Origin of the sequence: Paenibacillus ginsengihumi DSM 21568, assembly GCF_000380965.1 — a bacterium.
Taxonomy (GTDB): Bacteria; Bacillota; Bacilli; order Paenibacillales; family NBRC-103111; genus Paenibacillus_G; species Paenibacillus_G ginsengihumi.
In genome coordinates, this window is the sequence record NZ_KB905570.1 from 1 (window position 1) to 57,671 (window position 57,671).

Consider the following 57,671-nt stretch of genomic DNA (forward strand, 5'->3'; position numbering starts at 1 on the left):
GTAGCTTTTCATCACATCCGCGTGAGAGTGGAACGGATGTTCAACCTCTTTGATCACCGAATGGTTCAATCGTTTGGTTAACTTGGTATGGGCAAGCAGGGCACCGACCGTAGCCAGCCCCGCATGAGTGCTTAGAATGAGCTCTTTGGATCGCACAAATTGGATTTTCATAGATGTACCTCGACGGTGAAAAGTAGAATTGGGCTATAATCCTACTTTTTCTCCATCGTATACGTATTTCCTTCAATTTTCTCGTTTTTTAAGCGAGAAGTTTCACGGATTCAGGTACTTTAAATATAATTCCAAATGTTGTATTATATCCTTGCAATTAGTATATTACACTTTTTGGAGGATTATTTTGAAAAATGAAAAAGAAACTTGTATCCGCCGTTTTATCGACCGCAGTGGTGTGTTCTTTATCAATTTCCGTTTTTTTTGCACAAGAGAGTGGTAGCGTTAATGTAAATCCTAGCAGAGTGGGACAAGAAGGTATTATAACTCCTTTAAAGGTTGATAAGGAATGGGGATCCAAGATAAACGATGAGAGGTCCACATCTACAAGAAGTTTTACAATGAATCCGGGCTATGGTCACCTTAAGCTGTATATGGTAAACTATAGCTCTCATTCGGTCAATGTTACATTGGAACATACAGATAAGGTGTATTTCTCGAAAACGATTGAAGGCGGCGGAAATCTGGACTGGCGCAGTTGGGAAGAAGGATACCCTGACGGCATGAGAGCCGGAAATTATATCCTTACCTGGTCCGGAGGGCAGCATGATGCCTATGGCGAATACTGGGGCAAAGCCGCTTCGCAAACGTCCGATTTTTGAAGGTAAAGAAGCCGCTGGTGCTCATAGTACATAGGCAGTAGTCGGCTTGCATCTTATACATCTCGCCCCAATGTTGGGCTTGCAAGGAATAAGGCATACCTCGCGGGTATGCCTTGTCTTTTGCCCATGCCATATTCACGGATATTATACGCCGGAATAGGCCATAAAGCCGCCGTCCACCGGGATCGTGATGCCGGTTACGAAGCCAGACATCTGCTCGTCGGCCAGCCACAGCAGCGTGCCGAGCAGATCCTCGGGCTTGCCGAAACGGCGCATCGGCGTATGAGTGATGATTTTATGCGACCGTTCCGTTAACGAACCGTCCTCATGGGTGAGCAGACGCCGGTTCTGCTCAGTCAGGAAGAAGCCCGGGGCGATGGCGTTGACGCGAATGCCCACTTCTGCCATATGCACAGCCAGCCATTGGGTGAAATTTTCGATCCCCGCCTTGGCCGCGCTGTAAGCGGGAACCTTCGTCATCGGGGACGGCGCGCTCATCGAGGACATGTTGATCACGACCGCGCCCTGCCTGCCGATCATGCCCCTGGTGAAAACTTGGGTCGGAATCAAGGTACCCAATATGTTCAAGTTAAACACGTAGCTGAAGCCTTCGTCGGTCAAATCGAAGAACGTCGTCATTTCCTTGTTGGCGAGATCGTCCAGCTTGAGCGTTTCGTTCGTCGTGATGCCCTTCGGATGGTTTCCGCCCGCGCCGTTAATGAGAATATCGCAGGGCCCGAACGTCTCCGACACGATGCGCTCCGCCTGCTTCACACTGTCCGCGTCCAGCACATTGCAGCCGATCGCGATCGCTTCTCCGCCGCGGCTGCGTATCGCTTCGGCGACCGCCTCGCCCTTCTCGGCCGTACGGTTCAATATCGCCACCTTGACGCCTTGGCGGCCCAGCTCCACAGCCATCGCGCTGCACAGCACGCCTCCGCCGCCGGTGACGACAGCGATCTTTCCTTTCAGGTTTTCGTTAATGGGCAGCATGCCGATCCCCCTTCCTCGGCTTCGCTAACGAGTCCCAAATCCCCCACAGATACATGATGCCGAGCGCCCTGTCGTACAGCCCATAGCCCGGCCGGCACTGCTCGTCAAAAATATGCCTGCCGTGATCCGGCCGCACATAGCCGCTGAAGCCGATGTCATGGTACGCTTTCACGATATCGGTCATGTTCACCGTGCCGTCCTGCTCGCGATGCGATGTCTCGATAAAATCGCCGTTGTCGTATACCCGGATGTTGCGGATATGAGCAAAGGCGATGCGATCCCCGAACTCCCGGACCATCGCCGGAATGTCGTTCGCCGGGTTCGCCCCCAGAGAGCCGCTGCACAGCGTCAGGCCGTTGTACGGGCTGTCCACCAGCTTCAGCAGCCGACGCAGGTTGTCGGCGCCGGTAACGATGCGCGGCAGTCCGAAGATCGGCCACGGCGGGTCGTCCGGATGAATCGCCATGCGAATATCGTGCTCCTCCGCCACGGGGACGATCTGCTCCAGGAAATAGCGCAGGTTATCCCACAGCTTCTCCTCCGTTATGTCCTTGTAGGCGTCGAACAGCGCGGACAAATGCTTCAGCCGCTCCGGCTCCCAGCCCGGCATCGTCATGTCGGGGTTGCCCGCGATTTTGGCGACGAGCTCCTTCGGGTCCATGTCCGCAACCTTCGCTTTCTCGTAAAAGAGCGCCGTCGAGCCGTCCTCCAGCTCTTTGAACAGATCGGTTCTTACCCAGTCGAAGACAGGCATGAAATTGTAGCAGATCACCTTGACGCCGACCTGGGACAAGTTGCGGATCGTCTGTTTGTAATTGTCGATGTAGCGATTTCTCGTCGGCAGCCCCTGCTTGATGTCCTCGTGAACGTTCACGCTCTCTACGACCTCGATATGAAAGCCGTGCTCGTCCGCCTGTTTCTTCACTTCCCGGATTCGATCGAGCGGCCATACCTCCCCGGCCGGCACATCGTGCAGCGCCCATACGATGCCTTCCACGCCGGGAATTTGCTTGATATGGCGGAGGGGAACCGGATCGTTCCCTTCCCCGTACCAGCGGAATACCATTCTCATGACGATGTCCCTCCCACTTCCAGAACGACCTTGCGGACCTCGTTCGGAGACGTCTCGATCAGCTTGATCGCCTCATGAATATCCTCCAGCGCATAGCGGTGCGAGACGAACGAAGCCGGTTGAATCGTTCCGTTATTGAACCATTCGACGACTTGGCCAAACTGATTCGACTGCAGCCGCGATCCGGCGACGGTCAGCTCTTTCTTGGTGATATGCAGCTGAGCGATGGACGAAGGGGCGTCGCTGAAGCCGAGGACGACAACTCTGCCGGCGACGGAAGTGATTTCGACGGCCTGCTCGAACGTCCGGGTCGTGCATACCGCATCGATCGTGACGTTCGGGCCGATCCCTTCCGTAATGCGCCCGATTTCCTTGACGACATCATCCTTTAGCGGATTCAGGGTATAATCTGCGCCCAGCGACCGGGCATAAGCCAGCTTGTCGTCGCTTAAATCCGAAATGATGCAGGTCGCTCCTTGGATCTTCGCCACCTGCAAAGCGCAGATGCCGATCGGTCCCGCCCCCATGATGAACACGACATCGCCGGCTCTTACGTCGCCCCGCCAGTTCGCCTGCGCGCCGATCGTGAACGGTTCGACCAGCACCGCCTCGTGCCAATCGAGCCGGGCGTCGACTTTATGCACAATCCGCTCGGGAAGGACGATGTATTCCTGATACGCTCCGTCCTTGTGAACCCCGTATACCTGAAGCTGCGTGCACACGTTTCTGCGTCCGGACCGGCAGGCGTAGCATGTGCCGCACCACTCGATCGGCTCCATGACGACCTTGTCGCCGACGGCCAGCCGGGTGACGTCCGGGCCGAGCTCTGCCACTTCCCCGACCATTTCGTGACCGATAACCCGCGGATAAGTCGCCACCGGCGACGTGCCGTGATAAATATGCATATCCGAGCCGCAAATGCCGACCATCCGGACGCGGATCAGCACCTCGTCTCCCCGGGTAATGCGCGGCTTTTCCTTCTCAATGATTTCAAGATGTCCTGGTTTAAAAACTTGTATGGCCTTCACAGTCCCTCACTCCGTATCTATCTTGAAAGTTTGGCGAAGTCCTTCGGCAAATTTTTCAACACCAAAGGTGGCGACCGATGACGAAAGGAATTGCTCTCATCATTAAAATACACTAGTATGCAAGATCCGGCAGCATCAGTCCTCCTAAGCGAAATTTACCCTATCACAGTGTATTTGTAAGCGCAATCAAAAAATTTAGAAAACCTTGCCTACGGCATGGATCGGGATCCGGCAGCCCCCGAACCCCGCATTCGCGTTCGAACTCCACCTCAGCGTTCAAACTCTGCGTTAGCATTCGAACAGTCGTGTTAGCGCTGCCCCTCCCCGGGCGCATAAGGCGACAAATCCTGCAAAAAATGCAACATTTGCCGACTCTCTTGAAAATTCGGCGGTGCCCTCCGACTAAATTTTCAACACCGCGGGGAGACGACTGATGACAAGGGGATTTGCTCGTGCTTTCGGCGCCTGTGCGACCCACCAAAGTTAACCACTTGCTATTCTTTAAAATAATGAGCATACTGCTTGACGATATCGTCCATTCCCGACTCGATCCACCGGATATGCTCGCTCAGCAATTGCTCTGCCCGTTCCGGATCGTTCGATACGACGGCGTCAAAGATCGCTTCGTGCTCGGCCGCCAGCTTCTTCATATGCTTCTCAACTCGCAGCTCCAAATACCGCATGCGATTCAAATGGCCCCGCATTTGATTAATGATCGAGGTTAATGTGGCATTGCCGATCGTCTCCAGAATGGTGTAATGGAATTGCTCGTCGAGCTGAAAAAACATATCGACGTTCTCTTCGGCAATCACCCGCCTCTGATCGGCCAGTATCCTCCGCACCTGCTCCGCCAGCTTCTGAAACCGCGGGGCGTTCCGGTCCCACTGTTTCGCCGCCTCCTTGAAGGCGCTCACCTCCAGGCATACCCGGACGAAACGGGCCTCGGCGATCTTCTTCCTGGAAATATAAGTGATCTGCGCCCCGCGCTGCGGCTTCACCTCGATCAGTTCCTCGGCGACCAACCGCCGGAAAGCTTCGCGTATCGGGGTGCGGCTCACGCCCAGCGATTGGCCAAGCTCGGCCTCGAACACCTGTTGTCCCGGCTGCAGGCGCAAAGTCACAATCGCTTCCCGAATCACTCGGTAGGCATGATCGGATAACGTCTCTCGCTTTCCGGTAATGATCGGCAAATCCATAAGTCCACCCCCTCCTGTGCAAACGCTTCATCGTAGTTATCATTGTACTAGAATACTTGCATACAAGTCAACGATTTTTTTATCATTCGTTTTGCTGCACACTAGAACAAACAAGCGGCTCTTTTCGCATCGTATGCGGGCAGGGCCGCCTGCTTATGGATGAATCGGCTCAGCCGGGCGATTACGCGGTCTGAACCCCTCGTTCAATCATACGTGAGTGCGTGGCGCGGCCCGCATCGATAACCCGCCGTCCGCTTACGGCGCAATGAGCGTATAGCTGTTCGACGAGCCCTCCGACGTCGTGTTGAAGTAGACGTTATCTTCGGCGGCTCCGGGCAGCTTGACCGCGTAGGTAATCCCTCTTCCGCCGTCCTTGACGCCGACGACTTCGACGACGCCTGGCACGGGAACCTCCAGCACCTTGGGCTTGGTCGCGAAAAGGTTCAGATTCTCCGCAATGGCCTGGCCATTCACCTTCACCGTTACGATACTCCCACTCATCACTCCATTAGCCCAGAAGAGCATACGGCTGGAGGAAACGCCTTTTCTCATCGGAATCTCAAAATTTCTCGGCTGCCATTGAAGCGATTCGCTTTGAGTAAATGTGGTGCCGATCTTCATGCCTTTGCCTATGCCGGTTGCGCCGACGTCCGAATCGTTTGGGCTTGGTGTGAATATAGCGTAACCAGACATTGAACCGAAAATGACTAAAACCGTAAACCCCATCGCCTTGCGATGAATGTTTTTGGCGCTGATCGCAAACCGCCGCTGGAGCGTCTCATTCCGCTCGCCCAAAGCCCTGCTCCGGCGGCCCTTCGAGCTGCCTGGCCCTTCTCCCTCCATCGGGCCAAAATGCCGGTCCCCTTGGTGCCGATCGTCTGACAATTCGTCCTCACCCCTTTTCGACAGGCTGATGTTCCGCTTTTGGATGGGCTAACGGAAACTTCCAGTAAAACAGCGACATCAGCAGGCGAACCGCCGCGAAGGACAACAAGGCAAGCAAAGCCGCCCCGTCCTTCGAATACGCCTCGCGCTCAGCCCATTGGTCAATGAATATTTGCCCGATGGCCAGACCGATCCCGGTGTACAGCAGCATCTGCATGAAGGGAAGCAAAATCGTTATTTTACGATACAGCTTGCCCAGAAATCGGCTTCTCATGGCCAGATAAACCCAGAAAGCGATAATGCTAAGGAAGGCGAGCCAATTGATGTCTGACGGAATCCCGCTGTCAAGCGCCATATTCCACTGCCCAAATATGAGCAAGGGAAGTAGAAATGTCAATAGAATGAATAAGATCATGATTGGATGATAAAAGATGGCGAAGATCCACTTGAAGCCCTGCAAGATGTCTCCCTCCTACCCTTCAAAATCCTCAGGCAACAAATTGGACAAATCGTCGGTCGTCGGAAACGATTTCCCGCTAATGCGTACGGCATGGTTGCGGATCGCCTTTTCGACCAGATTGCGCACGAGCCGCCCGTTGCCTGCAGTCTTGTCTCCCCGATAGCGGCCGAAGATGGAGAGCAGCTTGCCTTCCGCTCCCAGCCCCAGCTTGTAGCCTTGCTGTCCTAGCTGCAGCTTCGCAATCTGCAGCAATTCCGATTCCGTATAATCGGGGAACGTAATAATATTCGGGAACCGGGAACGGAGCCCCGCATTTCGGTCAAGGAACCGCTCCATATCCTCATCGTAACCGGCCAGAATGACGATCAGCCGGTCGCGGTAATCGTCCATCGCCTTGACCAGCGTATCGATCGCTTCCTGCCCGAACTGATCCCCCTCGGCCAGCGCATAGGCCTCGTCCACGAATAAAATGCCGCCCAGCGCCCGCTCGATCACCTCCCGCGTCTTGAGCGCAGTCTGTCCGACATAACCGGCGACCAGACCGGAGCGGTCCGTCTCGATCAAGGTGTCGGTCTTCACGACACCCAATTCCTTGAAGCGCCTGGCCAAGATACGGGCGATCGTCGTCTTGCCTGTACCTGGATTGCCTTTAAAGATCATATGCAGCGTCTGGGCGGATGCCCGCGGCAGCCCCTGCTCCTCCCGCTGCTTTGCCACCTCGATTTGGGTGGAGATGCTGCGGACGAACTCCTTGACCGAGGTCAGGCCGATGATCGTATCGAGCTCGTCGAGCGCTCTCCCTCTCGTCGGCGCTTGCGCCCAATCCCGCGAATATACGCTGCCAAAGCCCGCATCCGGCGAGGCCAGGCCAAAATCCGCCGCAGTCAGCTCGTTCAGCTTGTCGACCGGCGCGTAAGGCTGGTCGGCCAGCCGCTCGGCCTGCCGGCGAATCGCCTCTTCCAGCACATTGCGGACAAGCCGGCCGTTCCCGCCGTCTTTTTTGCCCGGGATCTGCTTGTCGTTGAAGTATGCGACAAGCTGCGGCGGAACGTCAGGAGCCAGCGTGAAGCCGCGCGCCTTGACCATCACCGTGGCAATCTGCTGCATCTCCTCGGCGGTGTAATCCGGGAATTCGATCTGCAGCGGGAACCGGGAAGACATCCCCGGATTCAGCTGCACAAACCGCTGCATATCGTCGGTATACCCGGCAAGGATGACGACCAGGTTGTCTTTGTGCAGCTCGATCAGGCGAACCAATGTATCGATCGCTTCCTTGCCGTAGCCTCCGCCTTGGCCCCCGTCCTGCGCAAGCGCATAAGCCTCGTCGATGAACAGCACGCCGCCCAGCGCCGACTCGACGACCTGCTTCGTCTTGGTAGCCGTATGGCCCATGTATTCTCCGACGAGATCCGACCGGTCGACCTCGATCAGCTGGCCTTTCTTCAAATACCCCATCGACCGCAGCATGCCCGCGAGCAGGCGGGCCATCGTCGTTTTGCCTGTGCCGGGGTTGCCCGTAAAGATCATGTTGAGCGTCTGGACAGTGTTTACCTGAATGCCGGCTTCCTTCCTCCTCCGATCCACGATCAGCTGCTTCTCCAGCGTCCGCAGGAAGGTCTTCACCTGATCGAGGCCGACAATGGCTGCCAGCTCGTTCTCCAGATTAAAGGCTTCCTTCTCGCCGACGCCGAAATCGGCTTTGACCAGCAGCTGCAAGTCCGGCTTGGTCTCCCCGGCCTGCGCGATACGGATCGATTGCTTGCGGATGGCTTCCTCGAACAAATTGCGGACGAGCCGGCCATTGCCGCTATCGTTGCGTCCGGGAATTTGCCGCTGCCCGAACAGCTCGGTTAGCCCTTCATGGGCCTCCTCTTCGATGCGGAATCCGTTCTTGCTTGCCATCTGCATCATAATATTCAGCATATCCTGCGGCGTATAGTCCGGGAATTCCACGATGAACGGGAAGCGCGAGCGAAGGCCCGGGTTGGCCCGCAGGAAGACCTCCATCTCCTGGGTATATCCGGCCAGCACGACAACCAAGTTGTCGCGGTGATCCTCCATCGCCTTGACGATCGTGTCGATCGCTTCCAGGCCGAACGTATCGTGATCCTGGCGCGCCAGCGTGTACGCTTCGTCGATGAACAGCACCCCGCCCAGCGCTTCGTTCACCTTCGCCATCGTCTTCGGCGCGGTCGAACCGATATACTGGCCTACAAGGTCCTGCCTGGCCACCTCGACGAGCTGCCCTTGCGAGAGCAGTCCGAGCGCATGCAGAATGCGGGCGATCAGGCGGGCGACCGTCGTTTTGCCGGTGCCGGGATTGCCCGTGAACACCATATGCAGCGCCATCGCGACCGATTGGCCGCCTTCTTGGCTCCGCATCCTGTTCACCCGCACCGTCTCCAGCAACTCGCGAACGAATTTTTTGACAGGCTCCAGCCCCGTCAGCGCATCCAGCTCTCTCAGCACATCTTCGATCGATTCCTTGCGGGAGAAGGACAGCGCCTTGATCGGCACCTCGATCCGCCTCGTCTCTGCGTAGAATGTATCGACTTCGTGCTTAATAACGACCCTCTCCCCGCGTTGAATCTCGTTGCGGGCGCGCAGGTTCATCAGGTGAGGAGTCAGCTCCTGCTCGACCCACTGCTCGACAGCTTCCCCGAACGTCTTGTTCGCGGTGGCAATGCGGGCCAGTGCCTCATAGACCGAGGCGCGAACCGTGATCGGCGTCTGCATGTTCGCCGACAGCTTCTCCATCTCGCCTGCCAGCAAGTTCTCGACAACCTGCTCCATCGTCTCCTTATCCAGCGCCGAAGAGATCGCCGCGGCGCGGATGCCCTTCAGAATCGGCATCGGAATGCGCTTAGTCAGCGAGGCGGGAATGCGGCCGTATTCGCTCTCCCTTTCGGCCGGTTCGTCGATATAGAAGACGAGAAAGAAATCGTCCGCGCTAATGCTCACGCCTTCGCTCGTCCGGAAAGAGCCTTCCGCCGCCAGTTGCCCGACGAGCCCGACAATCGTCGATTCCGCCTTCTCCATCCCGCTGAATACGACTGCCCCCTCCCAGCCCTGAAAAGCGTCGTGCATATCTTTAATAAAATTGCTCCGCACCTCCTCCTCGCTGTATCGGCTGAGGTCGATCTCCGTCAACTTCGGCATGTGAAGCAGATGGAGTCTGCTCATCTCATCAAGCAAGCATTGAAGCGCCGTTTTCTTCCCGGTGCCGGCGGCTCCAGCCAGCAAAATCACGTTGCGGGCCTTGTCTTTGCGGCCCTCCATAAAGCCTTGCTTGAAGCTGGCGACCAAGTCTTTGACGAACGGCTGCTGGCCAAGCACCTTGCGATTGACTCTCATCTCTATTTCGCCGAACAGGTGATCCAGATCCCTGATCGGGCTGTCTTTTGACATCCTATCCGTAAAGCCCTGCAAATTCGCAAAGCCCGGCATATTCATAAAGTCCCGCATATTCGCAAAATCCCGCATAAACGAACTCATTTTCTGCGGATCGTCCAAGACCTCTTCGTAATAAGTGTATGTATAGGTTGACGTAGGCGACGTCTTCCGGGTGACTTCCATATACGGGCCTGCGCCTTTGTTCCCATAACTGTAGCTTTGCTCATCGTATGTATAGGTCTGCGGCCTAGCCGCTTTCTCTTCACGGGTAAAAAAACCTTGCTCTCGAACTAGCTGAATGAGCTGCACCTCGGGAAAAAGGAATTTCAGGACTTTCGCCAAGGTTTTCCGCTTCATCTCCATACTCCTGTTCTCCCCCCTACGACAGGACCATCCATCATTATGCATATTGTACCATTTTTCTACGGCAGTGGATGAGCGAACGTCACAAAATTTGGAGAAAAACCGTAAAAAACCGGGCGACAATAGCCGATACCTCAAGCACCCCGGCATCACGAACAGCAGGCCCAGGGGATACCTGCCGTAGAAAATATGATTCACATCCCGTGGTCGGCACGGCCGTCCGCCGCTGCCGTCTTAGCCAAGGGCCGACACAGGATCAGCTGGCAGAAAAAATCGGCTCAAGTTATACGTGCATTTCCAAAGCAGCAGACAATCTTCCGGAAGCCCAAATCTGCGAATTAATTCTCTTAAACTTTCAAATGCCGGGGCCGGGAGCCCACTGTTTCGATTAGGATGGAGGGCTAATTTCTTTTCTGGCAAGAGTAGCTCAGGTTAATTACAATGAATAATGAGGTGATTGATGTTATGACGAAGCTTTACAAGCCGCTTACCACTGATATTGAGCTGTATACCGCTGCTATTGAAAAAAGAATCGTCGGTGTGTTTATTGGGAAAGAGCGAATCGGCCGCGGCATCATGAGCGAAATTACGGAGGTTTCGGTTAAAATCGAGGGGGAACGGTTTATGCGAGCCAATTGTTCCTTTTGGATTGAGGAAGATTGAAAGTCAACTGTGAAACTGGGTTTTCCTCATAGATTTAGCAGAACGTTGGCAAATCAAATGCCATAATCAGCCTTTCATGCACTAAGAGTCTTTGCCGTTGCAGCGGCGAAGGCTCTTTTTAGTATACAACAACAAGGAACCGCATCATACCATTCGCTTCTAAAGGTTCTCTAAAGGTAAGCGGATTATACTGACCATTGTAAGGCAGCTGCTTACAAAAACGATATTTTTGGAGGTATGATGAGTATGAAAGGCAAGCTTCTTCCCGGACTCGACATGACGAACAAAAGATGGACGGCTCTTCTGGCGGCCGGGGCGCTGATCGCCGCCGTCGGCGTCGGTTCCGCTTATGCGGCAACGACGAGCTCTTCCCTGCTGGTGAAGGTGGAGGGCGGCGTCAGCAGCTATTCCACGGACGGAGGAAAAACGTGGAGCGCCCAAGCGCCGGACGGCGTATCGGTGAAGTCGGAAAACGGCATGTTCACCGTCACGAACGGCACACCTCCCCAGGGCAGCCAGGCCTACGGCTTGCTGACCAAGGTCGAGGACGGCGTGATCCTGTACTCCGCCGACAACGGCAAAACCTGGAGCGAACAGGCTCCGGACGGCTCTGAACCGTCCTGGACGCTCAGCGGCGACGGCAGCGGCGACGCCGGCCTTCCCGGAGCAGGGGAGCAGACGGCGTCAAGCTTGCGGGTGAAAGTGGAGAATGGCGTGACGCTCTACTCCACAGACGACGGCAAAACCTGGAGCCAAACGGCCCCTGACGGGGTGACCGTCGGCGAGGACGGCAAGGTGACCTTCCGGCAAGGCGTCCCCTCCGGCGACGAGGCAGAAAAGGGCATTTTAAGTAAAGTGGAAAACGGCGTAAGAACGTACTCCACAGACGGCGGCAAAACATGGAGCGCAACCGCTCCGAGCAGAACCGCGCAATAATTGACAGGTACGCTTCGTACAGCATCCGCGAACAGGGGGCGATTCCCGCTCCTTGTTCGCGGATGCCTCTTGCTTGCAAGGCGTTAAACCTGGGGACAAGGTGACTCATCATGCGAATTTTACTGGTGGAAGACGAGAAGTATATGGCCGAGGCCGTGGCTCAAGTGTTGAAAAAGCATAACTACTGCGTCGATCTGGCATTCAACGGCGAAGACGGGCTCGATTCCGCGCTGTCCGGCATCCACGACATTATTGTGCTCGATCTGATGCTCCCCAAGCGGGACGGCATCAGCGTGCTCAAGGAGCTGCGCCGCAGCGGCATGGAGACGCCGGTTCTGCTGCTGACGGCCAGAGGCGAGACGGCCGACAAAGTGCACGGCCTGGATAGCGGTGCGGACGATTACTTGGCCAAGCCGTTCCATACCGACGAGCTGCTGGCCCGTCTGCGCGCATTGGGGCGAAGACAAGCGCCGCTGCAGCCCGACGGCATCCTCCAATACGGCGACGTCGAGCTTCATCCGCTGGACCAGACGCTGCGCCGCGGCAGCAAAGAAACGTCGTTGTCGCCCAAGGAGTCCCAGCTGCTGGAGCTGCTCATCAAGCGAAGAAGCATGATTACATCCAAAGAGTTGATTATCCAGAAGCTGTGGGGGTACGATTCCGACGCCGAAGACAACCACGTCGAGATCCACGTTTCCCTGCTGCGCAAAAAATTACTTCAGGTCGAATCCCGGGTATCCATTCGGACGATACGGGGCGCGGGGTATATTTTACATTCGGCGGCGAAAGAGGAATGACGATGTTTACGAAGCTGCGCAACAAATTTCTCATCCTGAATATGTCGATGACTTCCCTGGTGATGATTGCGGCGTTCGCTGTCGTTTATTTCGTGACCTACAGCAACATTCACGGAGAAATTCAAAACCGCTTGAACGCGCAAAGCAGCAAGCAGGTCACGCTCGAAGATGGCGACATTCCTCCGGAAATGGATCCAGAAAAGCCGCCGGCCTTCGTCCGCCATGTGTCGTCGGAGGGGCCGGTTTCCTTCGATATTGAGGTAGACGCCAGCGGCCGAATTCTCGCGGTGAATTCATTCATCGACATGCCGGATGAAGTCTATGCCCAAGCGGCAGCGCTGGCCTGGAGCCAGCCGAACAGCCATGAGGCAGTTACCTTGGAAGGAAGAAAGTGGCGATATGCCGTCAAGCCAATGAGCCATCAAGTCATTCGCGGGGATGGACAGCAATATACCGTGCTCGAGGACAAATATTCCTTGATGTTCCTCGATGTGACGGACGCCTATCGCACCTTGTTCCAGCTGCTGATGACTTTGCTGGCCGTCGGTCTGGGAATGCTTCTGATCTTGCTGGCCACCAGCCTGTTCTTTGCCAACCGGGCTATTCAGCCGATCGCCGCGGCGTGGGAGAAGCAAAAGCAGTTCGTCGCCGACGCTTCCCACGAGCTGAAAACCCCGATTTCCATAATGAACGCCAATTACGATGTCCTGATGGCCCATCAGGAAGAGACGATAGGCAGCCAGCTCAAGTGGCTCGGTTATTTGAAAATCGGCACAGACCGCATGACCCGGCTTGCGAACGATCTTCTGACCTTGGCCAAGCTCGAGGACGCGCAGCTGGAGGTTCGCAAACAGCCGTTTGATCTCAGCGCCGCCGTGCAAGAGACAGTCGCATCGATGGAGAAGCTCGCCATGGACAAAAACATCCGGCTCCGCCAACACGTCGAACCCGGCCTTATCGCGCTCGGGGACGCCGATAAGGCGAAGCAGGTCGTGGCGATTTTGCTGGACAACGCCATCAAGTATGCGGATGCGAACGGACGCATTGACCTGTCGCTGACCAAGTCCAAGCGGCGAGCCGCGTTTTCCATCACGAACAGCGGGCCGGGCATTGCCGCGGACGATTTGCCGAAAGTATTCGACCGGTTCTTCCGGGCGGACCGCTCCAGAACGCATGACGCCGGCGGCTTCGGCCTGGGGCTGTCCATCGCGAGGACGATTACCGAACAGCTCGGCGGCGAGATTCATGCCCACAGCGTTGAGGGAGAGTATACGACGTTTACTTTTTCGCTTGGAATAGCCCCCCGTTCGCCTTAAACTATGATATGATGACTTTGTATTCACATTGTTCGGTTATGCCGGATCAGGCCGTTCATTAAGCTTGTCCATACGGTAAGCGGGGGGATCGTATGCATGCGTTCTCTTTATCAGCGGGCGCCTGACGATACAGCGTGGAAGTTCTTTTCGATATAAGCTGATAAGATGCCAGCAGTACAATCCGGACAACCGTAAAGCGAGGGACGGACTCCGGTGCCGTTATTTTGGTGAAATCGGCTGTTTTCAAAATGTTACGGACACCACAGACCTTATTTAGCATGGATGGGCACGTATCCGTTCTTTTTCGAGCTAGTAGCGGCCATCCTGTCCGTTACCAATTAAAATGGCTACTTTTCAGGCAAATTAGAGCGCCCGTGTCCGTTAACCTCTCTGCGCTCGGGTCTGTCGCCACACAGAGGGAACCGTTCCATTCCCCGCTTCGGGGCTTTCGGCCCCTTCCTCAAGCATCGTTTTGCCCCTTCATTTTATTCATCTGGGCCAAGATCATTTCGTTGCACTGCCGGATAAAATTAAGAATCAGAAGCATTTCCTGCTCGTTGTACTGTGAAAGGATATCGAGCGTCGATTGCAAGATAGGCTGAAACAGCGGCGAAATAAGGGCCAAGCCTTCCGGCACGGGCGGACTGCTGAAGGGTTCTGTCATGACGGCGAGTACCGATTCCGATATTCAGCCGCGCTTTCTTACCGCAGAAGTGGCGATCGTACATCGCATTGGCGAGGTGCAGCTTGCAGATCCTGCCAAGGACACAGGCGACCGGGGATCCATCAATACGAATGTGGTGGAGAAGCAGCACGAAGAGTGGAAAATCACGGCGTTTCACAATTGCCGCATCCAGCCGCTGCCGCAGGGGGGGAGATAAGTGTAGCGGTGGCCTGGCCCCGAGAAAATGATGTGCGTGGACCGAAATGCCGCCTGTCAGCAGCAGTACGACGATCGCCGCAAGCTGGACGAGTACCGAAGCCGCGGCGCAGGCGGTTCGCATGGGCCGCGGCATCGTTTCTAAAAGCGGTCAGAAGATAGAAGACTGGCGGGATATCGCAGAGCGGCTGCCGTGATAGAATGCGTTATAAGCCGCTCTGCGCCGGTCGAGGCGATTCCGAGGCGATTCACACCGACCGGGCCCGGCTGGCGTATTCGGACAGCAGCTCCTGCCCGTTGTATCGTCGAGCTCACATTACATGGACGGAGCCGCCGCTGCGCCGCCTCAGGCTTCCCGTTCGGCCCGTGTCGTCTCCTCCTCGCTGTACCACATGAAATACTGGGCTTCCCCGTTCTCTCCCCGGACAAATTCGACCTCCGCCGTTACCTCCCGGATGAAAAAACGGCTCTCGTTCAGCGGATACATGGCGAGCGACATCCCGTTATCGAGGAGCAAATAAAGCCGTCCGTCCTCCACGGCCACCTCCACGCGCATGCTCTGCCCGTCCTCCGTGTCGCTCCCCAACGTGTATCCGCCGACATAACGCTCGTACACGGAAGGATCGACTTGGACGATGATCCGCTCTGCCGGGGGCTGCGGCAGCTCGTAATCCTCATCGCACAAAATATGCTCCAACGCTTCAATCACCTTTTGGCTGTATGGCAAATCTTTCTCCGTATTTTGCAGCACAATCAGCGTCATCTCTTGATCCATATAACGTCTCATGACGGTAGCGTAGCCCGGCCATCCTCCGTTGTGGCTGACGATGCGGCCGATGCCGGCTTTTTGCTCAATGATCCATCCCAATCCGTACTCAAAGGGTTGTTCGCTGTTCCTGCGCACCGGAGTGAACAGCTCCTCGCGAAGAGAAGCATCCAGGAAATCGTTCGAATACAAGGCCCGATCCAGACGCAGCAGATCGTGCAGATTGCTGTTCACCGTGCCGTCGCCCTGAATGCCGTCCAAATACCGTACATAATCGAGCTCCTTGACCGTATCGGGCAAGACATAAGCGCCCTCGTCCAGCGAATACACAAAACCGTAGGCGTAGTCAGGGATCGTCTCTTCTTTCCAGCGGCGGTTGTACACTCTCGTCCGGTTCATGCCGAGGGGCGCGAAGATGCGGTCCTTCAAGCAGTCGGCGAACGTCTGGCCGGATACCCGTTCGATCAGCAGAGCGAGGATGACATATCCCGTATTGCTGTACATCCATCCCTCATTGGGCGGGAACAGCGGCTCCGGCCGATGCCGAATCAGCATATCGAGCACATCCCGATTCGTGGCAATGACCGAGCGGTCCCAATGCTCGAACATCAGCTCCATATAATCCGGCAGCCCGGACGTATGCCCGAGCAAATGCCGGATCGTTATCCCCGGATAAGGGAGCTCCGGAATCCACTTCGCCACCGGCTCGTCGAAATCGATCTTGCCGGACTGCCTCAGCAGCGCGACGCCCAAAGCCGTGATCGGCTTGGACAGCGAAGCCAGTTCAAACACCGAGTCCACGGTCAGCGGCCGGCCGGTACGGAAGTCGGCGAGCCCGATCGCCTGCTCCAGCAGCACTTCCCCATGCTCCGCCGCCAAAAATACGCCGTTCATAACCCCCTGCTCGCGAATCTGCTCAATAAAAGTCTCCAAGCGTTCCCGCTTTGTGCCCATACGAACATCCCCTTTACTTGTAGGTAGCCCCTGCGAAATCGATAACATGAATAGGTTCATGACAAACGGCGTTATGCTGTGCCTTTATCATACAACCTCCAGCCGCTGTCGATGCAAGCTACCCTGTTTTGGCTAAAGTATAACATTTGACACATAAACCGTCCAGACGGTATAGTTATTTAACGAAGGCTGCGACAAACAGGGAAAGCCCAGCCTGCAGCGCTCGCGGTTCGGCAAAGCGCTCAACGCAAAAACGACCGGAGAATTAGGTGGTGATATCATGAGCCGTAAATCAAAACGCAGCATCATATTATCTGCAGCTTCGGCCATTATTTTGAGTCAAGGGGTCGAAAAGCTTACGCTTGAGGCGGTCGCCAAGGAAGCCGGCATCAGCAAAGGGGGCCTGCTTCATCACTTCCCCAACAAGCAGGCGTTAATCATCGCGTTGATTAAAGAATCATCCGACCGGTTTTATGCCGAGCTCGAGGCCAAAGCGGCCAAAGACCCTCATGAAGTCGGCAAGTGGAGCCGCGCGTATGTTGATGTCACTTTCAACGACGATAAAAAAGAAGAGGACCTGCATGCGGCGCTAACCGCCTCGCTGTTCACCGATCCCGAGCTTCTCGGATTATATCGTAACGATTATTTCCTTTGGCAGAAGAAAATAGAAACCGACGGAATCGATCCCGTACGCTCCGCTGTCGTCAGATTAGCCGTAGATGGCCTGTGGTTTGCCGAGATCTTCGGGGTCGGCGTGCCGGATAAGAAACTGCGTGATCAAGTCATGGAGTATTTACATCAAATGACCAAATGATGCGCCGAAGGCCCATTGAAATTTTAGTTGGCGGATCGCCGCCAAATGGTCAGGCTAGTCCCTATTTATTGCGACTCTATGTTATGAGTCTATAACCTTTCCTCTTTTCGTCGCATATTCATATAACTAAAAGAAGGAAAGGCGGTAGAACGATTGATGCGACGCTTACGGAACAGGTCTGGACTCTCTCTGCTCAAGCCGGGTTCTTCTAAGGCAAGAAACAATCCTACCGTTTCTCCGGGATGGAGATCGGCCAATTGGTCGGGCTATGCGATCAACAAAGCGAAAAGCGGCTCGTTCCGCAGCATTGCCGCCTCTTGAACGGTGCCAACCGAATCAACGGGGGGTTATGGTGCAAAATGGCCGCATCGTCTCCACTCCTTCGCTGCCTAATCGAACGGGAGACGGCTTCTCCGTCGCCTATGGCGCGAAAATGCCCAAGCCTCCGAACGGCGTTCGGGGGACATAAACGGCGTAAAAGATGCCGCTCCTGTTAGTTACGGGAGCGGTTTTTTGGCTTACGCATAATACCCGCCTGCGGAAGGATGCGCGCCCCTTTGCCAAATCTTCATATCGAGTTAACGCTCCCCTAACACTGCTATGGGACGATCGATCATATACTTACTTTCAACTAGAAGGAGCTGCTCATCCAGACATGAAGAAGAAACTTTTTCAAGTGATTACTGTGTTCGCCACCTCGGATATTCATTCTCATCTCGAGCCTTACAAGCCGGGGGAAGGCAAGCGTGAAATCGGCGGCCTGGCCCGCATGAGCCAAATCGTGAACGACATGCGCGCGGTCCAGCCGAATACGCTGCTCGTCGACGCCGGCGACGCTCCGTACAATACCAATATCGGCAATCTGTTCGAGGGCAAGTCCACGATCGATGTCATGAACGCGATGAAATACGATGCGATGGTGCTCGGCAACCATGATTTCGACTTTCCTTATCCCGTTCTGGAGAGCAATGCGGAGCGAGCCTCGTTCCCGTTCCTGTCGGCTAATACGCTTTACGAGGGCGCGCAGCCGGAATTTTTGGGCCCTATGTCATTAAGGAATTGAACGGCGTCAAGATCGGGATTATCGGCGTTACCGATGACGAAAGCCACTACTATACGCATCCGAAGAACGTCGAGGGGATCAGCTTCAACAATGAATTCGAAGCGGCGGGACAAGCGGTGGATGCCGTGAAGGACCAGGCGGACGTCGTGATCGCGCTGGCTCATCTGCACGGAGACAACCCGGTGCTGCCGACCAAGGTCAGCGGCATCGACGTGGAAATCGGCGGCGGACAAGACGTCGTTGCTTTTCCGCAAATCATCGGCGATACGTGGCTGATCTCTCCCGGCAAGCACGCCGAGGTGCTCAACCAGATCAACCTGAACATGATGGACGGCCAAATGCTCGGCTTGAACTTCGCCCATATTTTCTTGACGGAAAATTTACCGGAGGATCCGGCGGTGACTGCCGTGATCGATGATTACCGCAGCCAGCTGGACGGCAAGATGAAGGAAGTCGTCGGCCAGACAAGCGTGGCGCTCGACGGCGAGCGGCAGACGGTGCGGTTCAAGGAATCGAACCTCGGTAACGCGGTGGCGGACAGCCTGCGCGAGATGACGGACGCGGATATCGCGCTGCAGAATGGCGGCGGCATCCGGGCCAGCATCGCCGCAGGCGACATTACGCTGGAGCAGGTGTATGCGGCGCTGCCCTTCGACAACACGGTCGTCGTCGTGGAAGCGAGCGGCCAGACCGTGTGGGATGCGCTGGAGCACAGCCTCTCCTGGTATCCGGACGCGGCCGGCGGATTTTTGCAGGTATCCGGCTTGACCTACACGTTCGACGCCTCCAAGGAGGCCGGCTCGCGTCTTGTCGAAGTCATGATCGACGGCAAGCCGATCGACAAGACGAAGATGTACAAGGTCGCAGCCAACGACTTCCTGACCGGCAGCGGCGACAAATTCACGATGCTGAAGGACGAGACGAAGCTGCTTTCGAAGACAAAAAGCTATCTGCGGGACGCTTTCTACGAATACTTGCAAAAGCATCCGACCTTGTCGCCGGAACTGGAAGGGCGCATTAAGATATTGAATGCTCCGAAGAGCGAGTAATGTGATGTCGGACGCGCTTGTAAAGATGTAGCACCAATCCATACTGCCTGCCTCGGGAGGGGAAAGGGTATGGGGCTCCAGCCGCTGCCCAAGTCGTATTTCTTTTTTCGATTATGCGGTAGGAATACGACTTCAAAAGCGGCCCGTCAACTTTCCGCCCCATACCCTTCCTCTCTGCTGCTTGTATCTGACGGCTTCTCCGTCGTCTATGACGCAAACGTTCAAGCCTCAATCGCTCCTGTCTATCGGGAGCGGTTCTTTTCTACCCATTATGCATAGTACCCGCCTTTGACGGGATATTCGCCATTGGCCGAATAATATTTGTAAATCTTGCCGAACGCCCGGTTCGCCATCGGCTGGCTCATCAGCTTGGACGGCAGCAGCCGGACGACCTCATCCATCGGCGCGTCTTTGGACGTCTCCCCTGACAAGAGCTTGGGCACATCGACCTCGAAGACGCCGTCCAGCTCCCTCCGGCACGAGCCGTACCGGTATCTCGCCAAGGTGCCGGTCACTTCGACAAGCTCGAACTCAATACAAATGGCCACAAATCCCACCCCGCTTCCGTTGCAAAATCATCTATACTAAACCTGATTCCAAAAACGAATATCGTCAGATGTCCCTTTTGACATCCTTCATGTGTTATAGAAGTATACTGCGGCCTAAGCGAGGGGGTGAACGAAGCTTTGGACGAAACCATCGAATACCGGGTCAAGCAGGTGCAGGCGGGCCATACCGAGGAATACGCCCAGATCGTGCAGATGTTCCAGCGGCCTATTTACGTGTACTGCTGGCGGCTGCTGGGCAACCAGGCGGAGGCCGAGGACGCCGTGCAGGACATTTTGGTTCATGCGTACCAAAAGATCGGCATGTACACCCCGAGGGTGAGCTTTTCCTCCTGGCTGTACAAAATGGCTTACCGTCACTGTCTGAATCTCATTCGGCGGCAAAATCTGCAGCGCAAATTCAAGCAGTGCCTGTTTCCGTTCGCGACGACCGCGGACAGCGCCGAGCAGGTGATGACCCGCCAGCTCTTCAGCGAACCGCTCAGCCGGGCGCTTGATCAGCTGACTGTGGAAGAGCGCAATTTGCTGGTGCTGCGCATTTTTGAAGAAAAGTCGTTCCAGGAAATCGGGGACATCGTCAACAAAAGCCCGGATGCCGTCAAAAAACAATACGCCCGAACCAAAGCCAAGCTCAAAAAAACGATGCTGCACATGGAGGAGGAGCTTCAATGCCAAAATTACCCTTCAGCTCTGAAGAACAAAGTCTGAGAAACATGGACCGTCTGCCGCAAAATGTTCTGAATGTACAGACCTTCGATGTCACCGATCGGGTGATGGCGCGGATTCGGCAGAGCTCGCAAGAGAGCAGCGGGCCGACTGCCGCCAGGCGCCTTCGCCCCCGCATTGCGGCTCCCGCGCTCGTCGCGATTGCGGTTTTGGGCACGGCCGTGTCCGGGTACGCCGCTTCCCAATATCTCGAGCTGCGCAACAACAAGGGCGATGTCGTCCTAAACACGGCCGTCACCAGCCCAAGCACTGACGATGTCAAGCAGCGTGTGCGGGCCGAAGAGGCTTACCGCGAAGAAGCGAAAAGCCGGCTGCAGCCCGGCGAATACGCCGCTTATTATGTAAAGGACGGGGACGCATCGAGCCGTCAGATCGATTTTGTCTACAAAGAGAACGAAGTGTCAAGCTTTGACCGCCTGCAAGAAGAAGCGAAACGGACCGGGGCGCCGCTCTTTCATGCTCCCGTTCATCTGCCGGACGGCTACCGATTCGACCTCGGATACGTTTATCCGGTCTTCGCCATCCCCGCCGCGAACAGCGCGGAATATCAAGCGCTGACCGATGAACTGATCCGCAAGGCGGAGGCCGCTCCGGAAGGCGACAAGCTGGTTACGCATAAGCTGAATCCGAATCCGTCCGATCTTGAGTTTAAACTTACCTTCGCCCGGTATGCCAAAGGAACGGACTATGTCACGATTACAGCCTCCAAGTACGATCCGAAGTCCTCCTCCTTCACGGTGATGCAGAACGGCCAGGACAAGGCTGAACAACTGACCGTGAACGGGGTCGAAGCCTATTATATCCAGGCCGGCGAAGGAAGCCAGCCTCTGGAGGCGGGCAAAAATCGTCTTGGCTGGCTGGACGAACAGCGCGGTCTGAATTTCACCTTGTCGGATAACCAGGATAGCCCGCTGTCCAAAGAGGATCTGATCCGCATTGCCGAGGATCTGATCGCGCCGCAGCGTTAATCGACACCATAGCATACGAACGTCCCCGAGTCGGCTCTGTCATCGGCCGGGGGACGTTCGTCATGCGTTACCGCTTCGTATACAGATGCTTCATCAGCTCGCGGTTTTTCTGGGCAAACCGTTCGTTATGCGAGGAAACCATGCCGTAAGCCGCGGCCTCCGGCTCGATGTACTGCTTCGCCCTATTGACGGCATTCGCGGCGTCCTGGAACGCCCCGGCGATCAGGCGCAGCTTGCCTTCGTGATGCAAAATATCTCCCGCCGCGTAGATTCCCTCGACCGACGTCTCGCTCATCGGCGTGCCGGCCAGTGAGTATTCGTTCTCCCATTGGAAATGAAGCTCGCTGTTCTCGAGCAAATCCCGATCACGTTCAAACCCATGGTTAATGATCACTTCATCGACCGCCAGCTCGCGGATGGTGCCATCATCGGTATTCCGCAGCACGACGCGCTCGATGCGTTCATGATCGGAGGAAGCGATCAGCTTGTCGATCGTCGTATTCAGCAAGCATTCGGCCGTGCTGTTGAACAGCCGGGTTACTTGCGATTCGTGTCCCTTCAGAATGTCATTGCGATAGGTCAGGTATACTTTGTCCGCGATCGGTTCCAGCTCGTTGGCCCAGTCGATCGCCGCATTGCCGCCGCCGGAGATCAGGACCGTTTTGCCTTGGAAGCGGGCCAGCGACTTGACGGTATAATGCAGGTTCGTCACCTCGAACTTCTCCGCTCCTTCGAGGTCCAATTTGGTCGGCTTCAGAATGCCGGCGCCGATGGCCAGAATGACCGTTTTGGAATAGTGCTTCTGCCCGGAGGCCGTATGCAGGACAAACACGCCCCGCTCGTCCTTGGCAATGGAAGTGACCTTCTCCCCGAGCACAACTTCCGGCTGGAAGGTCAGCCCTTGAGCGACCAGCTGCTCGATGAGCTTCGCCCCGGGAATCGGCGTCAATCCGCCGACGTCCCAGATCATCTTTTCCGGATAGATGTTCACCTTCCCGCCAAGAAAAGGCTGAAATTCAATCAGCTTCGTCTTCATCTCCCGCAGCCCGCTGTAGAAGGCGGAGAACAGCCCCGCCGGTCCGCCGCCAATGATCGTAACGTCAAAGATAGACTCCTGATTCATGTTGAAATCTCTCTCCCCTGCAATTTATTTGGACAGCAGGTCAATGGCCTGCTCGAGCGACTGTTCAATGGCTATCGGAGAATAAGCGAACCACGGGTCGACATCGACGTAATATACCCGATTGTTTTTTACGGCGTCCAGGTTCTTCCAGATGGGGCTTTGTTCGATTTGATGGAACATGCCTCCTGCATCCTTGGCCGCCTGGTCGTAGATCAGCATGATAATTCGATCGCCCGCATATTCGGGAAGCTTCTCCATCGATATTTGTTCGAACACGAATTCCTTAAAATCCGGGTCCTGCTTCAGCTTCTCCTGAATGAACGGAGGCGGCGTCAGCTGCAGCGAGCGATAGATCGTATGGCCGACATTCCGGCCGCCGTAAATTCGGAGCACGTCTTTGCCGTATGCCATGAAGATCGTGACGACTTCGTCTTGGCCGATCGCGCCCGCCAATTGGGTCCGCCCTTCCGCCGCTTTCGCCTCCAGCCTGGCCATCCATTGCTCGGCTTCCTGCTCGCGGTTCAGCACCTTGGCAATCTCTTTAAACTGGGCGAACACGTCGCCGTACATCCATGGAACGACCACCGTCGGAGCGATCTTGCTCAGCTGCTCCACTTCCTCCGGATTGGCCGACAGAATCAAATCGGGCTCGAGCTCCAGCACTTTTTCAATTTGGAACGGGCTGCCGAGATCGACGACCCCTTCCTGCAGCTCGCCCAAATAGTTGTTATCCAGCACATGGGTAGGCGCGCCCAGCGGCTTGATGCCTAACGCCAGCATCGCATCCAAATATTGCGTCGTCACGACCCGCTGCGGATTGACGGGAATTTCCACTTCCCTGCCTGTCGCATCGGTATAGACCCGCGTGGCCGCATTCGCATCCGCAGGGGCGCTGCCGCCAGCCGCCGGCTGTCCGCTCCCGCATCCTGCCGCCGCGGTAATAACTAGCGATATGAATAATAAAATAAGGAACGCATTGCCTTTTGTTTTCAACCTTAGACTCCCTCCACATGATTCCGATCGCTAGAGCTGCAGGTATGCAGCACTTGCACCGCTTAGCCGACCCGAGCCGACCAAGCCCGCCTTGTCTCAATTCGAAAAATCGATAATGAGAATCATTATCATGAAAAATATAACAAAGTATTGGGCGATAATCAATAGGAAAAAACGCGGCTCTTGTGCGTCGAGCTGCGGTTGATGGTCAGGGAGGGAAAACTTATTAATGTTTGCTTTGGAATGCGGAACTCTTTCAGGTTAACTGCCGTGTATTATCATGGTTGGATCAAAACATACATTCGAAAGGATGGGTACTGTGAAAAAATTTGTTTTAGGCGTGGTTGTAGGCAGTGTGTTGTCTTTGAGCACGTCTATTTTTGCTTCTGAGCTCATTCAGGTATACCTTTTCCCTGTTAAGTATGTATTTAATAATGTTGAAAAGGAGGTGCCGGAAGAGTATGTCAGCTTAAATTATAATGGTCATGCATATGTTCCCATTCGATTCATTGCTGAAAATACGAACATGAACATTGGATATAATGAAGTGGAACAGAAAGTGGTCGTTAACTACAGCGTTCAAGGTGAACCGCCGGCACCTGTCCCTCCAGGAGATCAAGTTCAACCGACTCCGGAGAATGGATTGCCTTACCGAACCAATACCCTTATGCCTTTCGGTAACCTGCGAATTACCAAAGAGGGTTCAGGATCCAAGATTTCTCTGCAGGTATATAATGACGCGCCGCAAAATGAAGTAGGGGGAGTCTTAAGGTTGTTCGACGGTGAAGCGAATCCATTGGCTGAAGTTGTCGTTAATCATACATTCGATCATGCAGGTATCTCCAATTACGAAACCATCGTTGAAGGTGATATCTCGAACTACAAATACGTAACTCTAAATTTCGGCAAAGTGAACGGAACGCTCATCAGGCGAGTGACAACGCAGGAAGAAGAAGAAAACTACGCAATCAAGGATTTGAAGTCCAGGAATGTCAACGATCATCAGATATCACAACTGAGCGATAAGAAAATAAATATTAGAGATATCATCGCTCAAATGCAGCTAAACGATCAACAAGTGTCTGAACTCATTTATTCCGTTATAGCTGATTAACATCAAAGACATCCTCTGGCCGCAACATCATAGCAAGCCAACGGCCCTAGCGCCGAATCCTTTAACCTTGATTTTTGAGAGAAGGGGAGTATATGGAGATTATCCTCATCATTTTATCGATTGTAATCCTTTTCGGCATTATCCGCTGGGCGATCGATTTGTCGCAGAATACCTCATTGCTTAAACAGCAATTGAAGGAGCTTCAGGAGATTAAGGAGTTGTTGAAAGAGATGAAAAAGCAGTAGCCGTTTAGCTAGCGGATCGTCAATCCATAGCGCCAATCAAGCAAGGCGGGGTCCCGAGAGACTCCCGCCTGTTGGCATTTTGAAATGAACCTATCCTGATAATGTGATGATGATCGTCAACAAATTTTCAGTAACCGAAGGTGACGACCGAAGATGAAAGATTTCCTCGCCATAGGCGTCTAATTGATATCGATCTCCGCCTTGCGTTCGGGATCGAAGTAGCTGTAGAAGCCCGGATTGAGCTGAAGATCCTTGCCGGAGTCGGCCAGCAGCCCCGGATATCGCTCCACCCGTTTATTCGAACCGGTTCCGCCCCCCGGGGGCCCCGGAGGCATCGGGTTCATCTCGGGGTAAACCGGCTTCCTGTCGACGATGACCGATGTCTGCGAGATGCCCAGGAACCTCGGATCGCTGGACTCCGATTCGATGAGAAGATCCTGACCTTGCCGGTAATACGTAAACGTCACCGGGAAGCCGTCCAGGCTTGTTTCGATCGATTGCCGCGCTTCGGATACACCGTTTAACGGCAGCCGGTCCTTGGACCGTTTGGACACTCTCGCTTCGGATAGCTGCAGCTTCATGGGCACCGCGGACCAATCCCTGTACCACTCGGGCGACTCGAAGTTTAAGTAAGGACCGCCTTTTTCCGTTTCCCACATGCCGCCTGGAATGCTCTGTCCGTCGATCACCAGCTCCATTTTATCGAAGGACACGGAAGGGTCGTACGACGATTTCGTCTTCCGTATATCGTCTGTCAGGATACGAATCTTCAGCGGTGTAACGACGAGCTGCTTCAACTGAATGTCCGCATCTTGATCGACGAGGACCGGCTCCAGCTTTTTCACATACGTCGCCTCGCCTGTTCTCCTTCCGTCCGCTTCAAATTCGGCCTCCCACCGGCCGGCTATCGTGTGAACCGCCTCTAGCTGCTTAAAGCCAAGCTCCGCACGCTCCCAATCGGCATCGGCCAGGGGGAATACGTCCTGACGGAGCGTCGTCCCTTCTCGGTTCGGGGGCAGAACTGCGGCGTAGCTCGCGGCAACGGCTCGGTCTCCGATCTTCAACGTCAGCCTGGGGTCCAACTGCTGCAAGCTAGGCTGGTCACCCGTCATTTCGTAGCGAAGCGTCAAGACACCCTTATCCTGGATCACCGACACGATATTCAGCTTGCCGAATGCTGTCTTCGTATCGATCGACTGGCCTTCCCGCAGCGAGGCGAGACTGACATCAAGCGCCGTTTCTTTATATTTGTAAAACCGTACGTTTTGCAGGGAAAGCTGAAGCTGCTCCCGCTTCTTCCCCAGCCCGTACTCCGCTCCCAGCACGCCGGCCAGTTGGCCAGGGGCCGCACTCGCATTCGGGCGAAAACGGTCCGTAAGCGGAATCGTGCGCCCGCGGGAATTCGTCAAGGTCTTCTGTTCAAACGCCACCACATCGTACTCCGGCAGATGCGGCACATCCAACGTAAACGGCACATACAGCTGCTGTTCATCGGTTACCACGCCTTTGAGAGAGACCGAAGCGCCCTCGGAACGGACCGTAATGTCGAGGGGATTGCCGAAGCCGCTTTTCAGCGCGGTCGATATGCCCAGACGGTCGAACATTTCGTCCCACCCGAGCGTCGTCCCTGCCACCACGGGCGCCGCCACAAGCACAGAGGACAAGGCGATAGCTGCAGGCAGGAGCCGTGTGCGAGGGGCGCGGAAGGGCCGCGATCTTGCCGCCGTCTGATCCGCTTGGATTCGTTCCCACATCGCCTCAAAATCAGGCAGCGCCGGACGTTCCCTGCGCGCTCGTTCCAGCAATTGTTGTTCAACCCGATTATTCAAGGTAATCCACTCCTTTGATGTCCAATTGAGGTTGTTGGTCCATGCGCTTCTTGATGAGGTTCAGCCCTTTGTTCAGCCTGGACTTGGCCGTCCCGAGCGGAATGTCGAGCGATTCGGCGATTTCCCCCAGCGTCAGCTCATGAACATACTTGAGCACGACGACCTGCCTGATCTTGATCGGCAAAGCCTGGAACAAGCCCGCCAGTTCCAGCTCCCCTTCCCTGCGCATCAAGCTCTGGTCGGCTGCCTCGGACCGCTGCAGGCCATGAAGTAGAGCGTGCTTCAGCTCTTTCAGCACGCCGCGCTGCCGGCGCTCCAGATGGTTTTTGCATAAATTGGCCGCAATGCGGATCAGCCATGGCTTGATGCGTTCAATGCCGCTGCGGTCCGTCCGGAATGCCTTGATGAATGTCTCCTGGCACATGTCCTCCGCGTCGGCGGCGTTTTTGAGCATGTAATAGCACAAATAATACACGTCGTTTCTGTAGCTTTCGAAGATTTCCCGGTCGGTCATGTCTGCCCCCCTTCCGCCTTGTTCTGTCAATAAGACAATCAAGGCGGATATTGGGTTCGTTTTTTCGGAAAAAGAAAAAACACCGGGTCTCCCCGGTGCCTCAATTGCCGATCAAGCTTCGACCAAAATTTTGACTTGATTTTTCTCCTTGAGCAGCGCCTCGAAGCCTTGCTCGACGACGTCGTCGAGGCGAATCCGCTTGGTAACCAGCTTGTCTGCCGAGAAGAAGCCCTTCTCCATCAAGCGGATGACGGACGGGAACACGTTGCGGTAGCCGATGATTCCCTTGATCGTCCTCTCCTTCGTCACGATCTGGTTCGGCTTAATCGCCGCTTCCTTCTCGAAAATGCTGACGATCATCACTTCCCCGCCGATCTTGGCCGCGTCGATCGCCTGCTGCAGCACCGGAGGAACGCCGGTCACTTCGTACGTCACATCGGCGCCCCCGCCGGTTCTGGCGACAATCTCCTCCACGACGTTCGTCTGCGAAGGATCGATGACGATGGCGCCAAGCTCGGCCGCCTTCTGCTTGCGCTCCGCAGACAGCTCGACGGCATAAATCTCCGCCGCGCCGGCCGCCTTCAGCGCCTCGATGACGAGCAGGCCGATCGGCCCTGCGCCGAAGACGACCGCCTTGTCGCCGACGTTCAGGGCGCTTTGCCGGACCGCATACAGCGCAACCGCCGCCGGCTCGACCAGCGCCCCCTGCTCGTAAGACATCGTGTCGGGAATTTTGTGCACCATATGCTCGTCGACGACCGTATATTCAGAGAAGCCTCCTCCACCGCCGGCCAAGCCGTAGAAGCCCAACGTGCTGCACAGATTGTAGTTGCCTGCGCGGCACGCCGCGCATTCGCCGCAGTTAAAGATCGGCTCCACGACAACTTTATCGCCGACCTTCAGGCGCGTGACGCCTTCGCCAACCTCGACCACCTGTCCGGAAAATTCGTGGCCCATCACGATCGGCGCCTGCTCGCCGGTAATCGGATGCGGCGCTTCACCCGGGATGAAAATAGGCCCCGCTGTATATTCATGCAGATCGCTTCCGCAGATGCCGCACCATTTGACCTTCAGCTTGACTGCGCCTGGGCGCACGGCAGGTTCCTCGATCTCATCCAGACGCAAATCTTTAACCCCATGCCATCTCAACGCTTTCACAAGTCTCATCTCCCTAATTGTGTCAACAAAGCCTACTATGCTAAAATGCCTTAGAAAATCCGCCAAAAACTGAATCGACAAACAGGAAACGTTTCCGAAAATAACTATGACATAATCGCCACATATTTGTCAATTCTAAATAATAGTCCATTTTTATCGGAAACCTTTCCGAAAGAGAAAGGATGTTACTAGCGTTGGCCGAGCCTAAAAAAATCACGATCGAGGATGTAGCGAAAAAGGCGGGCGTCGGCATCGCCACCGTCTCCCGGGCCATCAACGACTCCCCCGGCATCAGCGCCCGAACGAAGGCGAAAATTATGCAGGTGATCGACGAACTGGGCTTCGTCCCGAACAGCTCCGCCCAAAGCCTGAAGGTGCGCCAAACGCGGCAAATCGCGCTGGCTGTCCCGGATATTCGCAATGCCTTCATCCCGGAGATTGCATGGTCGGTCGAGCAGGTCGCCCGGGAGCACGGCTACCGGGTCGTGCAGATCAATACGTCCGCCAATGCGCGGATCGAGCTGGACATTATCCGGAACGTCAAGACGCTCCACGTCGACGGCCTGATCATCCTGCCCCTCGCCTATCCGAAGACGCTCAAGGATGCGGTTGCGAGATCGACCTTCCCGATCTCCATCATCAACTACGGCAAACGGTTGCACGAGGGCATCAAGGCCGATGTCGTCAGCCTCGCAACGCAGGAAGGCCTGCTGGTCATGGAGCACCTGATCCGCATCGGGAGAACGCGCATCGCCTACGCCGGAGCGCCCAAGGACGTGATCGAAGAGCGATACTTCGCCTATGAACGCTCCCTGGACCGCGTCGATCCTGCGCTCGTCTTTTTCGGAGACGATTTCTCCATTCAGACAGGCAAGCAGGCGGCGAATTACTTCTATAGCCTGAAGCCGATGCCTGACGCCATCTATGCGGGCAACGACATGATCGCGATCGGGGTCGTCGCCCAGCTCAAGGCGCTCGGGGTGCGTATCCCCGAGGACGTCGCCGTCGTCGGGATCGACGACATCTTGTGGTGCACGATCACCGAGCCGAAGATCAGCTCAGTCAGCATCATGGGGATCGAGGTCGCCCGGGCGGCCACCGAGCTGCTGCTGAAGCGAATCAAGAACCAGACGGTCGGCGCTTACGAGCGCGTGAAGTTCCAGCCGCGGCTCATCGTGCGCGAATCGAGCGTCGCGGCGGAGCGCTGACGCAGGCAGCTCGCGCACTCCCATTTTACTCCGATGCCTGGAGCTCACACGCTCCCATAGTGCCCCGATGCCTGGGCCCCGCCCGAACGCATAGTGCCCTGATGCCTGGAGCCCCGCCCCCGCGAAGGCGAAGGCGGAGGCGGAGAGCTTGCTGCCCGGCGACCTTGCTGCTGTTCGCGGCAAACGCGCCCCTGACCGCCTTCCCCGCTTCCCTCTTCGGCCCGCCATCAACGAGACAGCGGGCTGGCAGTTGCTATGCGCTGATAAGTGCCGCGGCCGAGCGCGCCCTCCGGCATAGGGTACGGGGCGTCGTAGTACAAGCGCTCTTCCTCCAGCTCCTCGATGCGTTCGAGCCGGCCGGACGTATAATCGTCGATCCGCTGGCACGCCGTCTCCAGCCGCGACAGCACGCCGCCGTAACGGATGTCGAGCACCTCCCAGCCGAACGCCTTGCAGCGGGACAGCCAGAGCGCGCGATGCCGCTTGCGCAGCTCGTCGGCCATGGCGATGAGCTCTCCCATCTCGCCGCGCAGACGCTGCAAGCCGGCCCGATCCCGCCGGTCGTATGCCGCTTTCAAGCGAAGGCCGAGCTCGCTTTTCCCGGCGAGCACCGCGGCCAATTGGGCGTAGAAGCCGAACAGCGCGTTCCATTCGCCGTTTCGCCGCGCGGCTTCCGCCATTTCGCCCTTCAGCCTGGCATAATGGCCGGCAAGCGGCAGACCGGCGATATTGCCGTCGAACAGCCCGATCAGCGCGTCCTGCCAGAGCAGGCATTTCGCCGGATTCGACTCGTCCAGATTGCCCTCGGCGACGCCGGGGGTTTCGTCAAAGCGGTTCAGGGCGAGAAAATCGCCGTACCGGCCGCCCGTACAGAAGGCGAACCGCTCCGCCAAGCAGCGCTCATCGACCGCATCCGCATAACCGTGCTCGGCGAACAGCTGCAGGCCGGCCAGACCGGCAAAGACGCTCGTCTCCGCGCCGTCGTCGCCCCACATCGTGGCGAACACCTCGCGCACGCCCTCTTCCTTGCAAGCGGCCAGCGCCGCTTCGGTCGTCCGCACCGTTTTGCCGTAGTTCGGGGCAATCCCGTTCCACGTCCAGACGCCGCCTGCGAACACCGGCATGGAGCCGAAAGCGCGATGCCTGCGAATATACTCCCGATAGAACGACGCATCCGCGTGATAATAGTCCCAATACACAAACTGGACATTGCCGGGCATGCCTTCGATCACTTCCGCCGGGATATCCGCATCCAGATCGTAATAGCTGCCTGTCGCCGAACCGAGGCGAAAATACATATCGCTCCAGATCATCGGCTGCAGGCCGAGCTCGCCGGCCATCCTGGCGACGCGCTGCAAATGCTCGTTCATGATGTCGAACCGCTTGCGGTACCCGTGCCGGTCCAGATAGCGGCCAAGACCGAGCTGATGCGCTTCGTCCATGCCGATATGAATGCGCCTGCTGCGAAAAGGGGCGGAGGCAGCGCGCAGCATGCGCTCGATCAGCCGGTACGTCTCCTCCTCCCCGACCAGCAAAATATCCGGCGTATCCCGCACCCCCGCCGCGTAGTTCCACTTGAGCGCCTCGGTCAGATGGGCGAGCGTCTGAATGCACGGAGTCATCTCGATGCCCAGCTTCGCCGCGTAGTCGTCGCAGGCCCGCAGCTCTTGCGGAGAATATCGCCCGCGCATGTAGCCAAAATACGGATATTCCTCGATCGCGAACGTATCTTCCGTGTACAGCATCAGCCAGTTCAGCCCCATCAGCGCCATCTTGCGCAGCAGCAGCCGGACGGACTCGACCGTCAATACTGCGTTGCGCGAGACGTCGATCATCGCTCCGTTGCGCTCGAACTGCGGCGTCTCCGCGACGGAAAATTCCGCCCCGCGGCGGTAATGCTCCACCCACAGCCCAAGCGCCCGGTAGAAATGAATCGGCTGATCGTACCCGATCACGCCCCGTCCTTCCGAATAATGCGCGGACAATTGGCCTTCGGTATGCCGAACCTCGATCGTCAGCCCGTCATCCGACAGCTCGATGCCTAGATCTCCGCATAATAATGCCGCGCCTTCCAGCAGACCTTCGGTTTCGCCGATCAAGCGAATCTGCATCTGTGCAACCCTCCCTGCTTCCCGCTTCGTGATAGATGCCTATGGCGAGCGATTCCTTTCATCACCGATTCCCTGCGCTTTGCCGGCATACTCTCAGGCTGCCCGCGGCCGCTCAGCTGTCATGGCTCTGCGGCAGCAGCGTTTCGTCCAGCCCGAGTTCCTTGTACAGCGTCTCGTTCAAATAATCGTGCAAATAAAAGCGCGACAGCACGTAATGATCGGCCATATCATCCGGCTGAAAACGGCGCAACACGGCGGTCATCCGCGGCCTGACGCGCTGCAGCCCCGAGCGGTTCCGGACATAATTGTTCAGCAGCGAGCGGCGCTCCGCCCCGTCGCCGGGATACAGCCGCCAGCGGTAGGCGTATTTATGAATGGCCCGCGAGCGGTCGGTCGCGACCTCGAAATCGTGCATGACCGCGATGAGCTCGGCGATGTCGCGATGCCGGACCGCCTCCTCCGTAAAATGGCGGATAATGAAATAGTAGTCTTCATTCGTGTAACGGCCGACCTTGGCGGCAACCGCAGCGGGGCGCAGCCCGTGAAAGACCGCCATAAACCGGTCAATATAATCTTCGCCGCCGCCGGATCGGTTCCAGGTAACGTCGGCATGATAGCCGTTCACATACCAGGTCGTCTCGAAGATGCCGTAAGGGGTGCCGAGGCTGAAGGCGGCGGTCCAGTTGGTGCCGATCACGCAGTCTATATCCAGCTTGGCAGCGGTATCCCGCCACTGCTTCAGGTTGTCGAGCCGGTTGACCGCCACCGGATAATTCTGATGCTCCGCCCAGTCGAAGCAGCGAACGGCCGGCGCTCCCATCACGTCGATGCCCAGCCGGCGGAACTTGGCCGTCAGCGCGGAAACTTCCGCTTCAATGTTGCGGTAGTTATAGATCCAGATCATCACTGCCACCCGCGGGTCCAGCGTTTGCAGCAAGTCCTCCGGGCATTTGTCCAGCATGTCGTGCCAAATGACCGGTTGTTTGCCGCGCGCGGCGGTATACTCGATCATCCGGTTGACAAAGTGGATAAACGCAGCCTCCCGCGAACCGCCGAACCGTTCCCGGCACGTCTCGCATTCGCATAAGCTGTACACCTCGTCGCAGCCCAAATGCACATACGGCGAATCGGGATGCGCCGCGATGATTTCGTCCAGCATTTTCGTCAGCAGCTCGTAAGAGCCGGGCTTGCAGGGGCACAGCTCGCCGGTCGATTCCGGCGTCTCGCGCAGAGGCGCGTAAGCCTCGTGCCGCAGCACATACTCCAGATGGCCGAACGTCTGCTGCAGCGGCATCACCTCAATGTAATGCTCTCGCGCCGCCTCCAGCAATCGCGCCAGCTGCTCCTCCGTAAAAGCATGCTTCGGATGGCGCAGCACCGGATCGCAGCGAAACGGGAATTTGTCTTCGTACTCAATCAGCAGCGTATTGATCTTGAATCGTGCGAACTGGGCGATCGCTTCCTCCAGCTTCTCCAGCCGGGAATGCGTCTGCCGGAAATCGAAGTGCATGCCTCTGCGCGCCGTATCGGGCCAATCGTGGATGTCGGCGCACGGCAGCGAATCGCCGGCAGCTGTATCCAGCAGCTGGCGCAGCGTCTGCAGCCCATAAAAGAGGCCCGCCGCGCGAACTGCGCGAACCTCGATTCGTTCCGGCCGGACCGCTAATTCATAGCCCTCCTCGATGCCGGAGGAAGGGACGGCGATACCCGTCACGTCGGCTGGCTGCCCGCAACGGCTCGCTCCCAGGCTCACGGCATATCCGGCTCCCTCGGGCGCCTCTCCTCCGACCACCGGAATACCGGGAAATTCGCGCTGCAGCAAGCGGAGAATGCGGGAGTCGGGCTGCTCCAGCCTCACATGAAAAACGCAGTCCTTCGTCCGGCGAAACGCACCTTCACCGCTATAGCGAATATGCCTAACCTCGGGAATCGTAACGAACGGTGGGTTGAACTTGCTCACAGTATCGTTTCTTCCTTTCCATTCCTGTTTGTGTCAGGAATAGGGGGGAACGTCCAGTTCCACGCCCATTTTCCTTGTGTCAGTATCAATGGGAGTCTGCCAGAATCCCGCCCATTTTCCTTGCGCCAGTATCAATGGGAGTCTGCCAGAATCCCGCCCATTTTCCTTGCGCCAGTATCAATGGGAGTCTGCCGGAATCTCGCCCATTTTCCTTGCGCCAGTATCAATGGGGCATCCGTCAGCTCCACAACCATTTCCTTGCGCCCGCCTGATCGGGCAGCCCAAATTCGCGCTGCGCGCGGATGCTATGGCTGGCTTATCGCCAAATATGGCGGATTACTCGCGTTCTCCTTGCTGTTTATCCGGATAACGACTCCTTTGGTCGATTCGTCCATCAGCCTGAACGTCGCCATGTTGTCTGTCTGGGCGGATACGAAGGAGGTGACATCCAGCTGGTACCATCCCGCCTCGCTCACATGGACCGTGCCGAGCGGTATCGCCCCGGACGTCAGACGGTTGTTCCAGTTCATCGTCCCTTCGCTCCAGCTGTCGGCATCATAGCCGTAGACCTTGACCGGAACCGCTGACATGGGCTGTTCGGCCACATAGAAGGACAAGACCGCTTGCCCGAGCGGCCCGTTATGGGCGCTGAAATCGAATTTCATATAAGCGATCCGGTCGCCGCCGCCCGCGGCATTCGGAATGTCGGCCAGTTCCAGCACCGGTGCGGAGCCATAGTTCGCCGCAGGATCGTTCTGGTACACGTAAGTATCCTCCGCCGCCGTAACGACGAAGGCCGGTTCCCTCTCGATCTCGATCGTATACGTATCGACGGTGCCTTCCCGGTTATACACGAGCACGCGCAGCGTATTCGCGCCCGCCTGCAGGGCGATGGGCACGGACGGCTGGCCGCTCTGAACCGCCGCGCCGTTGACGGTCGCCACGCTGCTTGCGGCGGCGGTCTCCAGCGTCGCCCAGACGTACGCCGTCGTACCCGGCACGCTCAGCGCATAGCGCGTCGTGCCCGCGGCAAACGGCAGAGGAATCGCGCCGCCTGGCCCCGCCAGCGACAGCGACTGCAGCCCGGACCACGGCGTAAGCGCCGTCTGATGCGGGCGGTCGTAAGCCTGCGCCCAGTAGTAGCCGGCCGCTCGCAGCACCCGCGGCTCAAACCCGGCCTGCGCGCCTGCCGGAATCGCCTCCGACGTAAACGTGGCCCAGCCCTGCGCATCGGTCAGCGCCGAGACATACTTGCCGCCGGCGTGCGTAAACCGGCCCTCCACCTTCGCGCCGGCCAGCGGCAGTCCCGTCTGCATATCGATCGCCCGCAGCGCGGCCACAGCCCGGTTGCCGACGGCATCGACGCGCAGTCCGTCCAGAATGGCCGGCTGCAGCGCGGCGGCGCCTGTCGTCACCGAAGCCTGCGGCGACAGCGGTCCGATATTGCCCTGCAAATCCCGGGCAGCGACCCGGTAATAATAGGTCGTATTCGGCAGCAGCCCGACGTCGTTGAATGACAGTCCCCTGGCGAGTCCGGCGATATGGGAGGCGTCCGGCGTAAACCCGTCCACGGTGCTGCGGTAGATGATATACCGGTCGATCTCCGTATTGTCGAAAGCCATGCCGTAGGACAGCTTCACCGCCTGGTAGCCATCGGCCTGAGCGACAGGACCCGAGCCGACGGCGGTCGGCGGCTGCGTATCGGCCGGCGGCTGCCAGGCGTAGCTGCCGACGCCCCAATGGGACGGCAGCATCCGCACGGAATCATAATGGTGCACGGCGATGCCGCCGAACGCGCTGCTGCCGCCGTAGGCCGCGTACACCTTGGCAAGCTCCGCCTCCATATGGACGCGGCCTTCCTCCCAGAACGTAATCGTCTCGGGATCGCCGCTGTTTGCGATATCGAGGGTTTCCACGCCGATGACGACCGAGCCCGGCTTGCCGATCGTAGTCGCATACGCGATCTCGCCCTGCGCCCCGGCGATGATGCCGGCCGATCCGTCAGCCGTATCGCGGTAATCCATGATCGAAATATAATCGCTGATGTCCTGAATATGTTCGGAGAGCCATTTCGACTGTCCGTTCCAGACGATGGATTGCGCCGTTTCCGAGGTATCGTACCATTTCGGAATAGCCGGGCCGAACGGCAGATTGATGCCGGCGGCGTCGCGACGGCCGATCATTTTTTGCAGAAGGTCCAAATACTGCCTTTGCAGCCAGCGGTCGGCGTCCTTGAAATCAGGCGATATATACGGCTCGATGTCGACATTGATGCCGTCGAATTTGCCGCCCGAGCCCGAGGCGAGATTAAAATTGATCACGCGCTCGATCTCGCGGACCGCATAATGGTGGTACTTCTCGTAAGCGCCCATATAGGGCGGCGAAGTGCCTCCGGCCACCAGCGCGTACACCTGATAACCGCGCTGATGCGCCCATTCGAGGAAGGCTCGCACGGCGTCCGGATCGTCCTCCAGCATATCCATTCCCGCGAACGCACCCACCGACATATACAGCGTTGTGATCGGATCGGAGGCGAACGTCGCCGTATCCTGGGCGAACGCATCCAGCACGTCGCGCGATCCGGGATTGAGCAGCAGCTTATACGCTTCCGGCTCCCAAATCCACATGGCCCGGTCATGACTCGCCATATGGAAAGGCTCGCTCGTGCCGGTCCCTACCTTGGCATACGTGGTAGGGCTGAGAGCCTGTTTGCCTCCTGCACACGTCACCCGCGCCTCAAGGCTCAACGTCCGGTTGCCCAGCGAAGCGGTGTCCCACGCCAGCGTATAGTAGGTGCCGTCGAAGGAGGCTTGCTGCCATGCGCCGCTGTTGATCCGCACCTCGACCGACTGGACAGCCGTCTGGGACTGCACCGCCACCTGGATGTCCACCGTGCCGCTGAGCGATACGCCTTCGGCCGGACTGACGATATGCACGATCGGCGCCGCAGCCGCCGGGTTATTCACCTGCAGGATCAGCGGCTCGCTCCACACCCCGTAGCGCGTGTCCGCATCCAGAGCGCGGGCACGAACCTCGATTTCGCCGACATACGCCGACAAATCGAGATCGTAATGCCACGTTCCCGACCCGTCGCCGTCCTCGTCCTCCGTAAGCGCTGCCACTTGGGTCGTCCCGGCGATGTACAATCTGAGATCATACGCATTCGTATACGTGCCGCTGATCCTTACAACAGTAGGGCCGAACGTCAAATTCGGCTCCGGCGAGTCAATCGTGACTGCGCTTGCTCCCAGCGCCGGAGCCGGCGCAGAGGGCCATGCCACCAACAGAATCAGCGCCATCAGCAGCGCCAGCCTTCCGCTTCTGATTCCCCTGCTCAACCGTACACCCATCATGAGTCCTCCCTCTCCTTACAGATGGTTTCAGACGCCTAGGACAAGCCGAGCATTTCGTCACCGGTCGTCCGCTGCGGCCTAGCGAACAATGGCCGGAAAGAGGGCGCTCTTGAATGCAGGTCATTCAAGAGCGCCGATAATCCATCGGTTATTTCGTCTTCAGCTGTACGCTGTCCATCCGCTCGTAAGCCGTCTTGTTCGTGTCGATCAGCTTTTGCACGCCGAGCGCTTTGATCTCTTCGACATATTTCTCCCATTCGTCCAGGCTGCGCGTGCCCGTGACAAACTTGGCGAACGATTCGTCGCGGTGCTTCTTCACCGCCTGGCCGGTCACGGACAACACTTCGTTCTCCGCCTCCGTAAAGGCCGGGCGAGGCTGCATCGCCGGCGGATCATATTTGGCTGCTTCCGTGTACGCTTTTTGCAGGTCTGGCGAGAACAGGGACAGATGCGCATCGAAATCGATCCACGTATACGTGCCGCTCGTTTGCAGCCCGGTTTTCTTGCGCATTTCGGTCACATCGGTAAATTCGGGCTTGAATTTCTTCTTGCCGTTCTCCATCGTATACGTCTCGCCCTCCTTGCCCCAGCTTGCCAGCGTCCGGCCTTCCTCGGTGTAGAAGAAATCCATGTACTGCATGATTTCTTTGATCTTCTTGGAGGTCGAGGCCACCGTCAAGCCATTTTCCAGGTAGTGGAAGTACGGATTTTGCTGCTTGCCGCCGGGCAATCCGGCAGGCGGAGCCATAAACTGCATGTTAAATTCCGGATTTTCCTTGCGCATCGCATTGTTGAAGAAGTCGATCCGGCTGATATAGTCAATCGTGATGAACGCTTTGCCCGTCGATACGGCATCCTGCCACTGCTTCGTCTGCAGCGACAGAAAGTCCGGCGGAATCAGGCCGTCCTTATACAGCCGGTTCAGCGACGTCAGCAGCGCCTTGTACGATTCCTCGATCGGGCCGTAGCGCCATTCCTGCTTGTCGAAGTCGTAATAGACATCCTCGCCCGTCCCGAAATTGGCGGTCAGGTTCGCATTCATCTCGCCGGGAATTTGGCCGTAGCGGAACGTCAGCGGGTAGCTGTCCGGATACAGCTCCTTCAGCTTTTTCAACGTCTCGTACAATTCGTCGTAGGTTGTCGGCACGCTCAAGTTATGCTTCTTGAACACGTCCTCGCGGTACATCCAGACCATCCGGTTCGTCTCGCCGAAGCCCTGGTTCGGGAACATGTACATTTTGCCGTCGGAAGACAAGGCGGCCTTCGCTTCATCCGGGTACTGCTCGATCCACTTTTTCAGATTCGGCGCATCGTCCAGATAGTCGAGCAGGTTGACCAGCGCGCCCTGCTGGCCGAATTTGTTCGATTCCCGGCGGCTCGGCATGAAGAGCAGATCGGGAAGATTGCGCGACACGATAGCCAGGTTCAGCGAATCGGACAGCTTGCCCGACGGCGTCTGCACCTCCAGGGTAACGCCCGTCTTCTCCTCAATCCACTTCCACACCGGCCAATCCTTGGTGTACGGGAAGGTAGCATTGCTGTCCAGCAGCGCCGTGAACGTGTGCTTCGCCTTCCCCCCCGGCGATGGCTCGTTATGCGAAGCCTCCGGCTTCTCCTCCGGGTTGCCCGAGCCGGAGCATGCTGCGAGCGTGAGCAGGGCCGTCCCGAAGACCGCGGCCAGTCCCATTGCTTTGTTCATCGTCCATTTCCCCCTTCTGGATCATACATTCAGCATACTGCTTCAGGTCCCGCCATCCTATCCTTTGACTGCGCCGATCATGACGCCTTTCACAAAGTATTTTTGGATAAACGGATAAATAAGCAGTATAGGAAGCGTGGATACCATAATCGTAGCAAACTTGAGCGAGTCTTCGACGATCTGATCATCACCTCCGATTCGGGTAACATCGCCCGAGCTGACGTTGCCCGCCAGCACCAGATTGCGCAGCAGCACCTGCAGCGGGAACAGATCGGGATCGCGCAGATAGAGCAGCGGCAGCATGAAGTTGTTCCAGAGGCCTACGGCATAAAACAGCGCGATCGTCGAAAATACAGCCTTCGACAGCGGGATGACGATGCGGAAGAAGATGCCGATATCGTGCAGCCCGTCAATCCGCGCCGATTCCTCCAGCTCCTTGGGCAGCCCGTAGAAGAACGTGCGCATGATGATCAGGTTCCACGTGCTGACCGCTCCCGGCAGCACCATTCCCCAGATCGTGTCCGTTATGCCCAGCGAACGGACGACAAGGAACGTCGGGATCATGCCGCCGCTGAAAAACATCGTGAAGACGATCATTAGCGTAAACGTCTTGTGAAACATCATCTCCTGGCGGGACAGCGCATAGGCCCCCATCGCCGTGACCATCAGCGCAATGGCTGTGCCGACTACGGTATAGACAATCGTATTCTTGTAGGCTAACCAGATTTTCGGGTCTCCCAGCACGAGCTCATACATTTTAAAATTAAGCCCCTTGGGCCATAAGGTGACTTCGCCTTTGATGACGTGGATGTCGGAGCTAAGCGAGACGGCCAGCATATACAAGAACGGATACAGCGTCGCGACGACGATCGCCAGCAAAATCAGTGTGTTGACGACGGTAAACCAGCTGAACCGCAATGTCGTTCTCATCGGATATCCCCCCCTTTACCACAAGCTGGTTTCGCTGATTCTGCGACTAATGGCATTGGCCCCGATGATAAAGATCAGGCTGATGATGCCCATGAACAGATCGATCGCCGCGCCATAGCTGAAATTGCCCTGCTCCAGGCCGACGCGGTATACATAGGTGCTGATAATGTCGGCGGTCTCGTAAATGGCCGCATTTTGCATCAAAAATACTTTTTCGAACCCGATCTCCAGCACTTTGCCGACGTTCATAATGAGCAGAATCACGATGGTCGGAGCGATGCCCGGCAGCGTGACGTTCCACAATTTGCGCCACCGTCCGGCGCCGTCGATGCTGGCGGCTTCATAGAGCATCGGGTCGACCGCCGTCAGCGCCGCCAAATAAATGATCGTCTCCCAGCCGATGTGCTGCCATATTTCCGAGAGCACATAGATCGTCCGGAACATGCCCGGCTCCATCATGAAGTTGATCGGATCGAATCCGAGCGATTGGATGATCTTGTTGACAAGACCGCTCGTCGGCGACAAAAACATGATCACCATGCTGGCGACAACAACGTTCGAGATGAAGTGCGGCAGGTAGCTGACCGTCTGAACAAACCGCTTGAACACCGCGTTCTTCAGCTCGTTCAGCAGCAAGGCGAGTATAATCGGGGCCGGAAAGCCGAACACCAGCTTGTATAAGCCAAGCAGGAACGTGTTGCGCATTAATTGAAAGAAATCCGGATTTTCAAAAAACATTCGGTAATACTTGAAGCCGACCCATTCGCTTGCCGATATGCCTTTGAACAAGTTGTAGTTCTGGAACGTGATCACGAGCCCGAACATCGGGGCGTATTTGAAAATCAGGTAATATAAGAGGCAGGGCAGGAACAATATCCATAAATATTTGCTCTTCCGCCATGCCAACCTCCAGTTTCGCGACTGTGCCATCATGTGCGATTCACCACTATTCTCCAAAGTTGTCGTTCCGGCGCTCACCCTGCGCGTCTCCGGCTGCGGCCGGGTCGTGATCCGCCGATGCAAGACCGAGTATACCCGCATTTCCCGGCCAAAGATATCTCCACCTTTTTCACAAAATGATGCCAATATCGGAAATCGGAGATTCTGAATACGAATCCATAAAGATGTATATTGTTCAATGAAATCGGAAGGAGCTAATATGAATATGAAGAAGAAGTAAAAAGCGATGGGCGCGGGAGAAGACGAGCGTTGCTGCAGACACAAAAGGGGGGGACCGGGCGTGCATCGGCTGGACAAGATGAAATGGATGGGCGGTTCCTTGTTTTTCAGGCTGCTGAGCAGCTTCCTGGCTGTCATTTTCATATTCACGCTATTTAACGTGTTCACCTTTATTTACTTGAAAAATCGCATCCTTGATGAAATCATCGTCTACAACAATCAGGACATCGATCATACCGTCCAAGGCTACGAGCATCACTTCCGGTTAGCGCAAAGCACGATCGCCAGCCTCAACCAGAGCGACAAATGGATCTCCGACCTGAACGCGCTGCGGCATGTGAAGGCCAACAACAGCTATGAGCGCGCCCTGGATATCCAATCCGAAATCAAGCTGCTGTATGCCAATCCGTTCCTGCATATTGAGAATTTCATTTTATATTTCCGCAACGATGCCTATGTCCTGGAGAAGGAAGGCACGAGTTCGGCGGCGGATATGTTCGGCAAATTTTACGCGAGCAGCGATTACCCTCCGGCGTTCTGGGAGCGGCAGTTCGACGATCCGGCGGCCTTCCGCATTTTGCCTGCTTCGGAATTCAAAGAAAATTACATGCATTTGCAAAAGTCGCGCGGCCTGCTTCTGCCCGTGCTCGTCAAGCCGTTCGCGTATTCCGATCTGTACTACATCGTGCTGTTCGATGCGCGCAAATTGCAGGAAACGTATCACTCGTCATCGCTGCACTCCTTCTTCATCCTTGACGATGAAGGCCGGACCGTATTTGCCTCGCATTCGGGCGGCCCGGACACCGACGCGGACACGGACGCACCCGCCGTCGCCGGTGCATGGCCCGCCTTTGGCGGCGGCAGCGGTTATGTTCATGCGGGCGGACATTATTATTTCTATAAACAAGGCGACGTTACCGGCTTCACTTATGTCAGCAAGGTGCCTGTGGCCAGCGTCACCTCGCAGCTAATCAAGCTGAATCTGGTGCTGATTGCGCTGCTAGTCGTCGCCGTCGCAATCGGCGTCAGCACCTCCGTGCTGTTCGCGGTGCGCTTCAACAATCCGGTTCGCCGCCTTCTCGATTCGTTTCAGAAGCAGGAGCCGGGCGTGCTGCCCCGCGAGCCGATCCGCGAGTTCAATCTGCTGGGCCAATGGGTCAGCGATATGTGGCGGACGAATCGGGACATCCGGGATGACCTGGTGCGCAAAACGTCGCTGCTGCGGTATTACGCTTACACCAACAAGCTGAAGAACATTCATATGAACTTCGCCGAGCTGCAGGAGCTTGTCGACATCGCCAAGCCGTTCCGCTTCGTGCTGCACCGGGTTACCTTTAAAACCGATTCGCCCTTGCTGGTGGACCAGGAGCGCGCGATGTATTATATCCGCGAGCTGATCGACAGCACGCTCGTCCTGGCCTTTCCAGAGTCGTTCACGTTCCAGATCGAGCACGATCTCGTGCTGTCGCTCGTATATGCCGAAGGGGAGCCTTCGGAAGAGGCGCTCATGGGCAGGCTGGAGCAGCTGAGACAGGTGCTGGACGTCGATCTGGAGAGGATCGTGCTGACGATCGCGGTCAGCGACGTGTACCGGGATTCGGCCGCTTTCCGGCAAGCGTTCGAGCAGGCGTCAGCGATGCTCGGCCAGCGCCGCCTGCGCGACGGGACGCAGATCATCCGCAAGCTGGAGCCGGAGCGGAAGCGGATCGTGCTGACCGCGGCGGACGAGGAGGAGCTGCACACCAAGCTGATGTCCGGAAGCGAGTCCGCCGTTATGGATTGGGTCGTGCGCCGCCTGGACAAAGCCGATCGGAGCGGCGCTTTGGAACGGGAATACGCCGCGCTGGCCTCCGATGTCGCCAAGCTGGTCGAGAAATCGGTCATCCGGCTTCAGCTGCACGAGGCATACGAGCAGAGCCGGCATGATTCGGCTGCGCCGGTGCATAGCTTCCACAGCCGCGAGCAGTATGAGCAGTGGTTTCGCCAGCTGTTCGCGCCGGCGCTGCAGCTGATCGCCAGCCGTTCGCAGACGCGGGACCCGATCACTGACTTTGTGCTCAGCTACGTGGACAGCCATCTGAGCGAGGACATCTCGCTCGACCTGCTGGCCGACAAGCTGAACTTGACCCCAGGTTATCTGTCCACGTATTTCAAGGACAAAACCGGCCGCAACTTCAGCGATTATTTGAATGAAACGCGGATGTCCCGGGCCAAGCGTCTGCTGCGGGAGCCGGAGCGGCGCATTCAGGATGTCGCGGCCGAGGTCGGTTACCGCAATGTCAATTCATTCATTCGCACGTTCAAGAAGTTTGCGGGCATGACGCCCGGGGAATATCGGAAGAAAGGCTGGGATTTGCCTTGACGCGAGTGCATCGAATCAAGCGTGTGGCGACGCCGGACGGCGGCGGGGAGATCGACTGGAGGCGCATCGCACCGCTCAGGCTGAGCCATGTATTATGGCTGGACGTTCCTGCGCCGGATACGGAGGTGCAGCTCGCTTATACGGACGAGGCGCTGCATGCCCGGTTCCGCGTCGACGAAGCGTCTCCGACGGTCCGCCATCTCGGCGTGCAGGTGCCTGTCTGCAAGGATAGCTGTGTCGAGTGGTTTTTGCAGCCACGGCCGGAGGACGATAGCCGCTATGTGAATTTCGAGTGGAATGCTGCCGGCGCGCTGCGGCTGGCCATCGGCTCCGCTCGGCATGATCGGAGCGACGTGCCCGGCGTGTCGGCGGAGCTGTTCCGCTGGCGCGCGGCCACGGGCCTGCAGGATGAACGCGGCGCGTTCTGGACGCTGCAATTCGCGATCCCGTTCGCCTGGCTGCAATCGCTATATCCCGGCTTTCAGCCGGAGCCCGGCTGCCGGATGCGCGGCAATTTCTTCAAATGCGGAGACGAGACGCCGATGCCGCATTACCGCAGCTGGAGCAAGGTCACGTCGGACACGCCGGACTTTCATCGCAGCGCCGATTTTGGGGAATTGGTGCTGGAGTAAACGATTTCGGGGAAGACATCCCGCGCTATCGCTCTCCGCAAAGCTTAATCCGCTCGAAATGAATGGTTTCGGATTGCAACGCTTGCCAGCCGCCTTATTTCGCCTGCCGCAACGGCTGGCCAGCTCCGGCCAGCACGACTTCGCGGCCGGTCTCGTGAGAACGGTACAGCGCCTCGACGACCTCGATGATGGCGCGCGAGTACGCCATGGTGCACAGCGGCTCGCGGCCGGTTTCGATGCTTGCGATGAGATCGCGGATTTGCAAGGCCATAGGGTTCGCCTGATCGGACGGCACGAGCGGTTCGTAATCCGCATCGCCGCGGCTGATCCAGGCGCCGACTCCCGTCTGCAGCCGGATGCGGCCTTCCGTGAACGACAGTTCCGTGACGTTGCTCGGGCTTCCCCGGTAGCCGGACTGGACGATGGACGAGCAGACGCCGCTTTCGTGCTGGAGCATAACGACGCCGCTCCCTTCCACATCGCCCCGATCGCCGAAGAACGTTAAGCCCGCCTTGACGGAGACAATGGGAGAGTCCGTAAACCAGAGCAGCTTGTCGATGGAATGCGAGCCGAGGTTCATCATGATGCCGCCGCCGGAGAGCGCCTTGTGCAGAAACCAGTCCGGACGATTGGCCCGGAAATAGTTCAGATGCCGCGTATCGCTGATCATGACGAGCCGGCCCAGCTCGCCGGAGCGGGTCGCCGCTTTGACAGCGCGGTTCTCGGGGAAATAATGCTGGGTGTGGCCGACGAGCATCCGCACGCCGCTCGCCTCGACCGCCGCGATGATCTCGTCGCATTCCCGCGTATTCAGAGCCATCGGCTTCTCCAGCAGGATGTGGCAGCCTGCCTGAGCAGCCCGAATCGCCGCTTCCCGGTGCAAAAAATGCGGCAGCGTAATAATGGCAATATCGGGACGTTCCCGCGCGAGCAGCTCGCCGTAATCGGTGTACAGCTTCAGCCCCGCATATTTCTTGTGCAACTCTGCCAGACGGCGCTCGCTCGTCTCGGCAATGGCGACCGCCTGCGCTTGTTCCACGCTGTCCATCGCCTGCAGATGCGCCTCGGCAATGATGCCTCCGCCGATAATCGCTATGCTGTACTTTTTCAAATCCGTCTCCTCCCTCCGGCTTGTTCAACGTTCCTCGGATGGCCCAGCTGCCCCTTTACGTCTTGGCAAGCAGCGGCACCCCGCGCTTGTATACCTGCTGCAGGCTGAATCCGGCGCTGCCGCGGCGAAACAGAATGAGATCGGCTTCAGCCCCCGGCTTCAAGCCGTCAAAAGCAAGACCCGCGAGCTTCGCCGGCCGCGCCGACGCCATATCGAGCGCTTCGGCCAGAGGGCAATCGGTCAGCCGGGCCATCTCATGCACGCATTCCAGCAGCGACAGCGCCGCGCCGGCCAATAGAGCGGGCTGATCGGCCATTTGCAGCCTGCGCGATGGCAGCAGCTCCACCTTGCCGCCGACATGCGTGGTGTAGGTGCCTGGCGCAAGGCCGGCCAGATGCACCGCGTCGCTGACCAGAACCAGCTTCTCCCGCTTGGCGGCTCTGAACACCTTCAGCACGGAAGGATGAAGATGGTGGCCGTCGGCGATCGCGCTCGCCCACAGACGATCTTCGCCGAGCTGGCTCCAGATGCAGTTCGGGTGCCTGGGCAGCAGCGGATGCGCGCCGTTGCCGAGATGGGTGGACATTCGCGCGCCAGCCTTCACCGCCGCCTCGATCTCCTCGGGCCCGGCCGCCGTATGGCCGATGCTGGCGATAATGCCTTCGCCGCACAGCCTGCGAATGAACAGGAGCGCGCCGTCCCGCTCCGGAGCGAGCGTCACCAGCCGGATGCGGTCGCCTGACGCCTCGCGCCAGCGGGCGAACTCTGCCCAATCCGGGTCGCGAATCCACCGCTTCGGATGGGCCCCGCGCGGTCCGTCCTGTTCGGAGAGGTAAGGCCCCTCCAGATGAATGCCCGCAATCACCGAGTCGGTAAAACGGTCCTGTTCGCAAGCGATGCGGACAGCCGTTACAATGTCCATGATCTGCCGGGACGAAGCGGTGATGACGGTCGGATAGCAGCGCGTCGTTCCGCTCCCGGCAATCGCTCTGGCCAGCCGATGCACCGTAACAACCCGCTCCTCCAGCTTCACGCCGGATGCATTGAGATCATGGCCTTGAAAACCGTTGATCTGCAGGTCGATCAGGCCGGGAGCGACCCACAGCTCGCCGCTTCCCTCCTCTGCGCGGCCTGCCGCATCTTCCGCAGACCGGACATCCCTGATGGCCGGACCGTCGATCGTAATCGTCAGCCGCAAACCGCTGAATGCGTCCCTTGCATGGATTCGCACGGGTTCCGCCATCGCCGACGTTCCTCCGCCATAACCGTCATATGCACTCATTGCAGAACGCCTCCTTTTCGCGCCGATAACGCATTCATGATTCCTATCGCCTTGACTGCGGCACGCCGCGGGTATTCCGGGGCGATGCGATGGAGGAGCTGAATGCGATCTGCTCGGCCTACCGCATATCGCGCCTTATTCGGCCAGCAGCGAAGCGCTCTCCCGATCCAGATACAGCGTGCAGCGGCTCGCAGTCCGCAGGATGGAGGCCGGGCACGCGGCATCGATCTCACCGGTCAGCGTGCGCCGCACCGCTTCGCTCTTGCGGATGCCCGGCACGGTGCAGTAGATGGACGAGGCGCTAAGAATCGCGGGAATCGTCAGCGTCAGCGCCCGGGTCGGCACGTCCTCCAGCCGCGGGAAGCAGCCGTCGTTCACCTGCTGGATTCTGCTTGCCTCGTCAAGCTCGACCGGCTTGATCATCGCAGGATCTTGGAAATCGGCCACATGCGGATCGTTGAAGGCGATATGGCCGTTCTCGCCGATGCCGATGCAGGCGATATCAAGCGGCGTATCCGCCAGCAGCTGCGCATACCGCCGGCATTCGTCCGCCGGATCGTTCAACCCGTCGATCTGGTGAAAATGCCGCGGCTGACGGTATTGGAACAGCTCCTTTCTCAAAAAGGCCGAAAAGCTCTGCTCGGCTTCAGCCGGCAGCCCGATATATTCGTCCAGGTGAAAAGCGACGACCCGCTCCCACGGAATCCCTTCCTTCGCCCGCAAAGCTCGGAGAAAGTCCAGCTGCGAAGGGGCCGAGGCAAAGACGACCGAGACGAGCGGCTTGCGCTCCAGCTGCCTCTGAATCTCCGCCGCGACATCGCCTGCAACCGCCTGCCCCATCGGCTCGCGGCTTTCGTAACGCTTGACGGTCAGATTGCTTCCATTCAGGTTGCTTCCATATTGTTGTTCCATCGATTCCCCATCCTCCCGTTTCCTGTCAATCTTTCCTTGCCGCCACCGTCTCACGGATCACCAGACGCTCCTCGAAATTGACCTGGCGGTATTCGCTGCCGGCTTCCTCGTCAAAAATCCGCTCGAACAGCAGCCGCGCCAACGTCTTGCCCGCCTCATAAGTCGGCACCGATACCGTCGTGAGCGGCACGGCCATCAAATCGATATCGTCGAAACCAGTGACCGACAAATCGTCGGGCACGTTCAACCCGCAGTTTTGCGCCCCCCGGATGACGCCCATGGCGATCACATCGTCGAAACAGATGAGCGCCGTCGGCCGCTCCGATGCAGGCTGCTGCGCCAAGTGCTCGCCGATCCGCACACCGTCCTGAAAGCTGGCCGCCTCGCTGAACATATAGCGGGAATCGAGCGTTAAACCATGCTCCAGCAGCTGATCCTTAAACGCCGCAAGGCGCAGCTTGGAGGCGCGCGACGTCTTGAGGCCTGCGACAAAGCCGATGCGCGTATGCCCCTGGCCGATCACATAAGCCGTGACGGCTCTTCCGCCGCCGTAATCGTCGAACGTCACGCAATCGCATGCCAGCCCGGGAACGCTACCAAGCAGCGCAAACGGCAAGCCCTTGCGCTTGAGATCATGAAGATGCCCGAGCGGCACGTCCTCCAGCAAGGGCGCGATGATCAGCCCGTCCACCCGTCTGGCGATCATCGCCTGAATCTGCGCAATCTCCGCTTCGTGCTGCTCCCCGCTGCTGCACAGAAATACGGTGTAGCCGTGCTCGCCGGCGATTTCCTGCACACCTTTGGTAATGCGGCTGTAGAACGGATTCGTGATGTCCTTGATCACAAGGCCGATCGTCTTGGTCCATTTGGAGGTCAGCCCCCGGGCAATCTCATTTGGGACGTATCCGTATTGCGCGGCTGCGGCAAGCACCTTGCGCCTCGTTTTTTCCGAGAAGCCCGGCTTGTTGTTGAGCACGCCGGACACGGTGCTCTTGGCCAGGCCCGTTAGCCGGGCCAGATCCGCAATCGAGATATCGCTCACTCGGCAACCTCCCAACAACTTGTAACGGTTCAAATTATTTATTCAAAATATTCAATTTCAAAGTCATTTCGATTTTTGAACCGGTTCAAATTCATTGTATAAGGGAATGCCGTTTCCGTCAATGGCCGTGAAGCGACGAATAAGGAAAACCGAAAGGTATATTTGGCTATATGGCAGCCTGAACCCGCACCGGCGGGTGCGCTTTGCCTGGCTGCTGTTCCTTCAATCCTTCTGCCCCTAGCTGTTCACGTTTTGCCATTCGTTTCATCCTCCTTTAATTTTGGGCACGCAAAAAAAGCTCATTCCTACTCATAAAACAAGTTGGAAAGAGCTTTTGAAGTTTATCAAGTGTTTGAATTGTTTAGTGTTTGGTTTGTTGGTTGTATTGTACGATCTTGTTGTTGGGGCTGTAAACGGGCTACATAAGATTTTTAACAAGGGGGTGCCTTGGCGATTACGGCAAAAGCTTTAATTCGATTAATCGATCGTATGCCGCTTCGATCTCGGTTGCCGTAAATTTATCCTTTTTAATGCTCCTGACCCCCCTGACGACATCCACTTTGACCGCACCGCCGTAGAACTTGTTCATGGAATTGGCCACGAAGTGGGTCGTTGACCAAAGCTCAAGACTTTTGGATTCACTCGGGAGCGCGTTCAGAACAAAGTTGATTTTGGCTTCGTGTTCTCTGATCCATTCGGAATGATGCTCGATAATCGATTTTGTTCGATTGCCCGATTTTATCGTAAATCCGTTGCCATGAGCATTCGGCGATACTTCGAGAACGCCCTCGATTTGTAAATTATCGGTTTCGTAATCCAATTCCGAGGAATATGGTCCGAAATGGTGAATGCGGAATGACAAAGGAGTGGGAACTCCCTTGGCGTCAAGAAAATACATATATTTTTGAAAGGCCTTCTTGCCCGGAATAACCCCTTTTCGCTCCACCAAATAGGCGACTAGCGGTTGAAGACTCACTTCGATCCCCTCCTAAGAACGGCTGAACGCTGGCGCACATAATCTCTGACTTCCTTCGCAATATCCGTATCAGCATATATTCTACAAACGTATATCGGTTCCTCTAATTTGGCGATAACGGGAGCCCGATCTTTCATCGAATAGGTTATCGCAGGATCTTCCTTGCTGATGATACTAATCGTCGGAGAACCGTCGGAAAGGGTAAACTTTAGAGGCGGTTTTTGATACCGGTCAACGAGCACTTGATATGGCGGGTACCTGCTCTCGAGTTCTTCTTTGATTTGCAGCTCCGATTCCCTTTGAACGATTCTTTCTTCCAGCGTTAGCGCGGGTTCCGATTCCCAAATGCACTTCAAATGCACCCGATTGAGAAAACGTTCGGCCCATGGACTTTGAATGGTTTTCGCTTTCTCGATAACGGAGTAATCGTCCCATTGAATAAAGGCCCTGACGTCCTTCGGCAATCTACCTGTCCCCGTCTCCGCCCTCAATATATCCTTCAGGAGCTGGATCATAATCTGATCGTAAATCCGGCGAGTCCGATGCAAATATACTTGCGTAAACATAAAGTATCTGGCAAGGATTAATCCCTCTACGGCTTCCACCCCATCATGCTCGATGCCGATTTTCCAGCGGTCTTCTTGAAAATATAAAGAGATGACATTCAGAATCCGATCCAAGTCAAAATGCCCGTACTTCACACCGGTATACAGCGAGTCGCGCAGCAAGTAATCCATTTTATCCGAGTCTAACTCGGAAGCGAAAATATCGGCAAGCAATCGTTCTTCGTTATTAAACGCATTGCCTGTGATGAGTGCGGCGATTCCGTGGCAATTAAACCCGTACTCCTCACCGATCTTGTCAATGATAGGGGCAATCTCGGATTCCGTGATGATTTTACCCGCCATGCCTTCGTGCCCTTTGACGGACTGGTCAAACAGGTCGTCGGATACATGCGAAAAAGGAGCATGACCGACATCATGCAGTAAGGAGGCTAGCCTCAGCATTTGCCGATATTTCCGGGCTTCTTCATGAGACCATCCCAATACGTCCTTCCTTTTGTCAAAGACTTTGTCAAAGATCAGGCTGGACACGTGCATAACCCCCAGAGAATGCGGAAACCGCGTATGCTCGGCGGAAGGGTACAACAAATAGGTCGTCGCCAGCTGGCGAATTCTCCTTAACCGTTGGAAAGAAGGTGTATCAATGATTCGCTGCTCATCCTCGCTTATGTATATAAACCCGTGAATGGGATCGCGTATATCCGGCATGTTCTCCTCCCACATTATATATCGAACAAAAGTTCGCGTTCAAGATGAATAACCTTCCGTCTTTCACTTTAAAGCGAAACCGCTCCGGCTGCGCAGCCGCTCGGCCAGCCTGTACAGATCGGCCAAATCCAGCCTCCCCTGCTATCTGAACACGGCCGCGGCTTCATCCACAGACATGACTTCCAAACATATATTTCTTCATTCGACACTCATGCATCAAATACCTCTAGATCCACTTTGGGGATACGGACTTTTCTCGCTGTCCTTTTCTGCCATTTCAGGTATTGCTTCTTGTGAAAACAACCGGGTTTGGTTACAATTTCCACAAAACACTTCTCCGGAAAGGAGTCTTCCTATGCATCCCAAAAAAGTGCCCCGTTAATCCCGAGGCCCTCCATTCATGTGCCGGCTTACCTAACCTTTAGTCCAAAAAAATAAAGGGAGATGCACATCATGCACATGAATGGACCTATGAAAATGTCTCAAAGCGACAGACTGGAATTATGCCGCGAAATCGCCGATCGGCTGCGCGAGGTTTACGAAGATCGCCTCTTGGCGATTGGCGTCTACGGTTCGGTGTCCCGAGGGACGGACGGCCCTTACTCGGATATTGAGATGTTTTGTGTGCTGCGCGATACGAATGAACCGGTGGATTATTGCTATGAATGGTCGGCTGGGCCCTGGAAAGCGGAGGTGGACGTATGCAGCGCGAGCGTGCTGCTCCAAAGCGCCGCTGAGGTGGAAGGAAGCTGGCCGCTGACGCACGGACCGTACTTTGCCCCGCTGAGCTTGTACGACCCGGAAGGCTTCTTTCCGCGCTTAAGGCAGGCGGCCGAATCGCCGACGAAGGAAGATTTCCGGGCGGCCGTCAACGAAGTTCTTGTCGGCGAAATGTACGAGTATGTCGGCAAGCTGCGCAATGCGAAGCGGAACGGTTCGCTCACCTACTTGCCTTACTTGGCCGTTCAGTTTGCCCATTACGGCGCCATGCTGGTCGGACTGCACAACCGGCACCTGTACACCACCGGCGCGCAGGTGCTTCCCGAGGCATTGGCGCTGCCGGATCGTCCGCGCGGCTTCGACTCTGTCGCTCGGCTGGTGATGTCGGGCGATCTGGCGGACCCGCCCGCCGTCGCTGCCGCCTGCGAGGCATTTTGGAGCGGCCTGGAGGATTGGGCCGCCGAGCATGGCTACACCATTCATGCGCAGCAGCGCATGCCGTTTTGACGATGCCCGGTATTGACAATTTGGCAGCGATCCGCCGACGAATTTCAGCGGGCTGCAGGCGACAGCCGATGATGGAAGATCGCCCTCGCCAGGCGTCTATGCAGCATAGCGCGCTTAAGATGGACAACAGCCCCTTCTGACGAGGGGGCTTTACTTTTTCTTAGGGAGGGATTTCGATTCATTACTCCTGAAATCGTGATGAAGCATCGATTTCTCATTCATCCCTGTCCTTCGTGGACCATGGCCATCATCTGATTCCGGGATTAAGTGCCGGCCATTATGATCTTTTCGAAAACTTCAACGAAACCGGAGGCCGGATACGCGCCTGATATGATCGTTTCGTTATTGATCACGAAGAACGGGGCGCCTGTGATCCCCATGCGAACCGCTTCATCATAGTCATGCTCGATGTCGATCAAACCGTCCCCGGCCGCAAGCCTTTGGGCTATATTGCCGCCATCCAACCCCAGTCGCTCCGCCAGCTGCAAAAGCACCTGCAGATGCCCGATATCGTGTCCTTCTTCAAAATATGCGGTCATCACTGCATCAACCCACTCTGCCCTCCGGCACGGAGACAACAACGCACCTACGCGATGGGCCAGCAACGTGTTCGGCATGACGGTCACAAGGTCGTATCGAAACTTAAGTCCAATAGATTCGCCTATTTCCGTAACCCGCTGAAGCAAGGAGCGCACCCGCTCGGGACTGCCCATCCTTTTCATATGATGCATGAACGGCACCCCTTCGGGCGGAACAGACGGATCTAGCTGAAAAGCCCTGAAATTCACCGCGATGTCCACGCCAAGTCGGTTCTTGATTTCGTCCAATGCATCGGATAAGTTTTTTTTCCCGATCCGGCACCAAGGACACACCATATCGGAAAATACATCCACCTGCAAATGTATCACCTGCCCGCAATTATCGATTTTCTCCGGCAGCCTTCATCGCATACATAGGAGCCTTCCGAATCATTGGAGCAGTTGCGTCGGCTCCGGAATAATCGTAGTATAGTTTAAAATTTTCAGCTTCAGAAGTACCTACTTTTATGTTATATACATACTAAAAAGTAAATATTGAGCGAATAAGGGGTTTTTGAAGATGGACACCTGTTACCGTAAGCTTGAAACAACATTGAAGATCATCGGCGGCAAATGGAAATGTCTGATCTTATATCATTTATCCGAAGGTCCCAGGCGTACGAGCGAGCTGCAAAAGCTGATGACCGACTGTACGCAAAAAATGTTGATACAGACGTTGCGAGAATTGGAAAACAGCGGCCTGGTTCTAAGAAAAATCTACAAGCAAGTACCTCCAAAAGTGGAGTACTCTTTAACTGCGCTCGGAGAATCGCTGCAGCCCATTCTGATGACGCTTGTTGAGTGGGGAGAGATGTATTTGGAGGAGCAGCGCGCTCAACCGCAATAACAAAAACGAGGCGGTAGCTTTCCCCGCCCCGAAACGTTATAAATGCGATCATGTCAAGAAAAGTTTCTCCCAAAGCCAATCCGTCAGGCTGTCGTCCGCCCCATCACGCTCCATCACCCGACCCGCCGAATCCGCAAGGCTTGATACGGCTTGCCGGGTAAGTCGACGCGGGAGCCGTTCGTAAACAACCCGTCCAGGCGGGTGATGGTCATCTCCCAGGCATCGATCAGCTCGATCTCGAATGAGATGCCTTCCGGCAGCTCAAGCACCCGGAACGCCGGCCTGCTGGCTCCGAAGTAAAGCAAATAATATTCGCCGTCCACCCCGCCGGCGGCAGCATCCCACTTGAAATGGATCGCCGGCGTGTCCAGCGCCGGTCCCGCTTCCACGATCTCCCGCAGAAACCGGATGCGCGCGGCGCTTTCGCCGTGCAGCCGGCCTCCGTGCGACCACCAAATAATGTCGTCCGGATGCACGAAGGTTTCCCCATGCGTAACGTATCCGCCTCGCAGCATTCCTTCCCAGAAGCAGTCCATCATTTTCTCGGCGGTAATATTGCCCCATCCGTGGTTGAGATTGCCTTCATAGCGGCATTCATCCACCACAATCGGCTTCTTGTACTGCTCCCGCCACTCGGTGACGAAGTACAGGTCGTGATGCTGAATGCTGGCATGGGTCACCCACGGCTTGCCGTGATCGTACCAATGCAGATTGCTGCGGTAATGGATTTCCGGGTTGTGCCAGTTATGAATCGAGCGCAAATGCTGATACGGATCGCTCGTCTGAATAATCTGGAAGAACCGGTCCCAATCCGCCATCGACTTCGATCCCATTAAATCGTACTCGTTGGCAAGCGACCACCAGATGTTCCGATAGGCGGCCAGGCGCGCCACAGCGTAACGCAAATACAGATCGTCGGCGTCCGGTTCCATGGAGGCGAACCCCCACCGGTCATACGGATGGAACAGAATAAGATCCGCTTCGATGCCGAGCGCCTGCAAATCCCGGATGCGGCGTTCCAGATGCCGCCAATAGGCCGGATCGAATCGGCTGAAATCGAAGCCCTCGCTCAGCGACCCGGCATACGGGTAGCGCTCCGGCTCCCGATGGTTGTAATCGTAATGCTTCGGAAACACGCACATCCGGATTTTGTTGAACGGGGCTTGCTGCAGGCTGGCCAGCGTCTGCTCCTCCAGCGCCTCGCCCTGATGATTCCACACGTAGCACGTCGTGCCGACCGGCACGAACGGAGTCCCGTCTGCGTAAGCAAAATGATATGTCCGGCTAACCTTGACCGGGCCATGATTGCCCGGACCAGGCTCCACACATTGGAACTCGCCGGTCAATCCGTTTAATTCGCCCGCGTTGCTAACCGTCTCGAACGACCACCGGCCAGGCAAATCCGGCATAAACCGGACGCAATACTCGCCGTTGCCGTCGTAGAATCCGTCCACTTCGATCACGCGGTGCTTGAACTGGAACCGCGCCGCGAACCGAACCTCCGTGAACGGGTTGCCTGCGGCCGGGCCGGCCGCGCGAAATTCAAAACAGCCCCATTGCTCGACCTCAGCCGGAAAGGCATCGAATGCGCTCATACGCTAATTTCCTCCTCGTCTTCGTGATTTTTTACCGCCTCTATGCTTCCCTTCTCGGTGTTGACGTCACCACGATCGCCGCCCCTGATCGCCGTCACCCTTTTACCGCGCCGGCGAGGCCGGATACGAAGTATCTTTGGAATGCCAAATACACAGCCAGCACCGGAACGATCGAAATCAGCACGCCCGCGCTCATCAAGGTGTAGTTGGCCGTATGCTCGCCTTTGAATGAGAGGAGCCCGGTGGTGATCGTTTTCATCTCATCCTTGGTAATAAAAATTTGCGCGAGCAAAAACTCGTTCCACGTCGCCATGAAATCGAAGATGACCAGCGTGGCGATCGCCGGCATGGACAGCGGCAGGATGACCTTGACAAATTTCTGAAAGTCGCCGCAGCCGTCGATATACGCCGCTTCGTCGAGCTCCATCGGAATGGCGCGGAAGAAGCCGCGCAGCACGAAGATGCCGAAAGGAATGCCGAAGCCGAGATACACGAGCATTATGCCAGGGTACGTGCTGACAAGTCCCGTCTTGTTCAGGAATACGTTCAGCGGCACCAGCGTCGCCTGCATCGGGATCATCATCCCGACGAGGAAAAAGGCGAACATCGCGTTGCTCCAGCGAAATTTCATGCGCGTCAGGGCATAGGCCGCAAAAGCTTCGATCAATATGCCGAGCGGCACCTTGACGAGGCAGATGATCAGGGTGTTCTTGATATACATGCTGAGCCTGCCCTGATTCCAGGCCTTCGCAAAGTTCCCCCACTGCGGCTCGGACGGCAGCGCGTAGAACGGCCTGCTTGCCAGCTCGGCATTGGACTTCAGCGCCGTGAATACGATGAACACAATCGGCACGAGAAACAGCAGGGCCAGCACAATCAATACGGCGTACCGAATCGAGACGAGCACCGGACTCGCATGTTGTTCTCCCACATCAACCCGCCTCCCTCACACATGCGATCTTCTCGTTGTGAAGATGACATACGGAATAATAATGACCATCGAGACGAGCACCAGAATCATCGAGATGGCCGACCCTGAGCCGATATTGGCAAACTTGAACGTCTGGTAGTACATCCACGACGAGAGCACCTGCGTGCTTTCCGCCGGGCCGCCCGCCGTCATGGCGTAAATGATGTCGTATACTTTCATGGCCGCGATAAACGTCGTCGCAAACACGATAATGAACGTCTCCCGCAGCAGCGGCAGCGTAATATGCCAGAAGGTCTGGTATCGCTTGGCCCCGTCGATGATGGCCGCCTCGTACGGATCGGCCGGTATCGTCTGCAGCCCGGCGAGGAACAGCACCATCGGCTGGCCGATGCCGTGCCACAACGCGGCGATGAAGACGGCCCCGAGCGCGGTGCGGGGATCGGCCAGCCACGCCTGCGCCCAGCTTTCCAGACCGACCGACTCCAGCACCTTGTTGACGAAGCCTTGCGTCGGATTGTACATCCACGCCCACATCGTGGCGACAATGACGCCTGACAGCACATACGGAAAATAGAAGACGCCGCGGAACACGATTCGGCCCTTCAGCTTCGCATTCAGCAAAAGCGCAAGCAACAGCCCGAAGCCGATCACAAAGAGGAGCGAGCCGGCCACCCACAGCAAATTATTTTTTAGCGCGGTGCCGAAGACGGTATCGTGAAGGAACAAATTCGTGTAATTGTGTAATCCGACGAACGTTTTGTCCGGCGCAACCCCGTTCCACTTGAAAAAGCTGAGATAGAGCGTATTCAGCGTAGGAACAAAGATAACGATGAGATAAATGACGAGCGCAGGGAGCAAATAAAGCCACGGTTTCCATGCGCGCATAAACATGAGCGATGCGGCCTCCCTTCCGATGACGGCACGGATTCGACGGATAGCGGAGCGAATCCGCTCATCCGCTCCGCGAAATTTCCGCAAAATGGAATATATGATGGATCGTCCGTGCTTATTGATGCTGTTGCTTGTACTCCTCTACCGCCTTCTGCATGGCCGCTGCGGCCTGCTCCGGCGTCCATTCGCCGAGCGTAACCCGGTCCTGCGACTCGAACAGCTTCTGTACGACAATCTGCGGCAAAGCCTGGTCGGTGATCAGGAAGCTGCCGCTTGCCGCGCTGTCCACCAGCGGCTTGATATGCGGCGTGCTGTCCGCGTACTTCACGCCGAGCGCGGCGGGCGAAGCGTACTGTTCGATATGCTGCGAGACAAAGTCCGATCCGGTCATAAACTCGGCAAACTGCAGGGCTGCTTCCTGCTTGGCCGCTTCAATGTCGCCGTTGATCTGGTACATCTCCGTAAACACGGAAGGTCTCGGCGGGTTATGCCCGTTCGGGAAGGCCGTTACGGCAAAGCTTTCCGGGGAGAAGCCGTTCTGCACGATGTTCCGGTCGAACCAGGTGCCTTCGATGGTAAAGCCCGCCTGCTCCTGATAGAAGGTGGCGGCTGCTTCGTTCGGATCGAGCGAAATATGCCCTTTGGCAAAATAGCCTTTGTCCGCATACTCCTTCAGCTTGGCGAACGTTCTCACGACAGCCGGGTCGTTCCACGAGGCCTCCATGCGGTTGAGCTTGTCATGCAATTCGGGACCGGCGTAGTGCTCGAGCAGTTGCTCCGTCAAACGCATGATGTGCCATCCCCCTTTGCCCGCCATCGAGAAAGGCGTGAGTCCGCCATCCTTCAGCGTCTGCAGCTGGCTTTCAAATTCGGCCAG

49 protein-coding genes (1 of these 49 running past the window's edge) are annotated in these 57,671 nt (G+C 56.7%); 18 read left to right on the forward strand and 31 right to left on the reverse strand.

Annotated features, from left to right (window positions below):
* Positions 1-365: 365 nt before the first annotated feature.
* Positions 366-833: a hypothetical protein gene (locus F591_RS31415; protein ID WP_156829551.1), complete on the forward strand. Its 468-nt coding sequence runs from the start codon at positions 366-368 to the stop codon at positions 831-833.
* Between the two features lie 144 nt (positions 834-977).
* Here the strand turns inward: F591_RS31415 and F591_RS0113120 are convergent, their stop codons facing one another.
* The 7 genes from F591_RS0113120 to F591_RS0113150 form a co-directional block, all read right to left on the reverse strand.
* Positions 978-1,826 (reverse strand): SDR family oxidoreductase, encoded by an 849-nt coding sequence (locus tag F591_RS0113120; protein ID WP_019535068.1) that lies wholly within the window; start codon positions 1,824-1,826, stop codon positions 978-980.
* Positions 1,813-2,898, reverse strand: a complete 1,086-nt coding sequence (uxuA, locus tag F591_RS0113125; RefSeq protein ID WP_019535069.1) for a mannonate dehydratase — start codon at positions 2,896-2,898, stop codon at positions 1,813-1,815. The genes F591_RS0113120 and uxuA overlap by 14 nt, the downstream gene beginning before the upstream one ends.
* A complete protein-coding gene (locus F591_RS0113130) occupies positions 2,895-3,926 on the reverse strand; it encodes a zinc-binding alcohol dehydrogenase family protein (RefSeq protein ID WP_019535070.1) in 1,032 nt (343 codons plus the stop codon). The genes uxuA and F591_RS0113130 overlap by 4 nt, the downstream gene beginning before the upstream one ends.
* Positions 3,927-4,420: 494 nt before the next feature.
* On the reverse strand, positions 4,421-5,122 hold the full coding sequence (locus F591_RS0113135) for a GntR family transcriptional regulator (protein ID WP_019535071.1): 702 nt from the start codon (positions 5,120-5,122) through the stop codon (positions 4,421-4,423).
* Positions 5,123-5,377: 255 nt separating this feature from the next.
* Positions 5,378-5,602 (reverse strand): hypothetical protein, encoded by a 225-nt coding sequence (locus F591_RS31990; protein ID WP_169445851.1) that lies wholly within the window; start codon positions 5,600-5,602, stop codon positions 5,378-5,380.
* A gap of 412 nt (positions 5,603-6,014) precedes the next feature.
* Positions 6,015-6,467, reverse strand: coding sequence for a hypothetical protein (locus F591_RS28030; RefSeq protein WP_019535073.1), 453 nt, complete (start codon positions 6,465-6,467; stop codon positions 6,015-6,017).
* A 12-nt stretch (positions 6,468-6,479) separates the two neighbouring features.
* Positions 6,480-10,217, reverse strand: coding sequence for an AAA family ATPase (locus F591_RS0113150; RefSeq protein WP_245581036.1), 3,738 nt, complete (start codon positions 10,215-10,217; stop codon positions 6,480-6,482).
* 471 nt (positions 10,218-10,688) lie between these two features.
* On the opposite strand from F591_RS0113150, the gene F591_RS0113155 reads away from it, so the two are divergent.
* The 5 genes from F591_RS0113155 to F591_RS28045 all read left to right on the forward strand — a co-directional run bounded on the left by F591_RS0113155 (position 10,689) and on the right by F591_RS28045 (position 14,816).
* Entirely contained in the window at positions 10,689-10,886 is a 198-nt protein-coding gene (locus F591_RS0113155) for a hypothetical protein (protein WP_019535075.1), read from the forward strand.
* A 246-nt stretch (positions 10,887-11,132) separates the two neighbouring features.
* On the forward strand, positions 11,133-11,822 hold the full coding sequence (locus F591_RS29590) for a sialidase family protein (protein ID WP_019535076.1): 690 nt from the start codon (positions 11,133-11,135) through the stop codon (positions 11,820-11,822).
* A 110-nt stretch (positions 11,823-11,932) separates the two neighbouring features.
* Positions 11,933-12,619 (forward strand): response regulator transcription factor, encoded by a 687-nt coding sequence (locus tag F591_RS0113165; protein WP_019535077.1) that lies wholly within the window; start codon positions 11,933-11,935, stop codon positions 12,617-12,619.
* 2 nt (positions 12,620-12,621) lie between these two features.
* Entirely contained in the window at positions 12,622-13,935 is a 1,314-nt protein-coding gene (locus F591_RS0113170; RefSeq protein WP_019535078.1) for a sensor histidine kinase, read from the forward strand.
* A gap of 662 nt (positions 13,936-14,597) precedes the next feature.
* The gene (locus tag F591_RS28045; protein WP_019535080.1) at positions 14,598-14,816 is read left to right on the forward strand and encodes a hypothetical protein; all 219 of its coding nucleotides are present in this window, start codon (positions 14,598-14,600) and stop codon (positions 14,814-14,816) included.
* A gap of 345 nt (positions 14,817-15,161) precedes the next feature.
* Here F591_RS28045 and F591_RS0113190 read toward each other — a convergent pair whose 3' ends face one another.
* Entirely contained in the window at positions 15,162-16,514 is a 1,353-nt protein-coding gene (locus F591_RS0113190; RefSeq protein WP_245581037.1) for a serine hydrolase, read from the reverse strand.
* Between the two features lie 301 nt (positions 16,515-16,815).
* Here F591_RS0113190 and F591_RS0113195 point away from each other — a divergent pair, with 301 nt between their 5' ends.
* The 3 genes from F591_RS0113195 (at position 16,816) to F591_RS0113205 (ending at position 19,461) form a co-directional block, all read left to right on the forward strand.
* Positions 16,816-17,349: a TetR/AcrR family transcriptional regulator gene (locus F591_RS0113195; protein ID WP_019535083.1), complete on the forward strand. Its 534-nt coding sequence runs from the start codon at positions 16,816-16,818 to the stop codon at positions 17,347-17,349.
* 655 nt (positions 17,350-18,004) lie between these two features.
* Entirely contained in the window at positions 18,005-18,412 is a 408-nt protein-coding gene (locus F591_RS0113200; RefSeq protein WP_019535084.1) for a metallophosphoesterase, read from the forward strand.
* Positions 18,409-19,461: a bifunctional metallophosphatase/5'-nucleotidase gene (locus tag F591_RS0113205; protein ID WP_019535085.1), complete on the forward strand. Its 1,053-nt coding sequence runs from the start codon at positions 18,409-18,411 to the stop codon at positions 19,459-19,461. Before F591_RS0113200 ends, F591_RS0113205 begins: the two co-directional genes overlap by 4 nt.
* 269 nt (positions 19,462-19,730) lie before the next feature.
* Here the strand turns inward: F591_RS0113205 and F591_RS0113210 are convergent, their stop codons facing one another.
* A complete protein-coding gene (locus tag F591_RS0113210) occupies positions 19,731-20,009 on the reverse strand; it encodes a hypothetical protein (protein WP_019535086.1) in 279 nt (92 codons plus the stop codon).
* Between the two features lie 138 nt (positions 20,010-20,147).
* Here F591_RS0113210 and F591_RS0113215 point away from each other — a divergent pair, with 138 nt between their 5' ends.
* The gene (locus tag F591_RS0113215; RefSeq protein WP_019535087.1) at positions 20,148-20,735 is read left to right on the forward strand and encodes an RNA polymerase sigma factor; all 588 of its coding nucleotides are present in this window, start codon (positions 20,148-20,150) and stop codon (positions 20,733-20,735) included.
* On the forward strand, positions 20,696-21,721 hold the full coding sequence (locus tag F591_RS0113220; RefSeq protein WP_026326587.1) for a DUF4367 domain-containing protein: 1,026 nt from the start codon (positions 20,696-20,698) through the stop codon (positions 21,719-21,721). Before F591_RS0113215 ends, F591_RS0113220 begins: the two co-directional genes overlap by 40 nt.
* Before the next feature lie 67 nt (positions 21,722-21,788).
* On the opposite strand, the gene F591_RS0113225 is transcribed toward F591_RS0113220, so the two are convergent.
* The gene (locus F591_RS0113225; protein WP_019535089.1) at positions 21,789-22,844 is read right to left on the reverse strand and encodes an NAD(P)/FAD-dependent oxidoreductase; all 1,056 of its coding nucleotides are present in this window, start codon (positions 22,842-22,844) and stop codon (positions 21,789-21,791) included.
* Between the two features lie 24 nt (positions 22,845-22,868).
* Positions 22,869-23,837 carry an ABC transporter substrate-binding protein gene (locus F591_RS0113230; RefSeq protein WP_019535090.1) on the reverse strand — a complete coding sequence of 323 codons (969 nt, stop codon included), beginning with the start codon at positions 23,835-23,837 and terminating at the stop codon, positions 22,869-22,871.
* A 310-nt stretch (positions 23,838-24,147) separates the two neighbouring features.
* Here F591_RS0113230 and F591_RS0113235 point away from each other — a divergent pair, with 310 nt between their 5' ends.
* Both F591_RS0113235 and F591_RS31420 read left to right on the forward strand, forming a co-directional pair.
* Positions 24,148-24,951, forward strand: a complete 804-nt coding sequence (locus tag F591_RS0113235; protein ID WP_245581038.1) for a stalk domain-containing protein — start codon at positions 24,148-24,150, stop codon at positions 24,949-24,951.
* Between the two features lie 92 nt (positions 24,952-25,043).
* Positions 25,044-25,196 (forward strand): hypothetical protein, encoded by a 153-nt coding sequence (locus F591_RS31420; RefSeq protein ID WP_019535092.1) that lies wholly within the window; start codon positions 25,044-25,046, stop codon positions 25,194-25,196.
* Positions 25,197-25,375: 179 nt separating this feature from the next.
* Here F591_RS31420 and F591_RS0113245 read toward each other — a convergent pair whose 3' ends face one another.
* The 3 genes from F591_RS0113245 to F591_RS0113255 form a co-directional block, all read right to left on the reverse strand.
* A complete protein-coding gene (locus F591_RS0113245) occupies positions 25,376-27,025 on the reverse strand; it encodes a DUF4179 domain-containing protein (RefSeq protein WP_019535093.1) in 1,650 nt (549 codons plus the stop codon).
* Entirely contained in the window at positions 27,018-27,539 is a 522-nt protein-coding gene (locus tag F591_RS0113250) for an RNA polymerase sigma factor (protein ID WP_019535094.1), read from the reverse strand. The genes F591_RS0113245 and F591_RS0113250 overlap by 8 nt, the downstream gene beginning before the upstream one ends.
* A gap of 111 nt (positions 27,540-27,650) precedes the next feature.
* The gene (locus F591_RS0113255; RefSeq protein WP_019535095.1) at positions 27,651-28,697 is read right to left on the reverse strand and encodes a 2,3-butanediol dehydrogenase; all 1,047 of its coding nucleotides are present in this window, start codon (positions 28,695-28,697) and stop codon (positions 27,651-27,653) included.
* A 194-nt stretch (positions 28,698-28,891) separates the two neighbouring features.
* Between F591_RS0113255 and F591_RS0113260 the strand changes: the two genes are divergently transcribed.
* Positions 28,892-29,905: a LacI family DNA-binding transcriptional regulator gene (locus F591_RS0113260; protein ID WP_019535096.1), complete on the forward strand. Its 1,014-nt coding sequence runs from the start codon at positions 28,892-28,894 to the stop codon at positions 29,903-29,905.
* Positions 29,906-30,132: 227 nt separating this feature from the next.
* Here the strand turns inward: F591_RS0113260 and F591_RS0113265 are convergent, their stop codons facing one another.
* The 6 genes from F591_RS0113265 to F591_RS0113295 all read right to left on the reverse strand — a co-directional run bounded on the left by F591_RS0113265 (position 30,133) and on the right by F591_RS0113295 (position 40,891).
* Positions 30,133-32,016: a beta-N-acetylhexosaminidase gene (locus F591_RS0113265; protein WP_019535097.1), complete on the reverse strand. Its 1,884-nt coding sequence runs from the start codon at positions 32,014-32,016 to the stop codon at positions 30,133-30,135.
* Between the two features lie 112 nt (positions 32,017-32,128).
* On the reverse strand, positions 32,129-33,976 hold the full coding sequence (locus F591_RS0113270) for a family 20 glycosylhydrolase (protein ID WP_019535098.1): 1,848 nt from the start codon (positions 33,974-33,976) through the stop codon (positions 32,129-32,131).
* A gap of 305 nt (positions 33,977-34,281) precedes the next feature.
* Positions 34,282-37,329: a CBM96 family carbohydrate-binding protein gene (locus tag F591_RS0113280; RefSeq protein ID WP_019535099.1), complete on the reverse strand. Its 3,048-nt coding sequence runs from the start codon at positions 37,327-37,329 to the stop codon at positions 34,282-34,284.
* Between the two features lie 148 nt (positions 37,330-37,477).
* Entirely contained in the window at positions 37,478-39,028 is a 1,551-nt protein-coding gene (locus F591_RS0113285) for an extracellular solute-binding protein (RefSeq protein WP_019535100.1), read from the reverse strand.
* A gap of 57 nt (positions 39,029-39,085) precedes the next feature.
* Entirely contained in the window at positions 39,086-39,958 is an 873-nt protein-coding gene (locus F591_RS0113290; RefSeq protein WP_019535101.1) for a carbohydrate ABC transporter permease, read from the reverse strand.
* Positions 39,959-39,973: 15 nt separating this feature from the next.
* The gene (locus F591_RS0113295) at positions 39,974-40,891 is read right to left on the reverse strand and encodes an ABC transporter permease (RefSeq protein WP_026326588.1); all 918 of its coding nucleotides are present in this window, start codon (positions 40,889-40,891) and stop codon (positions 39,974-39,976) included.
* Between the two features lie 307 nt (positions 40,892-41,198).
* Between F591_RS0113295 and F591_RS0113300 the strand changes: the two genes are divergently transcribed.
* Together F591_RS0113300 and F591_RS0113305 are read left to right on the forward strand one after the other, a co-directional pair.
* On the forward strand, positions 41,199-43,499 hold the full coding sequence (locus F591_RS0113300; RefSeq protein ID WP_019535103.1) for a helix-turn-helix transcriptional regulator: 2,301 nt from the start codon (positions 41,199-41,201) through the stop codon (positions 43,497-43,499).
* A 5-nt stretch (positions 43,500-43,504) separates the two neighbouring features.
* Positions 43,505-44,131 carry a carbohydrate-binding family 9-like protein gene (locus F591_RS0113305; RefSeq protein WP_245581040.1) on the forward strand — a complete coding sequence of 209 codons (627 nt, stop codon included), beginning with the start codon at positions 43,505-43,507 and terminating at the stop codon, positions 44,129-44,131.
* A gap of 94 nt (positions 44,132-44,225) precedes the next feature.
* Here the strand turns inward: F591_RS0113305 and F591_RS0113310 are convergent, their stop codons facing one another.
* From F591_RS0113310 to F591_RS0113340, 6 genes are all read right to left on the reverse strand, one after another.
* Complete coding sequence (locus tag F591_RS0113310; protein ID WP_019535105.1) at positions 44,226-45,242, reverse strand: Gfo/Idh/MocA family protein; 1,017 nt, start codon at positions 45,240-45,242, stop codon at positions 44,226-44,228.
* Positions 45,243-45,297: 55 nt separating this feature from the next.
* Complete coding sequence (locus F591_RS0113315; protein ID WP_019535106.1) at positions 45,298-46,524, reverse strand: N-acetylglucosamine-6-phosphate deacetylase; 1,227 nt, start codon at positions 46,522-46,524, stop codon at positions 45,298-45,300.
* Between the two features lie 135 nt (positions 46,525-46,659).
* Positions 46,660-47,436 carry a glucosamine-6-phosphate deaminase gene (locus F591_RS0113320; protein WP_019535107.1) on the reverse strand — a complete coding sequence of 259 codons (777 nt, stop codon included), beginning with the start codon at positions 47,434-47,436 and terminating at the stop codon, positions 46,660-46,662.
* Positions 47,437-47,461: 25 nt separating this feature from the next.
* Positions 47,462-48,478: a LacI family DNA-binding transcriptional regulator gene (locus tag F591_RS0113325; RefSeq protein ID WP_019535108.1), complete on the reverse strand. Its 1,017-nt coding sequence runs from the start codon at positions 48,476-48,478 to the stop codon at positions 47,462-47,464.
* A 454-nt stretch (positions 48,479-48,932) separates the two neighbouring features.
* Entirely contained in the window at positions 48,933-49,454 is a 522-nt protein-coding gene (locus F591_RS0113335) for a hypothetical protein (RefSeq protein WP_019535110.1), read from the reverse strand.
* On the reverse strand, positions 49,451-50,725 hold the full coding sequence (locus tag F591_RS0113340) for an HD domain-containing protein (protein ID WP_019535111.1): 1,275 nt from the start codon (positions 50,723-50,725) through the stop codon (positions 49,451-49,453). Before F591_RS0113340 ends, F591_RS0113335 begins: the two co-directional genes overlap by 4 nt.
* A gap of 453 nt (positions 50,726-51,178) precedes the next feature.
* Here F591_RS0113340 and F591_RS0113345 point away from each other — a divergent pair, with 453 nt between their 5' ends.
* Positions 51,179-51,952, forward strand: a complete 774-nt coding sequence (locus F591_RS0113345; protein WP_026326589.1) for an ANT(4')-I family aminoglycoside nucleotidyltransferase — start codon at positions 51,179-51,181, stop codon at positions 51,950-51,952.
* Between the two features lie 263 nt (positions 51,953-52,215).
* On the opposite strand, the gene F591_RS0113350 is transcribed toward F591_RS0113345, so the two are convergent.
* Complete coding sequence (locus F591_RS0113350) at positions 52,216-52,845, reverse strand: DsbA family oxidoreductase (RefSeq protein ID WP_245581041.1); 630 nt, start codon at positions 52,843-52,845, stop codon at positions 52,216-52,218.
* Between the two features lie 199 nt (positions 52,846-53,044).
* Here F591_RS0113350 and F591_RS0113355 point away from each other — a divergent pair, with 199 nt between their 5' ends.
* Positions 53,045-53,377, forward strand: a complete 333-nt coding sequence (locus tag F591_RS0113355; protein ID WP_026326590.1) for a winged helix-turn-helix transcriptional regulator — start codon at positions 53,045-53,047, stop codon at positions 53,375-53,377.
* 113 nt (positions 53,378-53,490) lie between these two features.
* On the opposite strand, the gene F591_RS0113360 is transcribed toward F591_RS0113355, so the two are convergent.
* From F591_RS0113360 to F591_RS0113375, 4 genes are all read right to left on the reverse strand, one after another.
* On the reverse strand, positions 53,491-54,972 hold the full coding sequence (locus tag F591_RS0113360; protein ID WP_019535115.1) for a DUF5605 domain-containing protein: 1,482 nt from the start codon (positions 54,970-54,972) through the stop codon (positions 53,491-53,493).
* 94 nt (positions 54,973-55,066) lie between these two features.
* Entirely contained in the window at positions 55,067-55,903 is an 837-nt protein-coding gene (locus tag F591_RS0113365) for a carbohydrate ABC transporter permease (RefSeq protein WP_019535116.1), read from the reverse strand.
* Between the two features lie 15 nt (positions 55,904-55,918).
* Complete coding sequence (locus tag F591_RS0113370) at positions 55,919-56,794, reverse strand: carbohydrate ABC transporter permease (protein WP_019535117.1); 876 nt, start codon at positions 56,792-56,794, stop codon at positions 55,919-55,921.
* Positions 56,795-56,909: 115 nt separating this feature from the next.
* Positions 56,910-57,671, reverse strand: the 3' portion of a protein-coding gene (locus tag F591_RS0113375) for an ABC transporter substrate-binding protein (RefSeq protein WP_019535118.1). 519 nt of this gene lie beyond the right edge of the window; only the last 762 of its 1,281 coding nucleotides appear in the window; its start codon lies beyond the right edge, outside the window; its stop codon occupies positions 56,910-56,912.

Excerpts from the sequence above, each read along its gene's own strand:
- F591_RS31415 (WP_156829551.1), top strand. The coding sequence starts at position 366 with ATGAAAAAGAAACTTGTATCCGCCGTTTTATCGACCGCAGTGGTGTGT.
- F591_RS0113120 (WP_019535068.1), bottom strand. The coding sequence starts at position 1,826 with ATGCTGCCCATTAACGAAAACCTGAAAGGAAAGATCGCTGTCGTCACC.
- uxuA (WP_019535069.1), bottom strand. The coding sequence starts at position 2,898 with ATGAGAATGGTATTCCGCTGGTACGGGGAAGGGAACGATCCGGTTCCC.
- F591_RS0113135 (WP_019535071.1), bottom strand. The coding sequence starts at position 5,122 with ATGGATTTGCCGATCATTACCGGAAAGCGAGAGACGTTATCCGATCAT.
- F591_RS0113150 (WP_245581036.1), bottom strand. The coding sequence starts at position 10,217 with ATGAAGCGGAAAACCTTGGCGAAAGTCCTGAAATTCCTTTTTCCCGAG.
- F591_RS0113155 (WP_019535075.1), top strand. The coding sequence starts at position 10,689 with ATGACGAAGCTTTACAAGCCGCTTACCACTGATATTGAGCTGTATACC.
- F591_RS29590 (WP_019535076.1), top strand. The coding sequence starts at position 11,133 with ATGAAAGGCAAGCTTCTTCCCGGACTCGACATGACGAACAAAAGATGG.
- F591_RS0113165 (WP_019535077.1), top strand. The coding sequence starts at position 11,933 with ATGCGAATTTTACTGGTGGAAGACGAGAAGTATATGGCCGAGGCCGTG.
- F591_RS0113170 (WP_019535078.1), top strand. The coding sequence starts at position 12,622 with ATGTTTACGAAGCTGCGCAACAAATTTCTCATCCTGAATATGTCGATG.
- F591_RS28045 (WP_019535080.1), top strand. The coding sequence starts at position 14,598 with ATGACGGCGAGTACCGATTCCGATATTCAGCCGCGCTTTCTTACCGCA.
- F591_RS0113195 (WP_019535083.1), top strand. The coding sequence starts at position 16,816 with ATGAGCCGTAAATCAAAACGCAGCATCATATTATCTGCAGCTTCGGCC.
- F591_RS0113200 (WP_019535084.1), top strand. The coding sequence starts at position 18,005 with ATGAAGAAGAAACTTTTTCAAGTGATTACTGTGTTCGCCACCTCGGAT.
- F591_RS0113220 (WP_026326587.1), top strand. The coding sequence starts at position 20,696 with ATGCCAAAATTACCCTTCAGCTCTGAAGAACAAAGTCTGAGAAACATG.
- F591_RS0113225 (WP_019535089.1), bottom strand. The coding sequence starts at position 22,844 with ATGAATCAGGAGTCTATCTTTGACGTTACGATCATTGGCGGCGGACCG.
- F591_RS0113235 (WP_245581038.1), top strand. The coding sequence starts at position 24,148 with ATGGGTACTGTGAAAAAATTTGTTTTAGGCGTGGTTGTAGGCAGTGTG.
- F591_RS31420 (WP_019535092.1), top strand. The coding sequence starts at position 25,044 with ATGGAGATTATCCTCATCATTTTATCGATTGTAATCCTTTTCGGCATT.
- F591_RS0113250 (WP_019535094.1), bottom strand. The coding sequence starts at position 27,539 with ATGACCGACCGGGAAATCTTCGAAAGCTACAGAAACGACGTGTATTAT.
- F591_RS0113265 (WP_019535097.1), bottom strand. The coding sequence starts at position 32,016 with ATGCAGATTCGCTTGATCGGCGAAACCGAAGGTCTGCTGGAAGGCGCG.
- F591_RS0113280 (WP_019535099.1), bottom strand. The coding sequence starts at position 37,329 with ATGATGGGTGTACGGTTGAGCAGGGGAATCAGAAGCGGAAGGCTGGCG.
- F591_RS0113285 (WP_019535100.1), bottom strand. The coding sequence starts at position 39,028 with ATGAACAAAGCAATGGGACTGGCCGCGGTCTTCGGGACGGCCCTGCTC.
- F591_RS0113290 (WP_019535101.1), bottom strand. The coding sequence starts at position 39,958 with ATGAGAACGACATTGCGGTTCAGCTGGTTTACCGTCGTCAACACACTG.
- F591_RS0113295 (WP_026326588.1), bottom strand. The coding sequence starts at position 40,891 with ATGATGGCACAGTCGCGAAACTGGAGGTTGGCATGGCGGAAGAGCAAA.
- F591_RS0113315 (WP_019535106.1), bottom strand. The coding sequence starts at position 46,524 with ATGAGTGCATATGACGGTTATGGCGGAGGAACGTCGGCGATGGCGGAA.
- F591_RS0113320 (WP_019535107.1), bottom strand. The coding sequence starts at position 47,436 with ATGGAACAACAATATGGAAGCAACCTGAATGGAAGCAATCTGACCGTC.
- F591_RS0113340 (WP_019535111.1), bottom strand. The coding sequence starts at position 50,725 with ATGCCGGATATACGCGATCCCATTCACGGGTTTATATACATAAGCGAG.
- F591_RS0113345 (WP_026326589.1), top strand. The coding sequence starts at position 51,179 with ATGCACATGAATGGACCTATGAAAATGTCTCAAAGCGACAGACTGGAA.
- F591_RS0113360 (WP_019535115.1), bottom strand. The coding sequence starts at position 54,972 with ATGAGCGCATTCGATGCCTTTCCGGCTGAGGTCGAGCAATGGGGCTGT.
- F591_RS0113370 (WP_019535117.1), bottom strand. The coding sequence starts at position 56,794 with ATGTTTATGCGCGCATGGAAACCGTGGCTTTATTTGCTCCCTGCGCTC.